The organism is Amycolatopsis lurida, assembly GCF_900105055.1.
Lineage (GTDB): Bacteria > Actinomycetota > Actinomycetes > Mycobacteriales > Pseudonocardiaceae > Amycolatopsis > Amycolatopsis lurida.
Map to the genome: position 1 here is coordinate 3,782,525 of NZ_FNTA01000004.1, position 56,295 is coordinate 3,838,819.

Annotated in this window: 54 protein-coding genes (1 of these 54 running past the window's edge); 16 read left to right on the forward strand and 38 right to left on the reverse strand. The window is 68.8% G+C overall.

Annotated features, from left to right (window positions below):
• Positions 1–44 precede the first annotated feature (44 nt).
• The gene (gene ypfJ, locus BLW75_RS22920; protein ID WP_034309818.1) at positions 45–959 is read left to right on the forward strand and encodes a KPN_02809 family neutral zinc metallopeptidase; all 915 of its coding nucleotides are present in this window, start codon (positions 45–47) and stop codon (positions 957–959) included.
• 4 nt (positions 960–963) lie between these two features.
• Here ypfJ and BLW75_RS22925 read toward each other — a convergent pair whose 3' ends face one another.
• The 3 genes from BLW75_RS22925 to BLW75_RS22935 form a co-directional block, all read right to left on the reverse strand.
• On the reverse strand, positions 964–1,545 hold the full coding sequence (locus BLW75_RS22925; protein ID WP_034309815.1) for a dihydrofolate reductase family protein: 582 nt from the start codon (positions 1,543–1,545) through the stop codon (positions 964–966).
• A 65-nt stretch (positions 1,546–1,610) separates the two neighbouring features.
• Positions 1,611–2,432, reverse strand: coding sequence for an AraC family transcriptional regulator (locus tag BLW75_RS22930; RefSeq protein WP_034309926.1), 822 nt, complete (start codon positions 2,430–2,432; stop codon positions 1,611–1,613).
• 85 nt (positions 2,433–2,517) lie between these two features.
• Positions 2,518–4,059, reverse strand: coding sequence for a M28 family peptidase (locus BLW75_RS22935; RefSeq protein WP_198935705.1), 1,542 nt, complete (start codon positions 4,057–4,059; stop codon positions 2,518–2,520).
• Between the two features lie 80 nt (positions 4,060–4,139).
• Between BLW75_RS22935 and BLW75_RS22940 the strand changes: the two genes are divergently transcribed.
• Positions 4,140–5,117 (forward strand): NAD(P)H-quinone oxidoreductase, encoded by a 978-nt coding sequence (locus BLW75_RS22940; RefSeq protein WP_034309812.1) that lies wholly within the window; start codon positions 4,140–4,142, stop codon positions 5,115–5,117.
• A gap of 51 nt (positions 5,118–5,168) precedes the next feature.
• Here the strand turns inward: BLW75_RS22940 and BLW75_RS22945 are convergent, their stop codons facing one another.
• Positions 5,169–6,368 carry a cysteine desulfurase-like protein gene (locus tag BLW75_RS22945; RefSeq protein ID WP_034309809.1) on the reverse strand — a complete coding sequence of 400 codons (1,200 nt, stop codon included), beginning with the start codon at positions 6,366–6,368 and terminating at the stop codon, positions 5,169–5,171.
• Between the two features lie 134 nt (positions 6,369–6,502).
• Here BLW75_RS22945 and BLW75_RS22950 point away from each other — a divergent pair, with 134 nt between their 5' ends.
• Positions 6,503–7,108: a bacterial proteasome activator family protein gene (locus BLW75_RS22950; protein WP_034309807.1), complete on the forward strand. Its 606-nt coding sequence runs from the start codon at positions 6,503–6,505 to the stop codon at positions 7,106–7,108.
• Between the two features lie 6 nt (positions 7,109–7,114).
• Here the strand turns inward: BLW75_RS22950 and BLW75_RS22955 are convergent, their stop codons facing one another.
• Both BLW75_RS22955 and BLW75_RS22960 read right to left on the reverse strand, forming a co-directional pair.
• Positions 7,115–8,275: an epoxide hydrolase family protein gene (locus BLW75_RS22955; RefSeq protein WP_034309804.1), complete on the reverse strand. Its 1,161-nt coding sequence runs from the start codon at positions 8,273–8,275 to the stop codon at positions 7,115–7,117.
• A 54-nt stretch (positions 8,276–8,329) separates the two neighbouring features.
• A complete protein-coding gene (locus BLW75_RS22960; RefSeq protein WP_091598152.1) occupies positions 8,330–9,571 on the reverse strand; it encodes a polysaccharide pyruvyl transferase family protein in 1,242 nt (413 codons plus the stop codon).
• Positions 9,572–9,676: 105 nt separating this feature from the next.
• Between BLW75_RS22960 and wzm the strand changes: the two genes are divergently transcribed.
• The 3 genes from wzm to glfT1 are packed head-to-tail and all read left to right on the forward strand — an operon-like array spanning position 9,677 to position 12,363.
• Complete coding sequence (wzm, locus tag BLW75_RS22965) at positions 9,677–10,630, forward strand: galactan export ABC transporter permease subunit Wzm/RfbD (RefSeq protein WP_034309802.1); 954 nt, start codon at positions 9,677–9,679, stop codon at positions 10,628–10,630.
• Positions 10,631–10,633: 3 nt separating this feature from the next.
• Entirely contained in the window at positions 10,634–11,458 is an 825-nt protein-coding gene (wzt, locus tag BLW75_RS22970; RefSeq protein WP_034309798.1) for a galactan export ABC transporter ATP-binding subunit Wzt/RfbE, read from the forward strand.
• On the forward strand, positions 11,455–12,363 hold the full coding sequence (glfT1, locus tag BLW75_RS22975) for a galactofuranosyltransferase GlfT1 (RefSeq protein WP_034309796.1): 909 nt from the start codon (positions 11,455–11,457) through the stop codon (positions 12,361–12,363). Before wzt ends, glfT1 begins: the two co-directional genes overlap by 4 nt.
• Positions 12,364–12,415: 52 nt before the next feature.
• Here the strand turns inward: glfT1 and BLW75_RS22980 are convergent, their stop codons facing one another.
• The 4 genes from BLW75_RS22980 to BLW75_RS22995 form a co-directional block, all read right to left on the reverse strand.
• A complete protein-coding gene (locus BLW75_RS22980; protein WP_034309794.1) occupies positions 12,416–13,885 on the reverse strand; it encodes a hypothetical protein in 1,470 nt (489 codons plus the stop codon).
• 12 nt (positions 13,886–13,897) lie between these two features.
• Positions 13,898–14,449, reverse strand: coding sequence for a DUF3558 family protein (locus tag BLW75_RS22985; RefSeq protein ID WP_034309792.1), 552 nt, complete (start codon positions 14,447–14,449; stop codon positions 13,898–13,900).
• Between the two features lie 6 nt (positions 14,450–14,455).
• Complete coding sequence (locus BLW75_RS22990) at positions 14,456–14,932, reverse strand: hypothetical protein (RefSeq protein WP_241783487.1); 477 nt, start codon at positions 14,930–14,932, stop codon at positions 14,456–14,458.
• A 145-nt stretch (positions 14,933–15,077) separates the two neighbouring features.
• On the reverse strand, positions 15,078–15,842 hold the full coding sequence (locus BLW75_RS22995) for an ESX secretion-associated protein EspG (RefSeq protein ID WP_034309790.1): 765 nt from the start codon (positions 15,840–15,842) through the stop codon (positions 15,078–15,080).
• 114 nt (positions 15,843–15,956) lie between these two features.
• Between BLW75_RS22995 and BLW75_RS23000 the strand changes: the two genes are divergently transcribed.
• Entirely contained in the window at positions 15,957–16,199 is a 243-nt protein-coding gene (locus BLW75_RS23000) for a hypothetical protein (RefSeq protein ID WP_034309787.1), read from the forward strand.
• 89 nt (positions 16,200–16,288) lie between these two features.
• Here BLW75_RS23000 and BLW75_RS23005 read toward each other — a convergent pair whose 3' ends face one another.
• Positions 16,289–18,214 (reverse strand): glycosyltransferase, encoded by a 1,926-nt coding sequence (locus BLW75_RS23005; protein ID WP_034309785.1) that lies wholly within the window; start codon positions 18,212–18,214, stop codon positions 16,289–16,291.
• A 6-nt stretch (positions 18,215–18,220) separates the two neighbouring features.
• Positions 18,221–18,703 (reverse strand): GtrA family protein, encoded by a 483-nt coding sequence (locus BLW75_RS23010; RefSeq protein ID WP_034309783.1) that lies wholly within the window; start codon positions 18,701–18,703, stop codon positions 18,221–18,223.
• A gap of 101 nt (positions 18,704–18,804) precedes the next feature.
• Between BLW75_RS23010 and dprE1 the strand changes: the two genes are divergently transcribed.
• Together dprE1 and dprE2 are read left to right on the forward strand one after the other, a co-directional pair.
• Positions 18,805–20,175 (forward strand): decaprenylphosphoryl-beta-D-ribose oxidase, encoded by a 1,371-nt coding sequence (dprE1, locus tag BLW75_RS23015; RefSeq protein WP_034309917.1) that lies wholly within the window; start codon positions 18,805–18,807, stop codon positions 20,173–20,175.
• A complete protein-coding gene (gene dprE2, locus BLW75_RS23020) occupies positions 20,172–20,927 on the forward strand; it encodes a decaprenylphospho-beta-D-erythro-pentofuranosid-2-ulose 2-reductase (RefSeq protein WP_034309780.1) in 756 nt (251 codons plus the stop codon). Before dprE1 ends, dprE2 begins: the two co-directional genes overlap by 4 nt.
• Before the next feature lie 50 nt (positions 20,928–20,977).
• On the opposite strand, the gene BLW75_RS23025 is transcribed toward dprE2, so the two are convergent.
• The 5 genes from BLW75_RS23025 to glf all read right to left on the reverse strand — a co-directional run bounded on the left by BLW75_RS23025 (position 20,978) and on the right by glf (position 25,651).
• The gene (locus BLW75_RS23025; RefSeq protein WP_034309916.1) at positions 20,978–22,483 is read right to left on the reverse strand and encodes a hypothetical protein; all 1,506 of its coding nucleotides are present in this window, start codon (positions 22,481–22,483) and stop codon (positions 20,978–20,980) included.
• A 38-nt stretch (positions 22,484–22,521) separates the two neighbouring features.
• Positions 22,522–22,857 carry a hypothetical protein gene (locus tag BLW75_RS23030; protein ID WP_034309778.1) on the reverse strand — a complete coding sequence of 112 codons (336 nt, stop codon included), beginning with the start codon at positions 22,855–22,857 and terminating at the stop codon, positions 22,522–22,524.
• 103 nt (positions 22,858–22,960) lie between these two features.
• A complete protein-coding gene (locus BLW75_RS23035; protein WP_034309776.1) occupies positions 22,961–23,920 on the reverse strand; it encodes a decaprenyl-phosphate phosphoribosyltransferase in 960 nt (319 codons plus the stop codon).
• Positions 23,917–24,432 (reverse strand): phosphatase PAP2 family protein, encoded by a 516-nt coding sequence (locus BLW75_RS23040; RefSeq protein WP_034309773.1) that lies wholly within the window; start codon positions 24,430–24,432, stop codon positions 23,917–23,919. The genes BLW75_RS23035 and BLW75_RS23040 overlap by 4 nt, the downstream gene beginning before the upstream one ends.
• The gene (gene glf / locus BLW75_RS23045) at positions 24,425–25,651 is read right to left on the reverse strand and encodes a UDP-galactopyranose mutase (protein ID WP_034309772.1); all 1,227 of its coding nucleotides are present in this window, start codon (positions 25,649–25,651) and stop codon (positions 24,425–24,427) included. The genes BLW75_RS23040 and glf overlap by 8 nt, the downstream gene beginning before the upstream one ends.
• An 81-nt stretch (positions 25,652–25,732) precedes the next feature.
• Between glf and BLW75_RS23050 the strand changes: the two genes are divergently transcribed.
• A complete protein-coding gene (locus tag BLW75_RS23050; protein WP_034309769.1) occupies positions 25,733–27,742 on the forward strand; it encodes a DUF6541 family protein in 2,010 nt (669 codons plus the stop codon).
• Between the two features lie 313 nt (positions 27,743–28,055).
• On the opposite strand, the gene BLW75_RS23055 is transcribed toward BLW75_RS23050, so the two are convergent.
• The gene (locus tag BLW75_RS23055) at positions 28,056–28,949 is read right to left on the reverse strand and encodes an LLM class flavin-dependent oxidoreductase (RefSeq protein WP_034309914.1); all 894 of its coding nucleotides are present in this window, start codon (positions 28,947–28,949) and stop codon (positions 28,056–28,058) included.
• Positions 28,950–29,031: 82 nt separating this feature from the next.
• Between BLW75_RS23055 and BLW75_RS23060 the strand changes: the two genes are divergently transcribed.
• Positions 29,032–29,832: an HAD family hydrolase gene (locus BLW75_RS23060; RefSeq protein WP_034309911.1), complete on the forward strand. Its 801-nt coding sequence runs from the start codon at positions 29,032–29,034 to the stop codon at positions 29,830–29,832.
• 123 nt (positions 29,833–29,955) lie between these two features.
• On the opposite strand, the gene BLW75_RS23065 is transcribed toward BLW75_RS23060, so the two are convergent.
• From BLW75_RS23065 to BLW75_RS23075, 3 genes are read right to left on the reverse strand one after another with little or no spacing between them, the layout of a single operon-like run.
• Positions 29,956–30,690 carry a lysophospholipid acyltransferase family protein gene (locus BLW75_RS23065; RefSeq protein ID WP_034309767.1) on the reverse strand — a complete coding sequence of 245 codons (735 nt, stop codon included), beginning with the start codon at positions 30,688–30,690 and terminating at the stop codon, positions 29,956–29,958.
• Positions 30,691–30,743: 53 nt separating this feature from the next.
• Entirely contained in the window at positions 30,744–32,180 is a 1,437-nt protein-coding gene (gene wsfD / locus BLW75_RS23070) for a glycan biosynthesis hexose transferase WsfD (RefSeq protein ID WP_034309909.1), read from the reverse strand.
• Entirely contained in the window at positions 32,177–33,796 is a 1,620-nt protein-coding gene (locus BLW75_RS23075) for a glycosyltransferase family protein (protein ID WP_034309765.1), read from the reverse strand. The genes wsfD and BLW75_RS23075 overlap by 4 nt, the downstream gene beginning before the upstream one ends.
• 261 nt (positions 33,797–34,057) lie before the next feature.
• On the opposite strand from BLW75_RS23075, the gene BLW75_RS23080 reads away from it, so the two are divergent.
• Positions 34,058–36,001, forward strand: coding sequence for a DUF6541 family protein (locus tag BLW75_RS23080; protein ID WP_091598165.1), 1,944 nt, complete (start codon positions 34,058–34,060; stop codon positions 35,999–36,001).
• Positions 36,002–36,060: 59 nt separating this feature from the next.
• On the opposite strand, the gene BLW75_RS23085 is transcribed toward BLW75_RS23080, so the two are convergent.
• The 7 genes from BLW75_RS23085 to BLW75_RS23115 all read right to left on the reverse strand — a co-directional run bounded on the left by BLW75_RS23085 (position 36,061) and on the right by BLW75_RS23115 (position 42,543).
• Positions 36,061–37,029, reverse strand: coding sequence for a lysylphosphatidylglycerol synthase transmembrane domain-containing protein (locus BLW75_RS23085; protein WP_034309763.1), 969 nt, complete (start codon positions 37,027–37,029; stop codon positions 36,061–36,063).
• A 34-nt stretch (positions 37,030–37,063) separates the two neighbouring features.
• Positions 37,064–38,314 carry an acyl-CoA reductase gene (locus BLW75_RS23090; RefSeq protein WP_034309760.1) on the reverse strand — a complete coding sequence of 417 codons (1,251 nt, stop codon included), beginning with the start codon at positions 38,312–38,314 and terminating at the stop codon, positions 37,064–37,066.
• Entirely contained in the window at positions 38,311–39,363 is a 1,053-nt protein-coding gene (locus BLW75_RS23095; protein ID WP_034309758.1) for a LuxE/PaaK family acyltransferase, read from the reverse strand. Before BLW75_RS23095 ends, BLW75_RS23090 begins: the two co-directional genes overlap by 4 nt.
• On the reverse strand, positions 39,360–40,769 hold the full coding sequence (locus BLW75_RS23100; protein WP_034309755.1) for an AMP-binding protein: 1,410 nt from the start codon (positions 40,767–40,769) through the stop codon (positions 39,360–39,362). The genes BLW75_RS23095 and BLW75_RS23100 overlap by 4 nt, the downstream gene beginning before the upstream one ends.
• 67 nt (positions 40,770–40,836) lie before the next feature.
• Positions 40,837–41,562: an SDR family NAD(P)-dependent oxidoreductase gene (locus BLW75_RS23105; protein ID WP_034309752.1), complete on the reverse strand. Its 726-nt coding sequence runs from the start codon at positions 41,560–41,562 to the stop codon at positions 40,837–40,839.
• Positions 41,562–41,801, reverse strand: coding sequence for an acyl carrier protein (locus tag BLW75_RS23110; RefSeq protein WP_034309750.1), 240 nt, complete (start codon positions 41,799–41,801; stop codon positions 41,562–41,564). Before BLW75_RS23110 ends, BLW75_RS23105 begins: the two co-directional genes overlap by 1 nt.
• 10 nt (positions 41,802–41,811) lie before the next feature.
• Positions 41,812–42,543 carry an acyl-ACP--UDP-N-acetylglucosamine O-acyltransferase family protein gene (locus BLW75_RS23115; RefSeq protein WP_034309747.1) on the reverse strand — a complete coding sequence of 244 codons (732 nt, stop codon included), beginning with the start codon at positions 42,541–42,543 and terminating at the stop codon, positions 41,812–41,814.
• Positions 42,544–42,700: 157 nt separating this feature from the next.
• Here BLW75_RS23115 and BLW75_RS23120 point away from each other — a divergent pair, with 157 nt between their 5' ends.
• Together BLW75_RS23120 and BLW75_RS23125 are read left to right on the forward strand one after the other, a co-directional pair.
• Entirely contained in the window at positions 42,701–43,807 is a 1,107-nt protein-coding gene (locus tag BLW75_RS23120; protein WP_034309905.1) for a DegT/DnrJ/EryC1/StrS family aminotransferase, read from the forward strand.
• Positions 43,804–44,763, forward strand: coding sequence for a Gfo/Idh/MocA family protein (locus BLW75_RS23125; RefSeq protein ID WP_034309745.1), 960 nt, complete (start codon positions 43,804–43,806; stop codon positions 44,761–44,763). Before BLW75_RS23120 ends, BLW75_RS23125 begins: the two co-directional genes overlap by 4 nt.
• Here the strand turns inward: BLW75_RS23125 and BLW75_RS23130 are convergent, their stop codons facing one another.
• From BLW75_RS23130 to BLW75_RS23165, 8 genes are all read right to left on the reverse strand, one after another.
• Positions 44,764–45,519, reverse strand: a complete 756-nt coding sequence (locus BLW75_RS23130; protein WP_034309743.1) for a hypothetical protein — start codon at positions 45,517–45,519, stop codon at positions 44,764–44,766.
• Complete coding sequence (locus tag BLW75_RS23135; protein WP_034309740.1) at positions 45,516–46,025, reverse strand: SigE family RNA polymerase sigma factor; 510 nt, start codon at positions 46,023–46,025, stop codon at positions 45,516–45,518. The genes BLW75_RS23130 and BLW75_RS23135 overlap by 4 nt, the downstream gene beginning before the upstream one ends.
• Positions 46,026–46,079: 54 nt before the next feature.
• The gene (locus BLW75_RS23140) at positions 46,080–46,646 is read right to left on the reverse strand and encodes a copper resistance CopC family protein (RefSeq protein WP_034309738.1); all 567 of its coding nucleotides are present in this window, start codon (positions 46,644–46,646) and stop codon (positions 46,080–46,082) included.
• Between the two features lie 83 nt (positions 46,647–46,729).
• On the reverse strand, positions 46,730–47,305 hold the full coding sequence (locus BLW75_RS23145) for a Uma2 family endonuclease (protein WP_034309736.1): 576 nt from the start codon (positions 47,303–47,305) through the stop codon (positions 46,730–46,732).
• Positions 47,306–47,841: 536 nt separating this feature from the next.
• Positions 47,842–48,468 carry an acyltransferase gene (locus BLW75_RS23150; protein WP_034309733.1) on the reverse strand — a complete coding sequence of 209 codons (627 nt, stop codon included), beginning with the start codon at positions 48,466–48,468 and terminating at the stop codon, positions 47,842–47,844.
• The gene (locus BLW75_RS23155) at positions 48,455–49,651 is read right to left on the reverse strand and encodes a glycosyltransferase family 4 protein (RefSeq protein WP_034309731.1); all 1,197 of its coding nucleotides are present in this window, start codon (positions 49,649–49,651) and stop codon (positions 48,455–48,457) included. Before BLW75_RS23155 ends, BLW75_RS23150 begins: the two co-directional genes overlap by 14 nt.
• Positions 49,652–49,677: 26 nt before the next feature.
• Complete coding sequence (locus BLW75_RS23160; protein WP_034309728.1) at positions 49,678–50,607, reverse strand: NAD-dependent epimerase/dehydratase family protein; 930 nt, start codon at positions 50,605–50,607, stop codon at positions 49,678–49,680.
• Positions 50,608–50,614: 7 nt separating this feature from the next.
• A complete protein-coding gene (locus BLW75_RS23165; protein WP_034309727.1) occupies positions 50,615–51,745 on the reverse strand; it encodes a DegT/DnrJ/EryC1/StrS family aminotransferase in 1,131 nt (376 codons plus the stop codon).
• Between the two features lie 181 nt (positions 51,746–51,926).
• Here BLW75_RS23165 and BLW75_RS23170 point away from each other — a divergent pair, with 181 nt between their 5' ends.
• Positions 51,927–55,049 carry an ATP-binding protein gene (locus BLW75_RS23170; protein ID WP_034309725.1) on the forward strand — a complete coding sequence of 1,041 codons (3,123 nt, stop codon included), beginning with the start codon at positions 51,927–51,929 and terminating at the stop codon, positions 55,047–55,049.
• Here the strand turns inward: BLW75_RS23170 and BLW75_RS23175 are convergent.
• Both BLW75_RS23175 and BLW75_RS23180 read right to left on the reverse strand, forming a co-directional pair.
• Positions 55,046–55,714 carry a hypothetical protein gene (locus tag BLW75_RS23175; protein WP_034309723.1) on the reverse strand — a complete coding sequence of 223 codons (669 nt, stop codon included), beginning with the start codon at positions 55,712–55,714 and terminating at the stop codon, positions 55,046–55,048. The genes BLW75_RS23170 and BLW75_RS23175 overlap by 4 nt on opposite strands.
• On the reverse strand, positions 55,711–55,929 hold the full coding sequence (locus BLW75_RS23180; RefSeq protein WP_034309721.1) for a hypothetical protein: 219 nt from the start codon (positions 55,927–55,929) through the stop codon (positions 55,711–55,713). The genes BLW75_RS23175 and BLW75_RS23180 overlap by 4 nt, the downstream gene beginning before the upstream one ends.
• Before the next feature lie 131 nt (positions 55,930–56,060).
• Between BLW75_RS23180 and BLW75_RS23185 the strand changes: the two genes are divergently transcribed.
• Positions 56,061–56,295: the beginning of a C45 family autoproteolytic acyltransferase/hydrolase gene (locus BLW75_RS23185; RefSeq protein WP_034309719.1), read on the forward strand. The gene runs 857 nt beyond the window's last position; only the first 235 of its 1,092 coding nucleotides appear in the window; the start codon lies at positions 56,061–56,063; its stop codon lies beyond the right edge, outside the window.

Below are 56,295 nucleotides of genomic sequence, written 5' to 3' on the forward strand. Positions count from 1 at the left end.
CCGCACCCAGGCGTATCCGGGGTCTTCCGGTTACGCTTTCCCCCGTGCGATTCGACGAAGGCGCGGGACTGGACACCTCCGAGGTCGAGGATCTGCGCGGCGGCGGTGGTGGCGGTATCGGCGGCCGGGTGGCACTCGGCGGCGGCGGGCTCGGCGTGGTCGGCCTCGTCATCTACTTCCTGCTCTCCCAGTTCGGCGGCGTGAGCCTAAGCCCGTCTTCGGGCAGCCTCGGCGGTGTGGGCACCGGACAGCAGATGGACAACACGTCGCTGTCGCAGGAGTGCAAGACCGGCGCGGACGCGAACCGGAACCACGACTGCGCGATCGTCGGCTTCATCAACTCGATCCAGGACTACTGGGGGCAGGAGTTCCAGCGGTCCGGGTCGACCTACCGCAAGGCCGTCACCAACTTCTTCAACGGGGGCGTGAACACCGCCTGCGGCAGCGCGACTTCGGACGTCGGGCCCTTCTACTGCCCTGGCGACTCCGAGGTCTACATCGACCTCGCCTTCTTCAACGAACTCCGCACCCGGTTCGGCGCACAGGGCGGGCCTTTCGCGGAGGCGTACGTGCTGGCCCACGAATACGGGCACCACGTGCAGAACCTCACCGGAGTGTCCAAAAAGGGCACCGGGAGCGGGCCGACATCCGGTTCCGTGCGGCTGGAACTGCAGGCCGACTGCTATGCCGGTGTCTGGGCGAACCACGCCACGACCACCCCGACCGAATCCGGGCGGCCGCTGATCACCGGGGTCACCCAGGGGGACATCGACTCCGCGCTGGACACCGCTTCGCGGATCGGTGACGACTACATCCAGTCGAAGCTCGGCGGTGGCCGGGTCGACGAGTCGAAGTTCAGCCACGGCACTTCGGCGCAGCGGAAGAAGTGGTTCACCACCGGCTTCGAGACCGGCGAGCCTGCCCGGTGCGACACCTTCGCGGCCAGGAGCCTGGGCTGAGACCTCAACGCCGCACCCGATAACGCAGGTGCAGCACCCGGTCGCCCTGGAGCACCACGTCGGGATCCTCCAGCAGGTGCTGCGCCTTGACCGACCCGAAGTAGCGCTTGCCGGACCCGAACACCACGGGAACGACGTCCATACGCACCTCGTCGACGAGGCCCGCGGCCAGCGCCTGGCCGCCGACGTCGCCGGCGGCGACCTCGACCACGCGGTCACCCGCGAGCTCCCGCGCCTTGGCCACGGCCGCCTCGACGCCGTCGACGAAGTGGAACGGCGCCGCGGGGTCCCAGCCCTCGGGCGCCGGGCGGTGCGTCACGACGACCACGTGGTCGATCCCGCTCGGCGGATTCCCGTCCCAGCCGTCGGTCAGGTCGAAGACGTGACGGCCGGCGATCGTCACCCCGATCTCGTCCCAGTACGGCCGGGTGTAGTCGTAGGAGGTCTGCGACACCTTGAGCGCACCGCTCTCGTCCAACGGGACGTCACCGCCGGTCAGCCAATCGAACAACGGTCCGGGCTGGTCGCTCTCGTCCGCGATGAAGCCGTCCACCGACACCGAGGCGTACATGACCACCTTGCCCACGGGCTCTCCTCTGCTTGGGGGTGCCCCGAAACTAGCGGCTCGCGAGCCGTCGCTCTTGTAAGAAATCAATCGGCGGGCAGCGGCCAGCCGTCCAGCGCGTGGCCGGGATGTTCCCGCAGGAAGCGCCGCCGGACTTCGAGATACCGGGTCGGCGTGAGCCCGGTGAACTCACGGAACTCGTGGCCGAAGTGGGCCTGGTCGAAATAACCGGCCTCGCCGGCGAGGGCGCCCCAATCGACCGGCCCGGCGGGGTCGATCGCGAACACGGTGGCGGTGAGGCGGTACGTGCGGGCCAGCCGCTTCGGCGTGACGCCGACGAGCTGCTTGAACCGTTGTGCCAGATGAGTGCTGCTGACCCCGGCCGCGGCGCTCAGGCCGCCGATCGCCACCGCACCACCGGTCGCGGCGAGAACGCCGCTCGTATGGCGGACCAGCCCCAGTCCGGCGGTCTCGCGCAGCCGACGCATCAGCTCCTCTTCGAGCAGCGTCAGCATCTCGTGCGGTCCGTCCGCCGTGGCCAGCCGGTCTCGCAGTTCGGCGACGGCGGGCCTGCCCCAAACCTGCTCCAGGGTCACCGGCCGGTCGCACAGCTCGGCCGCGGGCATCGGCAGGAACTGCGCCGGACCCCACGGTTTGAAGTGCACGCCCACCGACCGTGTCCCGGGCGGATAGCCGAACTCCAGCGCGCGGGTGGGCGTGGTGACCACGCAGCCGTCGGCGTACTCGGCCGCCTCGATTTCGGCACCGGCGCGGATACGGAACGGCGGCCCGAGGTTGACGATGAGGAACGCCCCGGGCATCGGCGGCAACGTCAGCCGGGCGTACGGCGGCGCGCCCGCCAGGTGGTAGAGGTCGTCGATCAGCCCGTCCAGCGGCGGCCGCGGCACTCTGGACACGTACTCCACGCCCACAGCATCGCCGAAGCCCCCTTCCTCGCGCCAGACGCGGGGAAGGGGGCTTCAAGTACTCCGATCAGGCGGCGACGTGGTGGTCGTCAGCGTGGACCGAAGCCGTCAGGCTCCGCTGCTGCGACCGCTCGGCCGCACGAAGCTCCCGCGCCTTCGCGGCCTTGGCGCCCGAGACACCGTTGATGTTCTCGGTGCTGGTCGCGTACACGCCCAGCGCCCAGGCGACGGCGTCGGAGTTGCGGTCGAGCGCGACGCGGTCGACGTTGCCGAGGTTGTCGCAGGCCTGGTGGTAGCACTTGTCGTAAGGAACGTTGGCGCTACCGCCCCATTTGGCGGCCTGTGCGGCGGTCTTCACGCCTTCGGCACCGGTGAACAGGCCACCGGCCGGGATACCGGCGCGAATGAAGCCCTGGTAGTCCGAGCGACCGGTGAAGTCCGTGCCCTCGACCGGGACGCCCTTGCCGAGCTGCAGGTAGTCGACCAAGGTCTTTTCGAGCTGACCCGAGCCGTACGGGCCCGCGCCCTCGCCGACACCGTCGGAGTTGTCACCGTCGTAGGCGAAGTACGCCGCGTTCGGCGAACCGATCATGTCGTAGTTGTAGTAGAGCGCGATGTCGAGCTGCTGCTCGAAGGTCAGCGAGTTGACGTAGTGCGTCGAGCCGACGAGCCCGAACTCCTCGGCGCTCCACCAGCCGAAGCGGACGGCGTTGTTGGCCTTGGGCTTGCTGCCGAGCTGCAGCGCGGTCTCCAGCAGCGCGGCGGAACCCGTGCCGTTGTCGTTGATGCCGGGGCCCTCGGTGACGCTGTCGAGGTGGGCGCCGAGCATCACGACGTTGTCCTTGCGGCCGGTCTTGGTCTCGGCGAGGACGTTGTAGCTGGTCCGCGCCTCCTGGAAGGCACGCAGGTCGAGGGTGACCGAGGCCCCTGCCTTGGTGGCGAGCGCCTGGCCGTCGGCCTGGGTGATGCCACCGGTCGGGATCTTGCCCGCGGCCGGGTCGCCCAGGGTGCCGTTGACCGGGCCCGGGACGTTGTTGTAGACGATCGCGCCGAGCGCGCCCGCCTCGGCGGCCGTCGCCTGCTTCTGCGCGAAGGAGCAGCCACCGCGCTGGATCAGGGCGATCTTGCCGGCGACTCCGCCCGCGTAGTCGGCCGCTTCGCAACCACTGGTGTCGTCGACCGGGACCACCGCGAGCGGCGCGGTGATTCCCCCCGCCGGCGTCGACGGGCTGTAGGACATGATGATGACCGGGACGTCGGCGCCCGCGACCGTCAGTTTCTCCGCGAGGGTCTCCGCGTAGGTGAAGGGGAACTCCTGCCGCGTGACCGCGAAGCCCGCCTGCTCCAGCTTCGTGGCGATGTACTCAGCGGATCGCTTGTGCCCCTCGGTGCTGGCGGCACGGCGGCCACCGGTCGCGTCCGAGATCCGCTGGAAGGCGATCAGGTGCCGGTTGACGTTGTTCACGTTCACCTTGTTGACGAGCTGCTTCGCCAGCGCGGGACCGTCGATCCCGGTGGTGGCCGTCGCAGCCGGTGCCATTCCGACCGTGAGCGCGGCGGTGGCCGCTACCACGATCGAGGGAACAATGCTTCTTCGCGAATATGACATGGGCGCCACCTTTGTGTGGTTTGCGCCACAGGTCAACCGACGTTCGGCGGACTTTATGACACCGGGATAGGGTCGTTTGTATGTACGCGATCACCATCCGTGAGCCCGGCGATCCCGATGTTCTCGAATGGACGGAGGTCCCCGATCCCGCGGCAGGCGAAGGCGAAGTCGTCATCGAAGTCGCCGCGAGCGCCGTCAACCGCGCTGACCTGCTGCAACGCCAGGGCAACTACCCTCCCCCGCCGGGTGCGAGCGAAATTCTCGGACTCGAATGTTCGGGCACGATCACCGAAATCGGCGAAGGCGTCGAGGGATGGCGAATCGGCGATGAAGTTTGTGCTTTGCTCGCCGGTGGCGGCTATGGGGAAAAGGTCGCTGTCCCGGCAGGACAACTGCTTCCGCTTCCCGCCGAAGTCGAATTGCTCGCGGCCGCCGGACTGCCCGAAGTCGCGTGCACCGTGTGGGCGAATGTGGTGATGCACGCCAAGCTGTCCGAAGGCGAGGTCCTGCTCGTCCACGGCGGCGCGGGCGGCATCGGCACGCACGCGATCCAGGTCGCCAAGGCTCTCGGCGCGACGGTCGCGGTGACGGCGGGTTCGCCAGCCCGGCTGGAGAGCTGCCGCCAGCTCGGCGCCGACATCGCGATCGACTACAAGGAGCAGGACTTCGTCGAGGTCCTGCGCGCCGAGACCGGCGGCGCGGACGTCATCCTCGACAACATGGGCGCCAAGTACCTCGACCGCAACATCGACGCGCTGAAAGCCGACGGCAGGCTGGTGATCATCGGCATGCAGGGCGGGGTCAAGGGCGAGCTGAACATCGGCAAGCTGCTGGGCAAACGCGTGAGCGTGTACGCCGCCGGGCTCCGCTCGCGGCCGCTGGAGCAGAAGGCGGCGATCGTCGCCGACGTCCGCGAGCGGCTGTGGCCGTTGGTGGAGCAGGGTTCGGTGAAACCGATCGTCGGCCAGGTCGTCCCGATGGCCGAAGCCGCTTCGGCACACCGCGCACTCGAAGAAGGCACGGTTTTCGGCAAGGTCCTGCTTGCGGCTAAATCCTGACGAGTCAGGCGCAGCCTGTCCGTTGAGGGTGGCGGCGGGGCGGGGTCCGGGCTAGCGGATCTCTTCCAGCACCCGGACGAGCTGGTTGACCTCGAAGACGTTCGAATAGTGCGCGAGCCCGATGCGGACGGCGCCGCCGACTTCGGCGGCGCCGAGCGACCCGAAGACACCGCTCGTGCCGTCGTCGGCGAAGGCACAGAGCCCTTGGGACGCCAGGTATTCGGCGACCTCGGGCGCCTTCTTGCCCGCGACGGCGAACGCGAGCGCGGGGATCCGGCGCATGGCGTCGCCGATGACCATCACGTGCCGCAGCGAACGCAGTTCCGTGGACAGCTGCGCCAGAAGTCCCGCGTGGTACGACTTCGCCGAACCCAGCGAGGTCACCAGCTTCTCGCGCCGCGAGCCCATCGCGGCGTCGTCCAAACCGGCCAGATAGTCGATCGACGCGATCAGACCGGCCAGCAACGGATACGCGTGCGGCCCCAGCTCCATCCGGGCCGGACCGCGCGCGGCCGGATCGAGCGACACCGACGGCAGGCGTTCGAGCAGCTCGGGATCGCGGAAGACCAGCGCCCCCACCGACGGCCCGCCCCAGGCCTGCGCCGAAACCACCATCACGTCGGCGCCGAGCGCGTTGAGGTCGAGCGGCACGAATGGCGCCGCGTACGTCGCGTCGACGACCACCAGCGCGCCGACCCGTTTGGCGAACTCGATCACCGTCGGGACGTCGGGCCGGGTGCCGACCGAACCGGACGCCAGCGTCACGGCGACGGCCTTGGTGCGCGCGGAAACGAGGTTCTCGTACTGCCAGGCGGGCAGCTCGCAGGTCTCGATGTCGATCTCGCCCCAGCGCACGACCGCACCGACGCGTTTCGCCGCGCGGCGCCACGGCGCGAGGTTGGCCTCCTCGTCGAGCCGGGAGACGACGACCTCGTCGCCGATCGTCCAGCGGTCGGCCATCGCGTCGACGAGACGGCGGATGAGATCGGGCGCGTTGGGGCCGAGCACGACCCCGGCCGGATCGGCGCCGACCAGGTCGGCGACCGCCCGGCGAGCGGCCGTGACAATGCTTTCCGCACGCTGGGAGGCCGGAAACGCTCCACCCGGTCCGGACACCGGAGCGCGCATGGCCGTGGATACGGCCGAAGCGACCTGTTCAGGTACGAGCATTCCGGCGGCGCCGTCGAAGTGAATCCAGCCGTCACCCAGCGCGGGAAACAGCCCACGGATACGAGCGACGTCGAACGCCATGGGGACACCGTACGGACGTGCGGTTTGGCGCTTTACCCGGGGTTGGCTGCCCGAACACGGGGTGCGACGATTCCCGCTACGCTCGGAGACGGCGGCGAAAACCACACTGCGCTCGGCGCCCGACGTAGGCCAGGATGGAGCACATGACCGACCCAGTTTCCCGCGAATCGACCACCCCCGGTGACGGCGGCGGAGACTCCCCACACCATGTGGTGGTCGTCGGTCCCGACGGCACCCCGGTCGGCACCGCACGCATCGCCTCCCCCGGCTCCGACGACGAGTCCGCTCAGGAGGAGTCGCTCGGCGACCTCGTCGAAGAACCCGCCAAGGTGATGCGCATCGGCACGATGATCAAGCAGCTGCTGGAAGAGGTCCGCGCCGCGCCGCTGGACGACGCCAGCCGTAACCGCGTGCGCGAGATCCACCAGACCTCCATCCGCGAGCTGGAGCAGGCGCTGGCGCCGGAGCTGCAGGACGAGCTGGAGCGGCTGGTGCGGCCGTTCACCGAGAACTCGACGCCCTCCGACGCCGAGCTGCGGATCGCGCAGGCGCAGCTGGTCGGCTGGCTGGAAGGGCTGTTCAGCGGTATCCAGACCGCGCTGTTCGCGCAGCAGATGGCCGCGCGGGTGCAGCTGGAGCAGATGCGGCGCGGGCTCCCGGCCGGCCCTTCCGCGGGCGGCGCCGCTTTGGGCGGGCACGGGGCCGGCGGCGAGTCGCACGGGCCGGGCCAGTACCTCTGACCCGGGTCAGCGGAACCGGCGGAAGAACGTCCGCAGGTCGTCGATGAGCAGGTCCGGCACCTCCAGCCCGGGGAAGTGACCCCCGCGGTCCTGAGTGGACCAGTGCACGACGTTGTCGGTGCGCTCGGCGAGGTGCCGGATCGGCAGGCCCGTGTCCTTCGGGAACACGGCCACGCCGGTCGGCACCGTGGACTTCGCAGGCCCCTCACCCCAGGCCGGGCCCAGCGCGGCGTAAATCCGCGAAGACGAGTTCGCCGTGCCGGTGAGCCAGTAGAGCATCACGCTGGTGAGCAGGTCGTCGCGATCGATCGCGTCCTCCGGGACGTCCCGCGAGTCCGAATAGGACTTGAACTTCTCCACCAGCCAGCCGAGCTGCCCGGCCGGTGAGTCGGTGAGCCCATAGGCAAGCGTTTGCGGCTTGGTCGCCTGGATCATCGCGTAACCCAGCTCGCCGGTCTGGAACTCCCGCCCACGCGCCAGCGCCGCCTCTCCGCGCGCGAGTTCCTCACCGGTGAGCCCTTCGAGGTCGGCCTCGGATTCCGGCACCGCGTGCGGCAGCATCGTCAGGTGCGCGCCGATCACCCTCTCGGGGCAGCGGACGCCCACGTCGCGCGACACGATCGCGCCCCAGTCACCGCCGTGCAGCCCGAACCGCTCGTATCCGAGCCGCGACATCAGCACCGTCCAGGCGTCGGCGATCCGGCCGGTGCCCCAGTCGGCGTCGGTCGTCGGCCCCGAGAAGCCGAACCCCGGCAGCGACGGCACGACGACGTGGAACGCGTCCCCCGGGTCGCCGCCGTACGCGCGCGGGTCGGAAAGCGGGCCGACGACGTCGAGGAATTCCACAATGGACCCCGGCCAGTCGTGCGTGAGCACCAGCGGGATCGCGTCCGGCTCCGGAGACCGCGCGTGCAGGAAGTGGACATTCGCGCCGTCGATGTTCGTCAGGAAACCCGGGAACCCGTTGAGGCGCTCCTCGTGAGCGCGCCAGTCGTAGCGGAGCCGCCAGTACTCGGCGAGCTCCTGGAGGTAGGCGAGCGGTGTCCCGAGCCCCCAGCCGACGCCGTCGAGCTCGTCCGGCCAGCGCGTGTTCGCCAGGCGGGCGGCGAGGTCGTCGAGGTCGCGCTGGGGGACGGTGATCGTGAACGGCGTGATCTCATCGGTCATGGGGGCCGACGGTAGAAAGGATCGAGGACAGCTGTGGTCCTCGATCCCGATCGATCAACTGCGAATGAGCCGAGCCCACCGCCTCCGAAGCGGAGTCACCTGAGCTTCCGCGGGGCCGTCCGGCTCCGGTTCGGGACGGACCACGGGCGCGTAGATGGTTTTCGCCAGGTCACGCTTCGCCTTCTTGAAACCGGCCAAGACATCGGGTGCGTATCCACCCGCCTTCGGCCGATCCGGGACCTCGCTCAAGTCCTCCAGCAGGGTCCAGTTCGAACCGAGCGCCGCCAAGGAACGATGCTTCGTCGCGTAGTAGTCGGGGTGGATCGAGACCGCGACCCCCGAAGCACCTCCCGCTGCCGCCAGCATGTGCAGGTGAAACCTGGTGGAGATCCAGGTCTGCCGGGGCGAAACCGGGAGTCCGTGCGTCCAGATGTGCGAAAACGGGTAGAACCGGGCGCCCGGCAATTCCCGCTCGAGGAGCGCGAACACCTCCCTGTCGACGCGCGGAACCCCTTCGACCACGCCGATCTTTTCGGGCGGGATCTTCCAGGACCGCAGCATCGACAGCACCGCGCCGGCCAGCTTGCCGACCCCGACCTCCACCAGGTCGGACTGAAGGCAGAGCATGACCTCGGGAAGGTCCTCGGTCTCCTCGTAGAGATGCGGTCCGATGCCGATGAACGCGTCGTCAAGGCCCACCGGCACGTCCAGCAACTCGGCAGAAGCGTCGTCACGGACTTCCACGATCTCGAACCGGTCGGCCAGCGCACGCAACAACGGCGCGACGTCGTCACAAGCGGGCAACAGCCCCTGCCCCGTCATGGCCGCCCGGCCACCCGAGCGCTCCGCGGCGGCGGCCGCGCCGGCCAGGAGGCCGATCTGCTTGGGCCACAGTTTGTTGATGTAGCCGCCCCCGACGACGTGGATCACGTCGACCGTCGCGAGCAGTTCGATCCCGTGATGCAGCCTGGGCATCATCCCGGGGTTGTGGATGGCTTCCCGGACCCATGCCGCGGCCTGCCACGGGTCCTCGGACGAGGCCTCCCAGCACAGCCGCCACAAGGTGTCCGTGAACTTCGCTCGGGGATGCAGGCCGTCGAGGAGTACGGCGGCGGGACCGGGTGAATGGGTGTCCACCCATACATCCGCGTCAGGGGCCACTTCGGCCAGATGCCGGAGCCAACTCGCGGCAATGAGTTCGTCACCATAGTTGGGGTGACCGACCGGCGCGACCAGGTAATACAGTGCGCGCCGGGCAGGCTTCGAATCCGAAGCCGTTCTGTCGGGGACCGGCATTCGTGCATCGTAACGCCGCACACACCGTTACCGGAGAGGGAGCGGGAAACCTGCTCGGGGCGGGGCGGCCCAGGCACCATCGGCTCCATCGGTACCCTCGTTCCCGTGCATGCCACCAGCACGGTTCACGCCGCCGACGGTGCTGCGCCGACCTCGGTTCCGCCGATTTCGGACAGCAAGACCTTTTCGCGCGCGTTCGCCGACATCAAGACCGGTTTCGCCGCCAGAGAGCTGTGGGGACACCTCGGCTGGCAGGACATCAAGCAGCGCTATCGCCGCTCGGTGATCGGCCCGTTCTGGATCACGATCAGCCAGGGTGTCATCGCGCTCGGCCTGGGGCTGCTGTACTCACAGCTGTTCGGCATGCCGATCGAGACCTTCCTGCCCTACCTCAGCACGGGCTTCATCATCTGGGGCTTCATCAGCGGCTGCCTGTCCGAGGGCATGGAGACCTTCATCTCCAACGAGGGACTGATCAAACAGCTCCCGGCGCCGCTCTCGGTCTACGTGCTGCGCACGGTCTGGCGCCAGACTCTGATGCTGGTGCACAACCTGATCGTCTACGTGATCGTCATCGCGATCTTCTTCAGCGCGCTCAACCACGACTATTCGCTGAACACCGGCAACTGCAATCCGGGTTTCTCCGGCATCTGCCACCCCGGAATCGGCTGGTACTCGCTCACCGCGATCCCAGGCTTCTTCATGCTCGCGTTGAACGCCGGCTGGGTCACCCTGCTGCTGGGCATCATCTCGACCCGCTATCGCGACATCCCGCAGGTGATCAACTCACTCATCCAGCTGCTCTTCTACATGACGCCGATCGTGTGGCCGATCGACCAGCTGCTGGCGGGCGGCGCGCGGGCCGCGACCTCGTGGGCACTGCCGTTCGTGCATGGCAATCCGCTGTTCCACTTCATCCAGATCGTGCGCGCACCACTGATCGGGCAGGAAGTCAGCATCAACAGCTGGTACGTGGTGCTCGGCATCACCGTCGTCGGCTGGGTCCTCGCGCTGGTCGCGATGCGCAATTACCGTTCCCGCGTCTCTTATTGGGTGTGACAGATGGTCAGCATTGATGTGCACAACGCCTACGTCGACTTCCCCATTTTCGACGCGAAGACCCGCTCCATGAAGAAGAAGGTGCTGGGCAAGGTCGGCGGCAAGATCGGCACCGAGACCAAGGTGCCGATCATCGAAGCCCTGCACGACGTGACGCTCCAGCTGCGGGAAGGCGACCGGGTCGGCCTCGTCGGCCACAACGGTGCCGGGAAGTCGACGCTGCTGCGGCTGCTGTCCGGCATCTACGAGCCCACCCGCGGTTCGGCGAAGATCTCCGGCAAGATCGCGCCGGTCTTCGACCTCGGCATCGGCATGGACCCGGAGATCTCCGGGCTGGAGAACATCCTCATCCGCGGCCTGTTCCTCGGGATGACCGCGAAGCAGATGGAAGCCCGCGTCGACGACATCGCGGAGTTCACCGAGCTCGGCGACTACCTGCAGATGCCGCTGCGGACGTACTCGACCGGTATGCGGGTCCGCCTGGCGCTGGGCGTGGTCACCTCGATCGACCCGGAGATCCTGATCCTCGACGAGGGCATCGGCGCGGTCGACGCCGCGTTCCTCAACAAGGCCAAAGATCGGTTGAAGGCGCTGGTGAAGCGATCGGGCATCCTGGTGTTCGCCAGCCACTCGGACGAGTTCCTCTTCGAACTCTGCGACTCCGCCATCTGGATGGACGAGGGACACGTCAAGCAGCGCGGTTCGCTGCGCGACGTGCTGACCGGTTACAAGGGGCGCGACCCGTTCGAGAACATGAGCCAGGAAACGCTGGAGCGGTTCGGCCTCGAGCCCGACCCGGTGGCGACGACGAACGGCGGTCAAGGATGACCAGCGAGACCCGGCAGTTGCCCGAAGGCGCCGTCGTCGGCGTCGTCGTCACGCGCCATCGGCGGGAACTGCTCGCGGACTCGCTCAAGGTGATCGCCGCGCAGACGCGCCCGGTCGACCACCTCGTCGTGGTCGACAACGGGCCGGACAAGTCGGCGCGGGACATCGTCGAGAACTACCCGCTGCCGGTCACGTACCTGCCTTCGCACCGGAACCTCGGCGGCGCGGGCGGGTTCGCGCTCGGCATGCTGCACGCGCTCTCGCTGGGCGCGGACTGGGTCTGGCTGGCCGACGACGACGGCCGCCCCGCCGACGAGAACGTCCTCGCGATCCTCCTGGAGGAGGCCGAGAAGCGGGATCTGGCCGAGATCTCGCCGGTGGTGTCCAATATCGACGCGCCGGACAAGCTCGCGTTCCCGTTGCGGCGCGGGCTGACCTGGAAGCGTTCGTCGTCGGAGCTGGGCGACGACTTCCTGCCGGGGATCGCCTCGCTGATGAACGGCGCGTTGTTCCGCGCGTCCACTTTGGACGTCGTCGGCGTGCCGGATCTGCGGCTGTTCTTCCGCGGCGACGAGGTCGAACTGCACCGGCGCCTGGTGCGGTCCGGGCTGCCGTTCGGCACCTCGCTCAAGACCGCGTACCTGCACCCGGACGGCTCGGACGAGTTCAAGCCGATGCTGGGCGGCCGGTTCCACGCGCAGGACCCGGAGAACGAGGTCAAGCGCTACTACACCTATCGCAACCGCGGATACCTGCTGTCCCAGCCGGGTATGCGCAAGATCGGCGCGCTCGAAGTGGTGCGATTCGGCCTGTACTTCATCGGTGTGAAGCGAGACCCGAAGGCTTTCCTGCAGTGGCTCAAGCTCGTGCGGCAGGGCCGCAAGGAGAAGTTCTACCGCTACTGAGACAAAGCAAAAGGGGCCCCTCGCTCACACGAGGGGCCCCTTTTTCGTACGTCTACTCGCCGATGACCGGCGGAGCGGTGCGCATGTCGGTCCCGAAGACCTCGTCCGGGTCACCCTCGACGAGGTACGTCGGACGCTGGTGCTCGGTGTCCTCGTCCCCGTCCGCCTGCTGACCGCGGCCGCCCATACCGCCGCCCATACCCGGCCCGCCGCGACCGGCGGCGCCACCGCCGAGACCGCCCATACCGCGGCCTGCCGCCGCTTCGGCGGCACCGATCCCGCCGGGGCGGGCCGCGCCGGACGCGGAGCCCGAACCGGGCGTGGAGCCCCCGGCACCGCTGCCGGGACCGAACCCGCTTCCGCCGCCGCCACCACGGCCGGTGCGGCTGTTGTAGTCCGAGTCGCCCATGCCGCCACCCATCATGGGCGGCGCCATCGGCATGGGGCCCATCGGCATCGCGGTGTTGTTGTTGGGGCCGGGGGTGCTGATCGGCGCCGGCGTGTTCTGGAAGCCGGACGGCGTCGTCCCCGACGGGATGCTGCCGGAGCCGGTGCTGCTGCCGGGGCCGGGAAGGTTGGGCGTGCCGTAGCCGCCACCGCCCCCTCCACCACCGCCGCTACCCCCGCCACGGCTGCCGGGCGGGATGTAGGTGTTGCCAGGGTTGCCGGGTCCGGGGTTGTTCGAGCCGGGCGGCAGGTCATATCGCAGATGACGATCGCCGGAAATGTCGCCGCCACCACCCACACCGAACTTCGGCGGCTCGGCGAACGCCGGCTGTTTCGACGCGGCGTCGTACAGCGCCTTGTCGTAGCTGTGCATGGCGGAGGCCGCTTGGGTGTGCGCTTCCTGGCTGTCCTTCTGCTTCTGGATGGACTTGTCGATGTTCTCGCCGAGATTGAACGGGTTCGACGTCATCCACCCCCCGACCTCTTCCTTCCAGTTGAAGGGGATCGGTTTGGGCATCGTGTTCTTCACGGTGGAAGCCGCGGTGCCCTGGTCGTAGATCGTCTCGGACGCGAGCTTGGCGTTCTGGGAGTTGGTCTCGGACCACTTGCTGAGGCTCTTGAAGTACCCCTGCGCGTTGCCCGCCGCGTCGCCTTCCCAGGTGCCCTGCGACGCGGTGACGGCCTGGTCCATCGTCTTCGCGAAGGAGTCGAAGGCCTTGTGGATCTCGTGGTAGGCGGTCGAGACGTCGGCGACCTGTTCGACGTTCAGGTTGCTGTTGACGAACTGTTCGAGCTTCTCGTGGTCGTAGCCCTGGTAGTCCGCGTTCGACGGCTCCAGGCCCTCGACGTACTGGACGTCCTTGTTCTTGGTCAGCTGGTCGACGTTCTTGTCGCCGACCTCCTGCGACTGCTGGTGGGCCTTCCCGGAGGCGATGAACCGATTGACCGCGCCGAACAGCCAGCCGTCGCTGGGGTCGACACCCTCTTCGGCCTTCTGCTGGAAGTACGCGTCCCGTGCCGCGGGAGAAAGGTCGGAGACCTGCTTCTCGCTCAGGTTCGGTGTCTTCGTGTTCATCCTGATTCCCCCTTAGCCCTTCGGAAGCTTCGGTTCGACGGTATCGGCGACCTTCTCGGCGACCTCGCAGGCCTGCTTCGGGTCGATGGCGTCCACGAGGACGTCGGCCCGCGCCGAAGCGGTGAGTTCGAGTGCCATCAAGCAGCCGGACGGCGGTTTCGGCACGAGCACGGCTTTGCGCCCGTTCACGTTCCCGGTGGTCTTGCCGTTCCCGCCGTCGTTGACGCTGTCGATGTTCTGCGTGTCACGGAGGTCGACGGAGACGGTCAGGCTGTCCGAGGCGCTCGCCGCCTCCTTGGTGAACTGGCAGGCGCGGGCTCCGCCTTCGTTCAGCGTCACCGGAGCCTTGAACGTCCCGTAGGACGAGAGATCGGCCGCGCTGAGGAGGGAGCACGGATCGATCGACTTGGTGTCGCCACCGCCGGTGGCGGGCGCCGAGCTGGACGCGCCGGTCTGGGCGGGTGGCGCCGAGGGTGCCGGGCTCGCGCTCCCGGGCTTCTCGCTGGAGCACGCGGCCAATACCAGGGCGGCCGCGGCGAGCGGCAGCACACAGAGTTTCTTCATCGTCCCTCAGGCCTGAATCTTCTTGGTGGCGTCGATCGCGCGGTCTTCGACACCCTTGTACAGCCCCGCGGCCCTGGCCAGCGCTTCGTCGGCGTCCCGGACGACCTGCTTGAACTGTTCGAGCACCGCGCTCGCGGAGTTGCTCGCCTGCGCGGCGCCCTTGTGGTCGTGGGCCGCGACGGCCTTGCCGTACGGGTGGTCGCCGAGCTGGGGTGCCTCGGAAAGCCGCGTCGTCCGGGTACCGAGGGCGCTGAGCTCCTCCGACATGTTCGCGAGCGCCTCACGCAGGGGCTTGACGCCTTCCTCGGTGATCTTGAAGCCGCCGCTCTTCGCGGCCGCCACCAGCTTCTGGGTTTCGGCGCTGACCTTGGCGATCGCGGCCTGGTTCAGGCCACCCGCCTCCACGTACTTGGCCGCCGCCCCCATGGCGGAGCCGATCGAGAAGTCCGGTGCCGCCTGTCCGCCGTCCGCTTCGAAAGCCATCGCCCGCCCCACTGCATCGTCTGCTCGCCCGTGCGTTTCGCCCGGAAGTCTACTAGCCGGGCACTCAGCGCAACGGTGATTCTCCGATCACCGGAGATCCCACCGGAACTGTGACGAAACGGGCGTCACGCCGGTTCCCGGCGGTTCAGAACTGGCCTTCGAGCTGGGCGTACAGCTGCTGCGCGATCCTCGCGTTGTCGGCGGGAGCGTAGGTCAGCCAGCTTTGCCCGTCGGTCGCCTGGCGCGAAGTCATCATGAACCGGCCCGCTTCCGTGTCGAACCACGCCAGCGGCGGGAAGACCTGGCCGCCGCGGATGAACACGCTGAACTGGCCCACTCGCTTCATCGGCTTCTCGAAGATCCGCTCCACCTGCCGCTGCTGGGGATTCGACCCGTGGGAACGAGGACCGCTGACCTGGGCGAAGGGGTCGTACGCATCGTCGTTCCGCGGGCGCTTCGGCGCGCTCACCGGCTTCGCGATGGTGACCGACTGGCCGGGGCCCGCCGGGGTGAGCGGCAGGAGGTCGACGATCGACGCGACGATCGCGGTCGGCCTGGTCTCTTCGAACACGAGCAGGTTCTCGTCCTGGCGCGCGAGGACCGCGAACTGCCCGTTCGTCGCCGCCCGCGCGAACAGCTGCTTGTCCCCGTCCATCTGCGCGACCGTCCAGACCGCGAGCTGCGGGGCGGCGAACGTGGCGAGCGCGAGTTCGACGTCGGCGTCGAGCCTGCCGCCGCGCATCATGCCGCGGCCTTCGAGGTCGCGGAAGACCGCCTCGCGAACCATCGCGCGCTGGTCGGTCGTCGTGCCGATGTGCGGGACCTCGAACGGGACGGGCGCCGGACCGAAACGGCCGTGTTCGAGCAGGATGTCCACCGCCGCCAGCGACAACGAGAACGAATGCGGCATCGCCATTTCCCCCCGCGGGTGTCTTGTCCGTCGGGATGAACGTAGTCCACACACCCGATACGCCCGCAGCGAACCCGCTTGCCCGGCCGTGATCAAGGCTGGTGCCATGGATTCATGGCAGACCAGAAACCCGCGCTCGTCCTTCATCTCGTCGCCGGCGGCGAGCCGCTGCTCTTCGCGCTCACGGCGGAAGAAACCGAACGGCTGACCAAGGATCTCTCGCATTTCGTCCGCACCGGAGCGGTACAGACGATCCAGACGAGGGACGACTCCGAGGTGGCGATCAACTTCTCCCATGTCGCCGCCGCCTACATCGACGACCTGAACCGCAAGACGAGGGTGTTCGGCCTGCACTAGGGCCGGACAGCAGTGTCCCCAATGTCGCATTGGAGACGCTGAGTGTCTCTGATGCGACATTGGGGACATCGAAGCCGGGCGGAGCGGTCCTACAGCTTGTAGAGGCGCTTCCAGTTGTCCCGCGAGGTCAGCTCGGGCATGGCGCGCTTGTACTGCTCCTGCACCGCCGCGCCTTCCTTGCGAAGCCGCTGGATCACCTTCGCGCCCCGGCGCGCCAGGTCGAACATCTTCGCGCGGTCGTACGAGCGGACCCGCACGCCTTCCTGCGAAGCGTCGGTGACGACGGCGGTGTCGAAGGTCGCGACGTGCCACCAGTGGGCCTCGTCGATCGGGATCGCGCCGAGCGAGTGACGGCTGCGGCCGAGCACCCGGTCGAGGATCCGCTTGATCAGCACCAGGCGCTGCATGCTGGGCCGCGGCGCGCTGTTGATGATGCCGATGTCGTTCGACGCGATACCCGGGACGTCGGTGGCCTTGTGCCGTTTGGTCTCGGGGTACTCGTCGCGGATCCGGCGGATCTCCTTCATCGCGGCGACGCCGCCGTCACGCAGGACCTCCGGCCCTTCGAGGAAGTCCTCGACGGCCTTGATCAGCGTGGCGGACAGGCCGTACTGCATGCCGAGCAGGTACCGGACCAGCTGCGCGATGAGCACGCGCGAGAGCAGGTTCAGGTTGAACGGCGAGTGCAGCGCGGCGGTGATGATCGAGTTCCGCAGGTTGAAGTAGCGGTGCCACTCGTCCCAGTCCTTCCAGTGGAAGTCGGCGTGCCAGACGCCGGCGCCCGGAAGGGTGACCGTCGGGAAGCCGGCTCCCCGAGCGCGGTAGCTGTACTCCGCGTCGTCCCACTGGAAGAAGAACGGCAGCGGGTAGCCCGTGGCCTTGACGACCTCGTACGGGATCAGGCACGACCACCAGCCGTTGTACCCGGCGTCGAGGCGGCGTTCCTGGCGGTTCGGCTTGAGGGTCTCCTCGTCGACGCCGAGCAGGTCGGCGGTCGAGAGCGAGTGCTGCACCGGCTGGCCGGGCTCCAGCGTGTTCAGCCGGGCGTACTCGGCGCCGACGTGCAGCTGGTTCGGGTGCAGCAGGTTCAGCATCTGCCCGCCGACGATGACCGGGTTGACCGTGCGGTTGGAGAACGCCGTCATCCGGATCACCAGATCCGGCTCCAGCAGCACGTCGTCGTCCATGAACAGGACGTTCGCGTGCTCGGTCTCGGTGTGCCCGGCGACCTCGTAGAGGCCGCGGGTGAATCCGCCGGCGCCGCCGAGGTTCGGCTGCTTGATGTAGTGCAGCTTGTCGCCGAGGTCCTTCGCGACCTGCTCGAAGCCGTCCCGCGACTCGACGAGGTCGGTGCCCTGGTCGGCGACGTAGATCGCGTCGAGCGTCTCCAGCGAGGAGACGTCGGCGGCGAGCGCCTGCAGGTTCGACAGGCAGTCGTCGGCGCGGTTCATCGTGCAGATGGTCACCGCGGTCGGGCGGATCTTCTCCGGCGCTTCGACCGTCCAGCGGACCTTCTCGACCCGCAGCGACTGGCCGCCTTCGGTCTCGAGGTCGAGCCAGAGGGCGCCGCCGTCGTAGAACTTGTCGAGCTTCGCGGTGAGCGTCACCTTCTGCTGCTTCGCGCCCGCGACGATCTCGGCGGCGACCACGCGGGCGTCGCCCTCGATGTCGGAGGCGCCGACGGACAGCTGGCCGTCACCGGTGACGACGGCCTCGACCTGGACCTCGGTCACGTCGGTCCAGCGCTGCCAGTAGCTCGCGGGGAAGCGGCCGAAATAGGTGTTGCCGGAGACCTTCGACGCCGGCTCGATGGCGATGCCCGCACGCTCGCGCACGGCGCTGCCCCATTCGAGCTCGGCGTAGAGGTCTTTGCTGACGATGGGGGCCGGGCCGGCGTAGAGCCCGCGCTGCGCGGTGAGACGGCCCTGCGGGGTGCGTTCCGCGAAGCGGGTGTCGTCGACAGTGCTCACCATGGCGCTCGGGGCCTCTCCGGTGACGGCGGCTTTACCGGGCATGAATCCTCAGTTCTCCTCTTTGCTGGTGGCGATGGCGCGGGGCTCACGGAAGACGACCCACTTGAGCATGACGAAATTGATCATGGTCGCGGTTGCCTGCGAAACGACCCAACCGAAAGTGGCCTTCCAGGCCGACTCCGGCAGGACGTGCAGCATCGTGCGGTTGACGCCGACGGCGACGAGGAACGTCACGGCGTACAGGAGTACGAAGCTACCGATTTGACGCGCGCCCTGCTGGCGTCCACCGGCGAAGGTGAACTTGCGGTTCAGGAAGAAGGCGGTCGTGGTGCCCACGATGAAGCTGAGCGCGCGAGCGATGTCCACCCACGGCGTCGCGTCCATTCCGAGGGCGCGAAGCCCCTGGTAGACACCGAAATCGATCAGGGCGCAAAAGCCGCCGATGAGGCCGAAGCGGATGAGCTGTCCGAGCAGCCCAGGAGAGGACGGCACTGCCGCCGTCACGCCGGCTTTCGGGTCGGTCGCCACCACTGCTCTACCTCATAAACTGCTGGGGCTGGTGCGCAAAGTGTAGAAGCGAGCACTTCAGGGTCACGTTCCGGGCATTGTTCGGCGTGGTTACCCTGGTCGGCGTGACCCGAGCACCCAAGACACAGCGGCAGTCGCTCATGGGCTGGGCGAGGACGTCGCCGACCATCGCGGACGTCCTGAGCACCCCCGATGTGGAAACCATCGCCCGCGCGGTGACCCAGGCCGGGGAACGCGGGGTCATCGCGCGCGGTCTCGGCCGGTCCTACGGCGACCCGGCGCAGAACGCGGGCGGCCTGGTCGTCGACATGACCGCGCTGGACCGCATCCACTCGATCGACCCGGATTCCGGCATCGTCGACCTCGACGCGGGCGTCAGCCTCGACAAGCTGATGCGCGAGGGCCTGCCGTACGGCCTGTGGGTGCCGGTGCTGCCGGGTACGCGCCAGGTCACCATCGGCGGCGCGATCGCCAACGACATCCACGGCAAGAACCACCACTCGGCGGGCAGCTTCGGCAACCACGTGGTGTCGATGGACCTGATCACCGCCGACGGGCAGGTGCGCACGCTCACCCCGGACGGCCCCGACGCGGAGCTGTTCTGGGCGACCGTGGCCGGTATCGGCCTGACGGGCATCATCGTCCGCGCCAAGATCCGGATGACGAAGACCGAGACGGCCTACTTCAAGGCCGACATCCAGCGCACGGCGAACCTCGACGAGACCCTCGCGCTGGTCACCGACGGTTCCGAAGCCAACTACACGTACTCGTCCAGCTGGTTCGACTCGATCTCCAGAGGCGCCAAGCTCGGCCGCGCCGCCTTCCAGCGCGGCTCGCTCGCGAAGCTGGACGAACTGCCGCCCAAGCTGCGGACCGATCCGCTCAAGTTCAACCCGGGCACGCTGGCCACCCTGCCGGACGTGTTCCCCAACGGGCTGGCGAACAAGCTGTCGTTCTCCGCGATCGGCGAGCTGTACTACCGCAAGACCGCGAAGAACGCGCGCGACCAGATCCAGAGCCTGACCGCGTTCTACCACCCGCTCGACCTGTTCGGCGAGTGGAACCGCGCGTACGGCTCCAAGGGTTTCCTGCAGTACCAGTTCAGCACGCCGCTGAACGCGCACGAGCCGCTGCGCCGGATCATCCAGAAGGTCGCGGACTCCGGGCACGTGTCGTTCCTCAACGTGTTCAAGCAGATGGGCGAGGGCAACGCGGCGCCGCTGTCGTTCCCGCACCCCGGCTGGATGGTCTGCCTCGACTTCCCGATCAAGGACGGCCTGAGCCGGTTCTGCCAGGAGCTCGACGAGGACGTCCTCGCGATCGGCGGCCGCCTGTACACGGCGAAGGACTCACGCACTTCGGCGGAGAACTTCGCGAAGATGTACCCGCGGCTCGAGGAATGGCGCAAGGTCCGCGCGTCCGTTGACCCCGAAGGCGTTTTCGCCTCTGACATGTCCCGAAGGTTGGAACTGTGATCGACGCTGTGGGCAACCCCCAGTCCCTGCTGCTGCTCGGCGGCACCTCCGACATCGCGCTCGCGATCGCGGAGAAGTACCTGGCCGAGAAGCCCCTCCGGGTCGTGCTGGCCGGACGCCGGTCGCCGCGGCTCGACGCGGCCGCGCAGCGCTTGAAGGACAAGGGTGCCGAAGTCTCCACCGTGGACTTCGACGCGAAGGACCTGGAGTCGCACCCGGCCGTGCTGGACAAGGCGTTCGAGGGTGGCGACATCGACGTGGCCGTCGTGGCGTTCGGCCTGCTCGGCGACCAGGAAGAGCTGTGGCAGGACCACGCGAAGGCCGTCGAGGCGGCGACCGTGAACTACACGGCCGCGGTTTCGGTGGGTGTCGCGCTGTCGAACAAGCTCAAGAAGCAGGGGCACGGCAAGGTCATCGCGCTGTCGTCGGTCGCCGGTGAGCGGGTCCGCCGGTCGAACTTCGTCTACGGCTCCACGAAGGCCGGTTTCGACGGCTTCTACCTGGGCCTCGGCGAGGCCCTGTCCGAGTTCGGCGTGCAGATCACCGTCGTCCGCCCCGGGCACGTGAAGACCAAGATGACCGAGGGACTCAAGGACGCCCCGCTGGCGCAGACCGCCGAGCAGGTCGCCGAGATCGCCGTCGGCGCCTCGCGCGCGGGCAAGGAACTGGTGTGGGCGCCCGCCCCGTTCCGCCTGGTCATGTCGGCCCTGCGGCACGTACCGCGGCCGATCTTCCGGAAGCTGCCGATCTAGGGAACGAGCGCACGGCTACGCTCCGCATTTGGTCCTCTGAATGCCGAAGGTCAGCGGGCGGGCAGCAGGTAGAGCTTCTGCGTGCCCATCCAGGGCGAGCTGATCGTCCAGGTCGCGAGCGCGTTCGGCGGTGGCGCCTTCCTGGTGGTGACCAGCACGAGATCCGGGGTCGCGGGCGGGACGCTGTGGTCGAAGAACCGGAAGTTCGCCTCCAGCAGGGCCTTGCCGAGATCGCCGCTGCGGTTCTTCGTCTCGACGATCGCCGGGTCGACGGAGCCGCGGTCGGAGAACTGGTCGACGATGTCGCAATCGCAGGAATAGGCGAGCGCGCCGACCTCACCCGCGCTCTCCACCTTGCGTCCCTTGGTCAGTTCGCCCAGTTGCGCCCCGATCGCGCGGTACTCGTCGGACGCGGCGTGGTTGCTGCTGATGGGCGCGAACCGGCGCGGCAGTTCGGGAGCCGCGTAGACGACGGCGCTCACGAGGACGAACGCGCCCGCGAGGATCCCCGCGCCGAGCCGGGCCCGGCCGGGCAGAGCGCCGGCTCCGGCGGCGAGGAAGACCGTCGCGCCGATGATGCTGGGCGCGTAATACCAGTGGTACGGCGGGACGTTCAGCCAGCAATAAGCCAGGTAGTGCGCCGCACCGGCGATGGCGAGCGTGGCGAACGGCAACAGCCGCTTCGCCCGCTCCGAGCCACGCCGGAAGTGGAATGTCCACAGTAGACCGGCCAGCGCGCCGAGCACGAGCGGCAGGAAGGAAAGAGTCGCCGTCACCGGCAAGTTGCGCAGGTACAGCAGCGGACCGTTGGTGAAACTGAACGGACCCCACGAGCGCTGCATGATCTTGATGACCAGCGTGTCCGGCACCGCCGAACCCAGCACCAGCCAGCTGAACAGGAACCACGGCAGCATCACCGCGAGCGCGGCGAACGTCATCCGCCAGATACCCGCCCAGAATTCGCGGCGCCCGAGGAACAGGACGAACGCGATCAGCAGCAGGTCGATCCGGATCAGCGCGATCAGGCCGATCATCGCGCCCGCGGCGGCGGGACGGCGTTCGTGCAGGAACACCATCGACCAGACGACGGCGGTCGCGCCGAGGGCGACTTCGAGCCCGACCGACGACAGCAGCAGCGGATTCACCAGCAGCATGCCCAGCGCCAGCGGGGCGAACCAGCCGGGGAGACCGGTCGCGGCGCCGATCCGGCGCAGGCCGAGGACGAGCGCCACCTGGCTCGCGACGAAGACGATCCCCGCGGCGAAGACGGCGTCCCGCACGATGAAGGTGACGAGCGCCAGCACGAGGACGTTCAGCGGCGACGTCGCGGTGTTGGCCGTGCCTTCTTCGATCAGGCCCCAGTGGCCGTGGAAGGCGAGGTTCTTCGCATACGAGAGCGTGATGTACGTGTCGTCGATCAAATGACCGCTGACCAGCACGAACACCAGGGCCGAAGCGACCGCCGCCCCGGCCGGGAGCGCCCAGGGGCGGGTAAGGACGGCGGCTCCCGGCAGCGCACCGGGAGCCTGGGGCAGATCAGCGGAGGCGCTTCGCATCACGAACACCGTACACGGCGGCGTGATGATTCCGTTATCTACCCGCCGTGCGACTCGTCACGCCCACCGCGGTCGCCGTGGCCGTCACGGAAGTCCCGGTGCAGGCCAGGGCCGCCAGGACCACGGTGTTCGCGGGAAATACCGGGCCGCCGATCACCGTCGCGGGAGGCGAGGCCGACGGCGGTGCCGATGATCCCGCCGCCGACGATGAACCCGAGTGCGCCGACCGCGACCAGTTGCGTCGCGCGGTGCCCGGCGAACCGGCGGAATCCGCCCTTCGCCGGCGGAGCCTGCGTCTTCGAGGTCTCGTCCGCCCCCGAGGGCTGCTCGACCGTCTTGTCCTCGTCTTCGGACGGCCGCTGCGGGTCGCTCATGATTCGCTCCTCAAGGCTCGCACACTGGGGGCGGGCTGCTTGCCCGCCCCCATCACCGAGGATGCGTGCGCATCCTGTGGATGCGCTGTGTCCGAGCTGTCGATCAGAGATAGAACGACAGGAACAGCGTGATGACCCAGCTCGCGCCGAGCACCTGGAGCACGCGGTCCTTGAGCGCGATCTCCTCCGGCTCGCCCGCGTTGCCGCCGTCGACGTCGACGGCGTAGCGCAGGACGGCGACCACGAACGGGACCATCGAGACGACCGCCCAGACCGAGTTGCGCTCGACCTGGCGGATCTCGAACGCCCACAGGCAGTACGACATGATCAGGATCGCCGCGGACGTCGCCCAGACGAACCGCAGGTAACTCGCCGAGTACTTCTTGAGCGAAGACCGGATCTTCGCTCCCGTGCGCTCGAAGAGCATGATCTCGGCGTAGCGCTTGCCCGCCACCATGAACAGCGAGCCGAACGCGGTGACCAGCAGGAACCACTGCGAAAGCGCGATTCCGGCCGCCACACCGCCGGCGATCGACCGCATCAGGAAGCCCGAGCCGACGATGGCCAGATCGACCACCGGCTGGTGCTTGAGCCCGAAGCAGTAGCCGAGCTGGACGGCCTCGTAGACCGCCAGCACGACCGCGAGCTGCCAGCTGGCGAGGAACGAGATGCCGAGGCCCGCCGCGAAGAACACGGCCGCCGCGACGAACGCCACCGGTACCGGCACGATCCCGGCCGCGATGGGCCGGTTCCGCTTGGTCGGATGCGCCCGGTCGGCCTCGACGTCGATCGCGTCGTTGATGAGATAGACCGAGGAGGCCACCAGCGAGAACGCCGCGAAGGCGATCAGCGCGGCGATCAGCAGACCGGTCCGGTCCGTCGACTTCGAAAAGGCGAAGAACGGTGCGGCGAACACCAGCACGTTCTTCACCCACTGGCGCGGGCGTGCCGTCTTGATGATGCCGCCGACGAGACCGCCGGCGACCTTTTTCGGTTCGGCGGCCCCGGCCACGGGTTCTACGTCGTCAGGCTTGGAATCGGCCTTCTCGGTCGTTTCACTCATCGTCGCTTCAGCTTCCTACGTATCAGGCCGCCGACTACGCCCCCTAGGGCCGCTCCGGCCAAAACGTCGGTCGGGTAGTGGACGCCGAGCACGAGCCGGGAGGCCAGCATCGGCGGTACCAGGGCCGGGACCAGGTTACGCCCGGTCAATCCGGAGTAGAGCACCGCCGCCGCCGTAGTCGAGGTCGCGTGCGAGGACGGGAAGCTCAGCTTGCTCGGCGTGGAGACGAGGACCTCGACGCTCGGGTGGTCCGGGCGGGGCCGCCTGACCACGCGTTTCACCGCGATGGACGCGGCGTGCGCGCCGACGACACCGGCCGCCGCGACCAGCCAGTCCTTGCGGCGCTTCTTGTCGACCGCCGCCCCGACGAGCCCCAGCGCGAACCATCCCGCGCTGTGCTCGCCGAAGTGCGAAAGACCCCGAGCCGCCTTGACCGTGACGTCGCTCTTCAGGACGCTCTGAGCCTTCGCGAGAACAGCGACCTCACCGGTGGGAGCGCCCTTCTCAAGCATCGAGAGACCCGTCCAAAGGCGCGCCATCGGTCAGGTGCGGCGCGATCTTGTTGTCGAACGCGGTCAGCGCCGAGCCGATGGCCATGTGCATGTCGAGGTACTTGTAGGTACCGAGACGGCCGCCGAACAGCACGTTCTTGTTCTTGGCCTCGGCCTTCGCCAGCTCGCGGTAGGCCTCGAGCTTCTCGCGGTTCTCCGGGGTGTTGATCGGGTAGTACGGCTCGTCTTCCTCGCCGGCGAACCGGGAGTACTCGCGGAAGACGACCGACTTGTCGTTCGGGTAGTGCTTGCGCTCCGGGTGGAAGTGCCGGAATTCGATGATCCGGGTGTAGGGCACTTCTTCGTCGTTGTAGTTGACCACCGAGGTGCCCTGGAAGTCACCCGTCTCGACGACCTCGGATTCGAAGTCCACGGTGCGCCAGGTGAACCGGCCCGCGGAGTAGTCGAAGTAGCGGTCCAGCGGACCCGTGTAGACGGTCGGGGTGCCGGCGGGGATGTGCTCGCGGACGTCGAAGTAGTCGACGTTCAGCCGCACCTCGATGTTCTCGTGCTCGGCCATCTTCTCGAGCCACGCGGTGTAGCCGTCGACGGGCAGACCCTCGTAGGTGTCGTTGAAGTACCGGTTGTCGAAGGTGTAGCGGACCGGGAGCCGGGTGATGATGTCGGCGCCGAGGTTCTTCGGGTCGTTCTCCCACTGCTTGGCCGTGTAGCCGCGGATGAACGCCTCGTACAGCGGGCGGCCGACCAGCGAGATCGCCTTCTCTTCGAGGTTCTGCGCGTTCGCGGTCTCGAACTCCGACGCCTGCTTGGCGATCAGCTCGCGGGCCTCGTCGGGCGTGTGCGACTTCCCGAAGAACTGGTTGATCAGGCCCAGGTTCATCGGGAAGGAGTAGACCTGGTCCTTGACCTTGGCGAACACCCGGTGCTGGTAGTTCGTGAACTCGGTGAAGCGGTTGACGTACTCCCACACCCGCTTGTTCGAGGTGTGGAACAGGTGCGCACCGTAACGGTGCACCTCGATCCCGGTCTCGGGCTCGGCCTCGGAGTAGGCGTTGCCACCGATGTGGTGCCGCCGCTCCAGCACGAGGACCTTCTTGCCGAGCTCGGCCGCGGCCCGTTCGGCGACGGTCAGCCCGAAGAATCCGGAGCCGACCACGATGAGGTCGTAGCCGGTGTAATCGGCTTCAGTAATCTTGTCGGGGTTCGTGTGCGCGCTCACGGGCGTCGAGGGTACGCACGTCGACTCCGAGTCCTGCAGCGAGCATCGGTTTTCACCTTCGACAGACACATTTAGGAAGCAGTGCCTACTCCGGACACCTTCTGGTCCTACTTCGGTGCGACCCTCACCTATCTGGCCGTCCTGGCGGTCCCCGGCGGGCTGGTCGGCCGGGCCGCGGGCCTGCGCGGCTGGGCCCTGGCGGGCCTGGCCCCACTGCTGTCCTACACGGTAACCGGACTGGCCGGACCGTGGCTGGCACTCGCGGGCGTGTCGTACAACCCGCTGACCGTGGCGGCCGTCACGGTCGTGCTCGCCGGGATCGGCTTCGGCCTGCGGAAGCTCGGTCAGGCACGCGGCCGGCTCAAGCCGGGCGCCGAGGAGCCGCCGACGAAGTGGCACCCGCGCGCGCACTACGCCGTCGCGGCCTGCGTCGCGCTGGCGGTCGGGATCTCGATCCTCGTGGTGCTCTCGGCCCGCGGCGGGACGACGGCGGTGTTCCAGCGCTGGGACACGGTCTTCCACGCGAACGGCATCCGCTACATCGCCGAGACCGGCGACGGCTCGCTGACCGGCATGGGCACCATCAACTGGTACCCGGACGGCTCGTTCTACCCGAACGCGTATCACCTGGTCGGCTCGCTCGTGTACTCGATTTCGGGTACGACGATCCCGGTCACGCTGAACGCCATCACCATGCCGGTCGCCGGGATCTTCGCGCTGTCGATGGTCGCCCTGATCCGCCAGCTCGGCGGGCGTGCGGTGTTCGCGGGCTGCACGGCGCTGGTCGCCGCGGCGGCCACCACCGGCGCGTACGAGTCGGTGTCCAGCGGGCTGCTGCCGTTCGCGCTCGGGATCGTGCTGACGCCGCTGGCCGTCGTCGCGCTGGCCCGCTTCCTCGCGCGGCCCGGCCTCGACACCGGCTACGTGCTCGCGCTCACCGCGGTCGGCCTGCTGGCGGCGCACTCGTCGGCGCTGTTCGGTGCACTGCTGTTCGCGTTCCCGCTGGTGGTGCAGCGCTGGTACCGCGCGCTGCGGCACAAACCGCTCGACGGGGTGCCGGAAGGCCGTGGCGGCTGGCGGGTGATCGGCGGCGACGTCGTCAAGATGGTGCCGGTGATGGTGGGCAGCGGACTGCTCGCGGCGCCGCATATCCTCGGCGCCCTGAACTTCACTTCGGGTTCATACCCTTATTACGCGTGGGGTTCGGACCTGCCGATCGTGAAGTCGCTCGGATTGCTGGTGACGTTCCGGCAGGTGCTGAGCGCCCCGCAGGTATGGCTGACGGTGCTGCTGGTGATCGGCGTGCTCGGCCTGTTCCGGCTCGGCCGGATGCGCTGGGTGGGTCTTTCGGCGATCGGGTTCTCGGTGCTGTTCGTGCTGGTCGCCTCGTTCGGTGCCGAACCGTGGGTGATCTCCCTGTCGCGGCCTTGGTGGAACGACCGGTACCGCCTGATGGCGCTCGCCGCGATCCCGCTGTGCCTGCTGGCCGGGCACGGCATGGCGGAGCTGCAGCGCTGGTTCGCGAAGTGGGCGAGCGGGCGCTCCTGGGTGAAGAGCCGTCCCGCGCTGCCCGCCCGGCTGGGCCTGGCGACCGCCGTGTTCGTCGTGGCCGCGTCGGCCGTGCTGACCAAGGGCTTCTACACCGAGTCGAACGCGCACGCGGTGTCGTTCCTGTACTACAACGGGCCCGAGGGCGAGGTCACGCCGCCGGTCAGCGCCGACGAGCTCGCCGCGATGAACGAGCTGACCAAGATGAACGTCGGTCCGGACGAGAAGGTGCTCAACGAGCGCTTCGACGGGACGGCCTGGCTGTACGCCATCACCGGTATCCACCCGGTCGCCGGGCACTACGACCCGGGCGTGCCGCCGCCGGACGCGAAGTACCTGGCGCTGCACTTCCGGGAGTACGACACCGACCCCGAGGTACGGGCCGCGGTGCGGCGGCTGAACATCAAGCACGTGCTGATCGGGAGCTCGCCGATCAAGATCGGCGAGCCGCCGGCGCCGGGGCTGCGGGACCTGGACGGGCTCGGCTTCCTGCGGAAGGACTTCTCCAACGCGGGCGCCTCGATCTACACGCTGACCCGCTGACCACCCGCCGATGCGCCGGGGCGTAAGACGCGTGTTTGAAGCCGTATGACGCGTGATTGAAGGCGTAACTCGCGAGTTACGCCTTCAATCACGTGAGTTACGCGTCTGGACACGCGAATCGCGGCAAAAGATCAAGGCTCGCGTGGCTGCGGACTGCCCCTGCCGCGACCACGCGAGCCTCAGTCCCCCATTCACCCCCGGGGTGACCCATGAGGGGCAGCCGTCGTCGGCCACGCCCACTCGCTGTACTTGTCTGTCAGACGACCAGGGGGCGGAACCGGTTTACCCGGCCCCCCAACGTCACCCGATCGGCCTAAGAGCTTCTTCCCTGGAGTACCGGGAGTACATCGCTCGCGACTTCTTCGAGGGTCGACTCACGGCCGACGTAGTAATCGCCGGACCGCGGCCAGTGGGTGACGATGTCGGTGAAGCCGAGCTCCCCGGCCCGCCCGGCGGCGTCGGTGAACGCGTCCACGCTGGAGAGCGAGAAGACCGGCGCCGAGTCGAGGCTGAGGAAGCGCTGCACGCTCGCCTTGTCCCTGCCCACGACGTCGAGGCGCTCGTCGAAGGTCTTCACGAGTTCCGCGACGCCCTTCCACCACTCGTCCTGGGTGTCCGCTTTGCCGCCCGTCGTGGCCCAGCCCGCGCCGAACCGCGCGGCGAGCGTCATCGTGCGCGGGCCGTTCGCGGCCACCAGGAACGGCAGCCGAGGCCGCTGTACGCAGCCGGGCTGGTTCCTCGCGCCCTTGGCCCGGTAGTACTCGCCCTCGAAGTCGAAGCCGTCGGTCATCAGCAGGCCGTCGAGCGCTTCGACGAACTCGGCGAACCGGTCCGTGCGCTGTTTGACCGACAATTCGGGGCCGTCGAGCACGACGGCGTCGTAGCTGGTGTTCGTGACCCCGGCGCCCACGCCGAGGATGAAGCGGCCGTCGGAGATGTCGTCGAGGGTGGTCAGCTCGCGGGCGAACGGCACCGGGTGCCGTGCGACCGGTGAGGCGACGAAGGTGCCCAATCTGATCCGCGACGTCACCATCGCGGCCGCCGTCAACGTTGGCATCGCACTGAACCACGGGCCGTCGACGAGAGTCCGCCAGCCGAGGTGGTCGTACGTCCAAGCGTGGTCGAAGCCGTATTCCTCGGCGGCCCGCCATTTCGGCTCGGCCGCCCACCAACGATCTTCCGGAAGGATCACGATGCCTACGCGCACACCCGGCAAGGTAGCGGTGCCCGCCGACACTTCGCCCGATGGGCGGATCTTCGGGGATGATGTGCCGGTGGAAAAGCCTCTCTTGATCGCCTCCGATGTCGACGGCACCCTGCTCGGCCCGTTGGAGGTCCTGTCCGAACGCACGATCGGCGTCGTCCGGCGCGTCGCCGCGGCCGGAGTGCCGTTCGTGCTGGCCAGCGGCCGTCCGCCGCGCTGGATCGCGCCGATCGCGACCCCGCTCGGCCTGACCGGATACGCGGTCTGCGCGAACGGCGCGGTGCTGTACGAGATCGGGACGGACCGGATCGTGGCGATCCACGGCCTGCTGGAACCCCAGCTTCTTCACGACACGGTGAGTGCTCTTGATCACGCCCTCCCCGGCTGCCGGTTCGCCGCGGAGCGGGTCGGCGAGTCCGCGCTCGACCCGGAGATGCGCAACTTCGTGATCGAGCCGGACTACCACAATCCGTGGGGCGACCACGAAGGCACGGAGGCGCCGCGGGCCGAGGTGCTCGGGCATCCGGCGATCAAACTGCTGATCAGCAGGCGCGGAATGAACTCCGACGAGATGGCGCGGGCGGCACGCGAGGTGCTCGACGGCTCGGTCGACATCACCTACTCGACCAACACCGGCCTGATCGAGATCGCCGCGCACGGCATCACGAAGGCGACCGGGCTGGCCGAAGTCGCCGAGCGGCTGGGTGTCCCGGCCGAGCGGGTGATCGCGTTCGGGGACATGCCGAACGACGTCGAGATGCTCCGCTGGGCCGGGCACGGCGTCGCGATGGCCAACGGGCACCGCTACGCCCTCGACGTCGCCGACGAGGTGACCGCGCCGAACTCCGAGGACGGCGTCGCGCAGGTGCTCGAACGCTGGTTCTAGCGGCCGGCCCGGCCGCAGGTGGTGCGAAAGCCACATCGGTGGAGGCCGGGCGCGCGTGACGGAACGGACGGCACACGTGACCGGAGGGACGACACGCGTGATCAGACGGACGTCACGGGCGGGCTAGCGGCCTTCGCGGTCGAGCTTCGCGGCCTCTTCCGGCGTCGGCGCGGTGCCACCGAGGTGCGCGGGCAGCCACCAGCGCTCGTCGTCGGAGGACGGCTTCTCCGGGTAGCCGGCCTGAACGCGGTCCACGAGCGCGGACATCCGCACGCGCAGGTCCTTCGAGAGGACTTCGGCATCCTCGTCGGCCTTCGGGTGCATCGGCTCGCCGACGAGGATCGAAATCGGGACGTGGCGCTTCGTGAGGTCCTTCGGGCGGCCCTTGGTCCACAGCCGCTGCGTGCCCCACAGCGCCATCGGCACGATCGGGACACCCGCCTCGGCGGCCATCCGGACCGCGCCGGACTTGATGTCCTTCACGGTGAACGACCGGCTGATCGTGGCCTCGGGGAACACGCCGACGACCTCCCCGGCCTTCAGGCGCTCGACGGCTTCGCGGTACGACGCGAGACCCGCGCCGCGATCGACGGAGATGTGGTGCATGCCGCGCATGAGCGGTCCGGCGATGCGGTTGCTGAAGATCTCCTTCTTCGCCATGAACCTGACCAGGCGTTTCGCGGGCTGTGCCCCCAGCCCGCAGAAGATGAAGTCGAGATAGCTCACGTGGTTGCAGGCGATGACCGCCCCGCCCGTCGACGGGATGTGCTCGGTCCCCTCCACCCGGATGCGGTTGTCCAGCACCCGGAACATCAACTTCGCCGCCATGATGACGGGCGGGTAAACGAGCTCAGCCATTCGTTCAGGTTACGCGACCGTAGGGTGACCGACCTACGGTCGCGTAGGTCACATCACTCCGCGCGTTCCCGCCGCGCGAAGGTCACCAGCGCCAGTGCGACGCCGAGCACCGTGCAGTACAGCGCGATCACCTGGTGCTTGACGTTCTCCAAGCCATCCCCCAACGCGGCCAGGACGAACTGCCCGACGGCGACGGCGAGCAGAAAGCCCAGCACGACACCCAGGGCCGCGCGCCGGGTTTTCCAGCCACGCCAGACGAGCAGTGCCCATATCGGCAACAGGGCGAAGAAACCCAGTGGCGCCAGCAGTTTCGTCACGGTCGAAACGATCGGGACGCGGTATTCCTGGGTCTCCGGGGCGAAACCGGCCGCCCGGTCGAAGCTGCCGAGGTAAGGCGGCCGCGCGGTGAGCAGATCGCCCGCCGCGCGGTCCAGGATCTCGACGGTGCGCCAGGGGTGCGTCGCGAAGTACTCGACGACGTTGCGCCTGCTGATCTGTTCGCGGTACTTCGGGTACTCGGGGTCCTGCGTCGCGGGTTTCGGATGCCACCAGCCGTTGCCCGCGTACTGGCCGAAGGAAGCGGGCAGCCCCAGCGCGGCGAGGTCGGCCCCGGTGTCGTGCCGACCGTCCACAATGGTCAGAAAGATCGTGTTGAACATGTTGATCTCACGCGAATCGTCGCCCGGCCGCGCGGCGAGCGAGCCGTCGGGCAGCTTCGCCGGTTCGACGGTCTGCTGCGCGTAGGCCGTGCCCCCGGCGAGCGCGCCGATGACGAACACCGCGGGAAGCCACCGCTTCAGGCCGCGGACGCCCGCAGGACGGACGAGCAGCGCGGCGAGCGCGAGCAGCGGCAGGATCATCAGCGTCTGGACCTTGGCGTTCACCGCGATCAGGCCGCCGAAGACCAGCACGGCGAGTCCCGCGTAGCGCCACCAGCCAGGCCGCGCGGCGACCAGCAAGCCGCCGACGGCGAGCAGAAGACCGAGGAACGCGGCACCCTCCCCGAGCACCGAGGCGAAGTAGCCGAAGAAAGCGGAGTCCGCGACGACCAGCAGCAGCCCCAAGGCCGCGAAACCGCGGACGCGGCGCGAGTACGGCAATCCGACGACGATCAGCGCGATCGCCGCGGCGGCCAGAACACTGGTGAGCACCCCGAGGACGACCAGGCTGAGCGTCGATTCGAGGCCCAGCAGCCCGCCGATCGACCGCGCGATCCGCGCGAACCAGCTCTGGGTCAGGAGATAGGTGGCGTCGCATTCGCCGGCCGGGGCGGTGTAGGCGAGGTGGACGAATCCCTCCGGCTTGCCCTTCCACGGGATGCCCGCGCCGCACAGCACGCGGAAACCGTCGCCGTTGTCGGACATCGCGATCGGCCGCGGCACGAGGAAACGAACCAGGAGCACGGCGAGCGCGGCGGCGAACACACCGAGGCCGGACAGGCGCGAGGTCGCCTCACGCACTGCCGGTCTGCTGGGGGAAACGACACTCACGAAGGGCACGGTACGTGGCGGAAATCGAGCGAACGGTCGAGGGCCGACGTGACCGCCCGCTCGACGTCCGCCCGCAGGAACACGGTGATCCACGAGGAGGTTCCTTCGCGCGCGAACGTCGCGACGCGATACCTGGCCGCGTACGCCGGGTCGATCACGCAGGTCTGCTTCGCCGAGTAACCGCTGTCGGTGATGACGGCGATCGTCGGATGCCGCCGGGAGACGACGACCTCGCCTTCTTCCTCGGTCTGGCCCCGGACGCCGACGATCTGCAGTTGCGTCCCCGCGTGGTACGACAGCACGCCGGGCGCGGAGGTGCTCACGACCGAACCGGGCGGCAGATGGCCGTCGAGCCAGCGGCCGATCTCCTCCATCTGCGCGCCGTGGTCGTGCCAGGCACGCACGCGGGCGAGCATCTCCGGGCTGAACACCGACACCAGCACCGCGAGCCCGGACAACGCCACCGCGGCGGCGGGCACCAGCCGCTGGACCGGCGGACGCGGCCGCGGGCTCGGCTTCGCGGTGGAAACGAGCACGCCGGAGACCAGCACCGCCGACACCGCCGCCACCGACAGCAGCGGCGGGATCGGCGCCAGCAGCCGCCAGGCGGGCCCGGCGTCGCCGCCGAAGAAGACCACGAAACCGGTGAGCGCGACGGCGGTGGCCAGCATCAGCCAGGTCAGCGACCTGGCCTCGGCCTCGTGCGGCGTCCGGCCGGTGCGGCGCAGCAACAGGGCCACCACCGCGATCAGGCCGAGCAGCAGGAATCCCTGGTGGGCCAGGGAGAACCCCGACAGATACCGCCACCCGCCGTCGATCCTGGCGGACAGGCCGACGTCGAAGGGGATGACGGCCGACGGCGGCAGCACATGGTCGTAGTAGGTCACCCGCCAAGCGATCCACGGTGCCGCGAAGACGAGCCCGCCGAGCAGCCAGCCCACCGGCGACCACCAGGTGTAGCGGCCGCGCGAGGCCGCGGCGGCCAGCCAGATCCCGACCAGGACCGCGAGCAGGAACCCCGCCGGGCGCGTCATCATCGCGAAGGCGACGAGCACCCCGGCGACCACCGGCCGGCGGGCCGCGAGCGAGGCGAAGACACCGAACACGAGCAACACGAACAACGGCGTCTCGGTGCCTGACCCGCCGTATGCGGCGAGGCCCCCCGCGCCCGCGACCAGCACCGCGGCGGCCACCCCAGAGGCCGGGCGCGCCTCACCGGCCGCCCGCGCGACCACGCGGTTCACCGTCACATGGGCGAGCAGGACGGCGCCGAGCGTGGCGAGAACGCCGAGCACGACCGCGGAAGTCTCGATGTCGGCCCCGAACGCGGCCTTCGGCAAGGCGACCACGATCATCCAGAGGAAATTCGCGTAACCCTCGATCCGCTCGCCGGGATTGAACACCGGGCCATTGCCGTCGGCGATGTTCTGGACATAACGGAAGGTGATGTACGCGTCCTCCGCGATGGTCGAAAACATCAGCTGGTGCACCAGCGAGAAACCGAGGGTCAGCATCAGCGCGAAGGCGCGCCAGGTCTTGTCCGCGCTGATCTTGGGCCAGGCCACCAGGACGAAGACCGCGACCAGGAGCCAGGCGACGACAAGCGCGATCACCACCTGATCCCCACCCTCCCGGGCCGAGCCGCTTCGTGTGCGAAAGGCCTACGGTCAAGTATCGATCACGGCGCCGGTCTGTTTCTTTCGGCGCAGTCAATCGACACGAATGGGCCAGCAAGTGTGCACAAAGTAGGCAACCGCCCGCCGTTTTGCCCGGCAGGATGTGACTCCTTCGGGTAACGGTCCCCGGTGGTTAATCTGGCTTCCCCTTCCGTTCCGCACCTCGGGGGTTCCGTGCGGATTCCCCACCCGAGGTAGCCCGTGCCCATCCAGACCTCCCTGCCGGCCGACGTCGTCACCCTGTGCGTCGCGCTGCTCGTCCTCGGCCTTCCCGGTCTGCTCACCGGATTCGCCGTCGGCCTGCGCGGCTGGGTGCTGGCGGGGACGACACCGTTGCTGAGTTACACCATCGGTGGCCTCGCGGGACCGTGGGCGGCCGCGCTCGGGCTCCCGTTCACCCCGGTGACTTACGCGGTGGCGACGGCCTTGTTCGCCGGAGTCGCGTACGGCCTGCGGCGGCTCACTCTGCGCCGATGGCCGCCCGCGTCCGAGGAACCGCTGTGGGGACGGTCCGGGCATCTCGCGGTGGGAGCGTGCCTGCTGCTCGCGGCCGCCGTCGGGATGTACGCGGTGGTGCGCGGGATGGGCAGGCTGGACGCCATCCCGCAGGGCTTCGACGCCGTCTATCACGCCAACGGGGTCCGGCAGATCGCCGAAACCGGGGACGGCAGCCTGTTCGGCACCGGCGAGGTCAACTGGTACGGCGACGCGGCGCCGGTGTTCTACCCCAACGCGTACCACCTGCTCGCGTCCGTGCTGTACCTGCTCAGCCCGGCGACCATCCCGCTGACACTGGACGTGAACACCGCTCTGCTGCCCGCGCTGCTGGCGTTGTCGCTGGTCACGATGGTGCGCGTGTTCCGTGGGCGCGCGGTGTTCGCGGGCGCGGCCGCGCTCGTCTCCATCGCGCCGGTGATGGGCCTGTACGAATCGATGAGCAGGGGACCTTTGCTCCCGTTCCTGCTCGGCCTCGCGCTGACCCCGCTGGCCGCCGTCGCGGTGAAGCGTTACCTCGACCGGCCCGCGCCCGACACCGGCTTCGTGCTGCTGGCGACCGCCGTCGGGCTGCTGTGCGTGCACTCGTCGGCGTTGTTCGGCGCGATCCTGTTCGCCGGCCCGCTGCTGCTGCAACGCTGGATCGCGCCCGGCGAACGGTGGCGGCGGATCGGCCGGGACCTGCGCGCGCTGGCGATCGTCGGAGTCGGCGCGATCGTCGTGGCGTGGCTGCAACTGTTCGGCGCGATCGGGCTCGCGAACGGCGCGCTGCCCTACCGCAGCTGGCCGGTCGAATGGCGGGCGACGACGGCGCTCGGCGCGTTGCTGGGCTTCCAGCATCACGAGCCGTATCCGCAGATCTGGCTTTCCGTGGCCTTGTTGCTGGGCTTCATCTTCTTCTCACGCGCGGGCGCGCTGCGCTGGATCGGCGTGACCGCGTTGCTCAGCGGGCTCGCCTACATCGCGGTGACGTCGTCGGAGCACCCGCTCGTGCTGGCGCTGTCGCGGCCTTGGTGGAACGACCCGTACCGGTTCATGTCGATGGCGGCGATCCCGCTGTCGATCATCGCGGCGCACGGCCTCGCCGAGTCGCAGGCGTGGCTGCGGGACAACGTGGCGCACCGGAAGATGCCCGCGTTCGCCGTCGCGGTGGTGGTGTTCGGCGCGTTCGCCTTCCTGAGCAACGGTTTCTACGCGCCGTCCAACGCGGCCAAGGTCGCGCCCGGCTACGCGAACACGCCCGATGCCGATCCGCACAAGCTGCCGGTGAGCCCGGACGAGGTCGTCGCGATGGAGAAGCTCGCCGAGTTCGTGAAACCCGGCGAGCGCGCGCTGAACGACCGGCTGGACGGGACGGTGTGGACCTACGCGCTCTCCGGCGTCCGGACGACTTCCGGGCATTTCGACGAGACGCTGTCGCCGTCGGACGCGCGGCTGCTGGAGTGGCATTTCCGCGAGTACCCGTCGAACGCGCGGGTGCGGGCGGCGGTGGCGCGGCTGAACGTGCGGTGGGTGATCCTCGGGCAGTACGGCTACCCGACGGGCGCCCCGCGCCAGGCCGGGCTGCGCGATCTGGACGGGCTGAACTTCGTGACCGAGGTCTATCGCAACCCCGACGCCGTCATCTACCGGCTGAACCCCCGCGATTAGTCACCTACTTGCGGTCGTTCCGTAGGCGCCAAGGCGAGTGATAGACCGCAAGTAGGTGACTAATCGCGGGTCACGAGGCGGGCCGAGAGGGCGGCGCCGCCGGCGGTGATCAGGTCCGCGACGGTGAACATCACCCGGGAGGCGATGGCGAACGCCGTCGCCTGGACGACGGTGAGGCCCGAAGCGGTCAGGACGGCGACCTGCGCGACCTCGCGGACGCCGACCCCGCTGGGCAGGATGAACGCGAACGTCCCGACGGTCATCGCGACGGCCATCGCGCCGACGCACAGCACGAAGCCGCTGAACCCGGGCGTGCCGACGGAGTTCGCCAGCAACCACAAGTGCACGCCCTGGAGCGCCCAGGCGGCGGTCGACGAGCCGAAGACCTTCCCGACGACCGACCAGCTCAGCCGGTGGTCCAGCGGCGGACGGCGCAGGATCCGCAGCACCAGCGACGTGCCCCAGGTGAGCACACGCGGGTGCAGCATCGCCAGGCCGACCGGGATCAACACGAACAGCCACAGCGCCCGCGGGCTGTTGCTGAACACCGCGGGGGCCGCGAGCAGCGAGACGACCAGCGCGGACACCACGCCGACGCCGAGCTGGATGAGCGAGCCGGTGAAGATCCGTGCCCTGGCGAGCCCGGCCTTGCGCCCCAGCTCCATCTGCAGCAGGTACGCCCATACCGAACCCGGCACGTACTTGCCGAGCGAGCCGACGAGGCAGATCTGCGCGCCGCGGGCATAGCCGATCGGCTTGCCGAGGTCGTCGACCATGACCTGCCAACCGTAGGTCGACACCATGATCGCGGCGATGAGCGCGAGCAGGCTCAACGTGGAGGATTCCCACGCGACCTCGGACAAGGTCCGCCAGAATTCACCCCAATTGGTGACCAAGGTCTTCGCCGCGAAACCGACGACCAGCAGGATGGCGACCCAGCGGACGACGTCGAGGATCTTCGCCTTGGTGGATTTCGGTTGTTTTACCGCAACCGAAGACTCCTCTTCGGGCGTTTCGACCGTCGTCACTGAACCTCCTTTGCTGCTACCTCGTACCCGCAGGTCAGACCTGCACGGTCACCAAGCGGCTGAACTCGGTCAGCAGATCGTAGCCGTCCCAAATCGCGGAGAACGTCAGGGCCGAGCCGAACGGAACGACCCGGTCGACGCCGCGGCCTGCCAATTCCGTCACGAATTCCGTCAATTCTTCTTTGGTGAAGCCGAATTGACCGACGGTTTGATCTTTGCGGAGCACGATCGGGACGAGGTCGGAAAGCGTGTCGACGCGCGCGTTGCCGAAAGTGCCCGCGCCGAGCCACTCGCGCGGGAGGACGGCGGGGTCGGCCAGCTCCAGTGTCGCGATGCCGTTGCCCTGGAACTCGATGCCGTCGACGAGCCCGTCGACGGCCGCGCCGTACGCGGAAACCCGCTTCTGCACGGCCATGGCGGGCTCGGTGACGTGCTGTTTCGCCGCCAGCACCTCGGCGAGCAGCTTCCGGAACTCCTGCCCGGCTTCCCGGGCGCCGTCTTCGTCGCCGACCCAGAACACCGCGCGCGGCGACGAGCAGGCGGCCTGGTCGAACCAGTACGAGTCGTTGTAGAAACCCTCGGCCGCGCCGCGGCGTTCGGCGTCGGAGGCGTTCCGCCAGCCGCGCACCGAAGCGACCGCGAACGACGACCGGTCCGGGAAGGTCAGGTCACGCGCGTGCGGGGCGAGCGGGTACTTGCGCAGCGCGGCGACCGAGGCGTCGCCGCCCCAGATGACCCGGAGATCCGCGGCGACCGACAACGCGCCACTGATCGCGTCGCTGCGGTCGTAGGTGACCATGCGCTGCGTCGCGGTGATCGCGGCGGCGGTGTCGGCGTCCACTTCGGACAGTGCGGCGTTCAGCGCCGCCAGCACCGTTTCCGCCGCGCCGGCCGAACGCGACGACACGCGGACGACGTTGTGGTTACCGGCCAGCGCGGACAGCGCCCACGAGTACACGAAGATCGTGTCGACGTTGGCCGGCGGCACGTGGAAGACCAGCCCGCGCGGGAAGCGCAGCGCGTCACCGGATGTTTCCAAAGTGGACAGTGTCTTCAGCGCCTTGGCGATCTCTCCCTTGCGCAGGAAGAAACCGAGCGAAGCCAGTTCCGGGAAGCGGCGCGCCGTCGCGGGAACGAGCAGCTTGCGCGCGAACTTCGTCAGGAACTCGACGACACGCGGGTCGCCCACGCGCAGCCGTCCCCCGACCGGCTCGGCACGCAGCTCTTCGACGAGCTCGTCGACCTCGATCGCGTCCGCGAGCGGAAAACGCTGGTTCAGGCTCATGCCGCCGCTCCCTGGAAGGTGTCCGAGCAGCCGCGGGCCTCGGCCTTGGGCAGCCTGCCCAAGACCGAGAAGTGCTTGCCCGGCCAGTCGCCGTCGTCGATTCCGTTGCAGACACCGAGGTCCTCGGTGAGCAGGACATGCCCCGGGTACGAGCGCGGCAGCGTGCTGACGACCTCGATCACGCCGGGCTCGCCGACCGGCTGCTCTTCCCAGGTCTCCGGGTCCCGGATCACGACGTCGGCGAAATCGGGGCAGTACAACGAGTTCCCGGACGGGCCTTCGAGGAACACGGTGCCGATCTGCTCGATCATCCCGTAGTAGTTGTGGATGCGGGTGAGTCCGGTGTCCCCTTTGAACCGGCGGCGGAATTCGGTGTTGTCCACCGCGCGGTCGATCAGTTTTTTCCAGCCGCCGGAGTGGACCAGGATCCCGTTGGACAGGTCCAGCCTGTGCTCGCGGGCGACCTCGTAGAGGTACTGCCACACCATGAAGGTGAAGCCGAAGATCAGGAAGGGCTTGTCGCCGTACGTCGCCAGGAACGTCTTGACCGCCTCGACGTCCGGCTGGTCGTTCTCGTCGAGCACGTAGGTGTGCTTGCGGCCGAAGTTCGCCATGCCCAGCACGCCCGCGCCGCGCGCGGAGAACGAGCGGCGGTTCTTGATGATGCCGATGGTGTCGACCATCAGCATCGGCAGCCGCTCGTTGCCGAGGATCTCCTGCAACGTGGCGCCGAGCTGCTTGGTCTGCGCGCCGGCGGCGTCCTTGTCCAGGTAGATCCGGGACGCGCCCGCGCCGGTGGTGCCCGAGGAGGTCAGCGTCTTGAAGATCTCGGACTCGGGGATGCTGCGCAGGTCGTGCGTCTTGAACATCCGCACCGGCAGCCACGGCAGATCCGCGATGGACGCGAACTCCGCGTCCCTTGCGATGCCGAGCGACGAGAGGACGCGCTCGTAGCCCTCGGAGTTCTCGCGGTGGTGCGCGGTGAGCTCGGCGAGCTGCGGAAGCAAGTGCTTCTCGCGCTCGGCCTGGGACAACGTGAAGACGCTCATACCTGGGCCTCCAGCGACCGGTAGTCGATCTTGCCGCTGGCGAGCAGCGGCACGGTGTCGATGGGTCGGACGTCGAACCCGCTCGTGTGCAGGTGCAGCCGCTCGGACAGCGCCTTCGCGGCGTCCTTGCAGATCTCCTTGGCGCCGTCGCCTTCCGGCAGCTCCGCGAACAGGACGACCTTGTCCCCGGCCGGGACGGCCGCCACGACGTCGATCCCCACCGAGGCGGAACGCACGGCGTGCTCGAGATCATCCAGGCTGACCCGGTTGCCGAAGACCTTGCCGATCCGCTTGAGCCGCCCGGTGATGTAGAGGAAGCCGTCCTCGTCGAGGTAGCCGAGGTCGCCGGTGGCCAGCACGCCGCCGTACTCGTCGCCCGCGGCCAGCCCGGCCTCGTCCTCGGCGTACCCCATCATCACGTTGGGCCCGCGGTAGACGACCTCGCCGACGATCTTCGGATGCGTGGTCTCGGAACCGTCCCCGCGCCGGATCGCGAACGAGCCGCCGGGCAGCGCGGGCCCGGCCGAGCCGAGCTTCTCCGCGAGCCGTTCCGCCGGGACGGTGGTCATCCGCGGCGCGGCCTCGGTCTGCCCGTACATCACGAACATCCGCCCGCCGACCTCGCGGATCTTGTCGTTGAACCGGGCGACGAGGTCGTCGCGCAGCTTTCCGCCCGCCTGGGTGAGTGTACGCAAGGTCGGGTACTTCGCCGGGTCGAACTTGAGGCGCCGCAACATCTCGTAGTGATACGGCACGCCCGCGAGCGAAGTGACCTTGTGCTCGTTGACCGCGTCCCAGAACCCGCGCCCGAGCACGCCGGAGGGCTCGATGACCACGGTCGCGCCGCGGACGAGATGCGAGTTCAGCACGGACAGGCCGTAGCTGTAGTGCAAGGGGAGGCTGGTCGGCGCGACCTCGTCTCGGTCGATGCCGAGCACCTCGGCGATCGCGTCGGCGTTGGCGAGCATCGCGCCGCGCGAGAGCCGGACCAGCTTCGGGTTGCCGGTGGAACCGCTGGTGGGCAGCAGGACCGCGAGCTGCGGATGTGGCTCGACACCTTCGGCGGACTCCCGAACCCAGTGTCGGTCGGAGACCCCATAACCCTCGGGGGCGGGCGCGTCCGGCGCGGACAGCACGGCGGCCGGGCGGAAACGCTCGATGAGCCCCGCCAGCACGTCGGCGTCCAGCGCCGGGTCGATCAACGCGATCGCGCGGCCCGCCTCGAACGCGCCGAGATAGTTCAGGACGCTTTCGAGGTCCACCGACATCCGCGCGAACAACGCGCCCGGCGGCATCAGCGACAACGCGGCACCCACGCGGGTGGCCTCGGTGCCGAGTTCCTCGCCTTCGAGCGTCCTGCCGCTCGTGACGTCGATCAGGCGCGCACCCACACCCAGAAGGGTCATTACAGATCAATCCTCCGACCGATTTCCGACCGCGATCGGTCCGGCAGGGCGGCCGCACGCGCCCTCATCACAGGACCAAGCCTCCGTCGATGCCCAGCACCTGCCCGGTGATGAAGGAAGCGTCGTCACTGACGAGGAACCGGATCGCGTTCGCCACGTCTTCGGGGGTCCCCAGCCGCCCGAGCGGGGTCTTGCCGATGTTCTCGGCCTTGGCCTCCTCGGTCAGGCCCGAGGTCAGGTCGGTGTCGATGACGCCGGGTGCCACCGCGTTGACCCGGATCCCGGACCGGCCGAGTTCCTTCGCGGCCGAACGCGCGATGTTCGCCACCGCCGCCTTCGAGGCCGCGTACACCGTCTGACCGGCGCTGCCGTGCTCGCCGACGATCGAGGCCAGCACCACGATGGCGCCGGTTTTCTTGCGCATCATCGCCCTGGCCGCGGCCTGGACGGTGTGCAGCGTGCCGGCGACGTTCGTGCTCAGCGTGGTGTCGACCAGTTCCTCGCGGATCATGCCGAGGAGCGCGTCCTCCATGATCCCGGCGTTGGCGACCACGATGTCGAGCTTGCCGTGCTCCTTGGCCACGCCGCGGACCAGCGTCGACACGGCCTTGGCGTCGGTGACGTCCAGGGCGAGCCCGCTCGCGGCCCCCGCCGCGGCGGCCGCTTCCTTGGCCTTCGCCTCGTCACGGCCGGTCAGGACGACGGTGGCGCCGGCCTCGGCGAGCGCCCGCGCGGTGGCCAGCCCGATACCCCGGGTCCCCCCGGTGACCAGGGCGATCCTGCCTTCCAGCATCACTTGGACTGGAGATCGGTCACCATGTCGACGGCGACCTTGAAACTGGACATGTCGATCACCTGGTCGGTGTCGAACTCCACATCGAACTCGTCCTCGATGGCGGCGACCAGCGCCATGTGACCGACCGAGTCCCAGGCTTCGATGTCGCGGTACTTCAGGTTTTCGACATCGACATCGCCGTCGAGGTCCAGCGCCTCGACGAAGACCTCACGCAGCTTGCCGGCGACTTCCGCCATGTCCGTACTCCTAATGCTCTACGCGTGGACGGGCGTCCCACGCCTTCACCAAGGTAGAGAGGTCGCCGGGCAGCCGATCGGCCAGCCCGTCCTCAGGGAGACCGCCCTTACCCTTCAGCCACGGCCCCAGTGCCTCGATGGTGGCCTCGTCCAGTCCGCGGCGGGACAACCCCACGGTGTTGACGCCGGTCACCCGCGCGGGGTTGCCGACGGCGATGGTGAACGCGCCCACCTCCTTGCGGACCGCGGAGCTCATCCCGACCATCGCGCCGGGGCCGACCACGACCCGCTGGTGCAGGATCGCGCCCATGCCCAGGTTCGCCCCGGACCAGATGTGGCAGTGGCCGCCGGTGACGACGTTCGAAGCGACCGTGACGGCGTCCTCGACGATGCAATCGTGGGCGATGTGAGAGCCGCGGAGGAAATAGCCACCGTCGCCGAGGGAGGTGGTGCGCCAGGTGCCCTGGTGCACGCTGACGTACTCCCGGATCCGGTTCCGGCTGCCGACGACGACTCCGTGGCCGTCGTGATCGGGATCACCGTTCGGCGGGGTCTCCCAGGCGGCGGGGTGCTCGCGGCCGCGGTCCTCACCCGGGGTCCCGATGGTCACGTGCGGGCCGATCCAGTTGCCGTCCCCGATACGCGTGGGGCCCACGATGACCGTGAACGGTCCGATGACGTTGTCTTCACCGAGCTCGACACCCTCGCCGATGACTGCCGTCGGGTGGATGCGGTTCACCACGTGAGTTCCGTTCGTCGTGGCTGGAGGCAGCCTGGGGTATTGGGCGCTTCGGCGGTCCCGGTAACGTGTGGCGCGCGCCAGCGCGGGCGGCCGGGCGCAGAAACGGCAGCTCACCGTACCGGACGCACCTGAACGCCCCGTCGAGAGAGACTTGCAGATGATCCCCATTACCGTGGTCGACGTCCGTGACGCGGAGGACCTCGTCGTCGAGGTGCTCCGATCCGGCGTCATCGCACAGGGACCGATGGTCAAGCGCTTCGAGGACGCGTTCGCGAACGTTTCCGGCACCGAACACGCGATCGCCGTCAACAACGGCACCACCGCGCTGGTCGCCGCCATCCAGGCGCTCGACCTGCGGCCGGGTGACGAGGTCATCACCTCGCCGTTCACCTTCGTGGCGACCCTGAACGCGATCCTGGAAGCCGGCGCGACCGTCCGCTTCGCCGACATCCGGCGCGACGACTTCGCGATCGACCCGGACGCCGCGGCCGCGGCGATCACCGACCGCACCAAGGTCCTCATGCCCGTGCACCTCTACGGGCAGACCGCGGACATGGGCAAGCTCGCGCCGCTGGCCGCCGAGCACGGGCTCCAGGTCATCGAGGACTCCGCGCAGGCCGTCGGCGCGTCGTTCCAGGGCAAGCAGGCCGGCTCCTTCGGCATCGGCTGCTTTTCCTTGTACGCCACCAAGAACGTGACCACCGCCGAGGGCGGCATGATCACCACGGACGACGACGAGCTGGCCGACAGCCTGCGTGTGCTGCGCAACCAGGGCATGCGTTCCCGCTACGAGTACGAGGTCGCCGGGCACAACTACCGGATGACCGACCTGCACGCCGCCGTCGGCATCCCGCAGCTGGAGAAGCTGGACCAGCTCACGGCGGCCCGCCAGGCCAACGCGAAGCGCCTCACCGAGGGCCTCGCCGGCACCCCGGGCCTCGACGTCCCGCGGGTCCTGCCGGGCCGCGAACACGTATGGCACCAGTACACGGTGCTGGTCGGCCCGCACGCCTTCCTCTCGCGGGACGAACTCGCCGCCGCCCTCACCGAAAAGGGCATCGGCAACGGGATCTACTACCCGAAGATCGTCTTCGACTACGAGTGCTACCGAAACCATCCGCAGATCCCCGACGCGCGTGTCGAGGACTTCCCGGTGGCGTCGTCCATCGTCACGCAGGCGCTTTCGCTGCCGGTGCACCCGTACCTTTCCGAGTCCGATCTGGACACCATCATCGAAACCGTCCGCGAGGCACTCGGCGCATGACCGCCCACAGGATCGCCCTCATCGGCACCGGGAACATGGGCTCGCTGCACGCCCGTGTGCTGGCCGCGAACGAGCGCGTGGACCTCGTCCGGGTGATCGATCCGCGTGAAGAGGCGGGACGCAAGGTCGCCGACCGCTACGAAACCCAGTGGACGCCCGAAATCGGCTCTCTGTCCGATGTGGACGCCGTCGTGCTCGCTTCGGCCACCGAGGCGCATTACGAGCTGGCGCAGGAGATCCTGGGCCAGGGCAAGCCGATGCTGGTCGAGAAGCCGGTGTGCAACAGCTTCGAGTTCTCCCAGGAAATCGTCTCGTTGTCGGCGAAGAAGGACGTCCCGCTGATGTGCGGGCTCCTGGAGCGCTACAACCCGGCCGTGATGACCGCGCGGGCGCTGGTCAACGAGCCGATCCACCTGATGGCCCGTCGCCACGGCCCGTACGCGCCGCGGATCAAGACCGGTGTGGCGTGGGACCTGCTGGTGCACGACGTCGACCTGGCGATCCAGTTCTTCGGCGGCGCGACCCCGCAGCGGGTCGCCTCCGGCGCGGGCTACTTCCACCCCAGCTCCGTCGAAGGCGCCGAGGACACCATCGAGACGGTGCTGTCGTTCGAATCCGGGCTCGCCACGGTTTCCGCGTCCCGCCTCGGCCAGCGCAAGGTCCGCTCGCTCTGGGTGTCCGAACTGGACCGCATGATCGAGATCGACCTGCTTCGCCGCGACGTCACCATCTACCGCCACGTCTCGCACGACTCGGTCACCGAAGACGGTCTCGGCTACCGTCAGCAGACCGTCATCGAGATCCCGGAACTGGTCACCGCGCGCGAGCCGCTCGCGACGCAGCTGGACCGGTTCGCCGATCTGCTCGAAGGCAAGGTCGACGCCGACACCGAGCGGGACCTGATCCTTCCGTCGCATGCCGTCGTCGACCAAGTGCTGACGCAGGCCGCGGCCTGATCATTTGGTGAGGCGCTGGCCCCGCGCGTCGTACGCGATGAGGGGGGTGAGCACGTACGGAGACTCCACCTGGCCTGGGTCGAACCAGAAGATGACGACCGACGGGTCCTCGCTCCACGGGACGACCCTGGCCTCGACCGGTTTCCCGCGGACGGTACTGGTGATCCGGGCCGCCGGACCCGAGAAGTAGCCGAACACCGGCACGAACGTGCCCCGGATCAGGTCGCCGCCGTCCACGGCGTGGAAACCGAACGACCGGTCGGATCCCTTGAATTCGTTGGCGGCCAAGAGCGCGTCGTAGTCGCCGGCCCGGTTGCGGTACGCGACCTGCAGGCCGAACTTGACGTCCGCCATCTGCGGCTCGTCGATCGCGAAGGCGTGGATCACCAGCTCACGGCCGTCTTCACCCTTGATCCCGAGCGGGATCGCCTCCCCGAAAGGCTGTTCCGACGGAGCCTCGGTGATCGCCGGGGCCGGAGCCGGCGCCGGGGCCGGGGCCGACGCCGACGGTGGGGTGGGCGCGCTCGCGGCGGGCGGAAGCGGCTGCTGTTCGGGGGACGAGCCCTTGAGCGCGACCGCGCCGACGATGACCAGCACCGTCACCAGAGTGGCGGCGACCCCGCCCGCGCCGGTCGCGAGACGGCGGCGACGGCGGATCCGCCTGCCCTTGGTCATGATCGCGCCGAGGTCGGGTTCGGCGAAGTCCTCGGCAGGCGGTTCCCGCAATGCCGAACGCAGCGTCTCGAGGTCGGTCATCGTCCCAGCCCCCCGATCAGTTCCGTTCCGTCCTCCGCGGTGATCCGCAGCTTGCTCAGGGCGCGGGAGTTGGTGCTCTTCACGGTGCCGATCGAGACACCCAGTTCGCCGGCCACGTCGGATTCCTTCAAATCGAAGAAATGCCTGAGCACCACGACGGCCCTTTCCCGGTCTGTGAGCGTACGCAACGCGTCAAGCAGCCATTTCCGCTGGACGACGGCGCCGGCGACGTCCAAGCCGCTCGGCTGCTCGGGGATGTCCTCCGTGGCGTTCTCCCGGATCGGGCGCCGCCAGCCGTCGATCACATGGTTGACGAGGACCTGTCGCGCGTACGCGTACGCGTCTTTACGGCGTACGCGCGACCAGGCCGCATACGTTTTCGCGAGCGCCGTCTGGGTGGCGTCCTCGGCCTGATGACGGTCGCTGGTGAGCAGGTAGGCGGCATGCTGAAGACGGTTCGCCGAGTTCCGCACGAACTCGACGAACTCGTCATCGCCGCGAGCCACCCTGGTCCTCATCTCCGTTCGACGGTTGGCCACAGGAAAGGTTGCCTCGACCGCTCAGTCCTTCCGGCGGGTGAACCGGAGCGCGACGACGAGCCCGGCCACGACCACGGCGACCGCGAGGACGATCCACACCCAGGCCGGCACCAGGCCTTCCGGAGTGGTCTCACCCGCCTGCGGTGCCGGGGAGGCGCTGCTCGCCGGGGCCTGGCCGGCGGCCGGGGCCTGGCTCGACGGGCTCGGGGCGGCAGCCGGGGCGCTGAGGGTGAACTTCACCGAGCCGCTCGCGGCATGCGAATCGTCGAAGGCCACCTTGTAGCGGAGGGTGTACTCGCCCGCCGGCCCGACGGCCTGGACCGGCGCCGTGACGACCGTGTCGGCGACCTCCGCCCGGCCGACCGTCCACGACGCGTTCTCCGGTCCGGTGATCTGGATCGGGTTGTCGTCCGCGAGGGTGACCGGCCCCGAGAAGGTCAGCTTGATCTGTGTCGGCGGTGTCGTCAGCGAAGCGCCCCTGGCCGGGTCACTGCTCTTCAGCTCCGAATGGGCCATCGCCGGGGTCGCGGCGCCCATCAGGGCCAACCCGGCGACCAGCAACGACGCGCCGAACCGCTTGAACCTCATCTGACACCCTTCTCAGCGGGAACTCCCCGCCCGAGCCTAGTAGCCGGATGCCACGGTGCGGTGGTTCCCGCTCGTGAGCGCGATCAGGGGCGCTGCGCGTGCCGGGTGGTCAGCGCGTCGAGGTCGAAGGTGAGCGGGGTTCCGTCGAAGTCGAGACTCACCTTGCCGGTGTGCTCGCCGAAGTTCTCGTACTCGCCGTCGATCAAACGGTAGGTGGTCATGCTCGCCGGTTCTTCGAGGTCGACGATCCAGTAGTGCTCGATGCCGACTTCGGCGTATTCGGAGAACTTGGTGACCCGGTCGGTGCGGACGGTGCCCTCGGAGAGGACCTCGATGACCAGCCGCAGGTCTTGAGCCGCGTATCGTGCCGGGTTTCTTTCCACGAGCTCCGTCGCCGCGACGAGAACGTCCGGTACGCGAACCGTCAACGGAAGTTCCGAGACAATGAACTCGGCTTCAGAAAGAGCCATAAGCGCTTCAGGCAGCTGTTCGTTGAGCAAGTAGCCCAGGCGAGTGACCGCGAGCTGATGGAACGACATCGGCCGGGGGGCCTCGACCAGCACTCCTTCGACGACTTCTGCGCGGTGTTCCGGGTCTTTCGGCAACGCGGCCCAGTCGTCGAGCGTCAGGAGGCGGTGAGGCCACTGCACGACACTCATCGAACTCCTCCTTCGCCGGTGATCACCAGACCATCTTCCCACGGTTCCCCGAAGAACGTATCACCACGGAAAGTAGTAAATCATTACGGTGAGGAGTTGCGGAGAAGCAAAGCTCGTCCTTGGTCGCCCCTTGTGAGTCCGACGTTTCGCAGTTCGGCCACCTTTCACCGAAGGAGAGGAGCCTGGGTGCTCTTGATCGTCGCCAAGCACTTGTCGGTCACCGCCTGTAGCGGCGAGCCCGCCGCCGGTTCCACCGGCGCCCACCTCACCGGCCAAGGTCACGGCGGTTCGGCAGAAGGACGGTCAGCAAGAGGCCGCAGTGAAGAAAAGAAGACGGCATCACCAAGTACACGTGCCGGCACAACGCCGTGGTCAGCCTGGTCCTTGCACCCTTCTTCCGGAGAAGGGGTGGCCGGTGCCGTCGATGTCGCCGAATATCGGCGGACGGCTCGGGGACCCGTCTCCGGCCTGATCTTCGCCGCGGATGGCGGGTCTCGCGTGGCTGGATGGACGACACGCTCGCCGACCGCCCCGGGCTACTCCGTGAAGTCGCCCGCCGGGGCACCCCAAGAGCCGGGGGTGTCCCCGCGTTCCTCGGCCAGCGCCCGCCGCCGCGCGTTCTCGGCGCGGACCCGCTCCACTTCGGACTGGATGTACTCGTCGTCGTACTTCTGGAACACGCGCGCGGGGTTGCCCGCGACCAGGGTGCGCGGCGGGACGTCCTTGGCGACCACGGAATTCGGCTGCACGGTGGCGAAATCGCCGATCGTGACACCCGCCATGATCACCACGAGGCCGCCGATGAAGCAGCCTTTGCCGATCTTCACCGGTTTGCGCTCGATGAGGTCGCTGCCGGAGTGGTTCTGCAGCGTCATGTTCGCGAGCCAGCTGGAATGCGTGAAGATCAGCGTGTTCAGCCCGATGCTGGTGTGCTCGCCGATCTCCAGCCCGCCGCTCGCGTCGAGCGCGGCGCCTTCGCCGATCCAGCAGTGTTCGCCGATCTTCAGGTTCTCCGGGCTGATGATCTTGACCCGCTCGCGGACCCTCGTCGACTCCGGCAGTCCGTAGAACCGAGCGCGCTCGGCGTCGTTCATGTACTGCGAGACGAGTTCGGTCAGGATCTGCGGGCGCAGCCGGTTGCTGCGCTCGTCATCGAAGAACATCGGCCTCGGTCACCAGTTTCTCGAAGGTACGCAGGTGTTCTTCGGCGACGACGTCGAGGCCGAAGTTGGCCCGCACCATCGCGCTTTCCCGCTGTGCCACCAAAGCCCGCTTCTCCGGGTCGTCGAGCAAGTCGATGACGATGTTCGCCACCGCCTCGCTGTCGTCCGGCCGCACCAGCAGGATGTTCTCCCCGTTGCGCAGTTCGATGCCCGGGTAGTTGTCCTCGCTGACCGACGCGATGGTCGCGGTGCCCGAAAGCATCGCCTCCAGCGACGCGGTGCCGCAGCCGCCGTTGAGGTCGTGCGTGACGATGTCGGCGGCGGCGAAGTACGCGGGGACGTCGGCCTTCGGCACGGCACCGGTGACGATGACGGCGTCCGCGACGCCGAGTTCTTCCGCCCGCTTCAGGAAGACGTCGTGGTAGACGCGCCCGACGACGAGCACCTTCACGCCGGGGTGTTTGTCCAAAATGGACGGAAGCGCCTCGACGAGCGGGAGCCGGTTGCGCAGGGGGATCACGTGTCCGAGCGAGACGATCACCGGACCGTCACCGAGACCGTGCTCCGCCCGCACATCGAGAGTCAGCGGCTTCTCGAAGTTCCCGGTGTCGACGGCGATCGGGAAGTAGTCCGAGTTCGCGTCGCTCGTGCCGTAGCGCTCGACGCAGTAGTCGACACCGAGCTTGTCGAGAATGACGTACCGCGGCTTGAGATAGCGCAGGATCGGGTTCACCAGCACGCTGTCCAGGAACCGGAACACGCCGCCGTACAGCTTGTTGTCGCTGATCAGCAGCGTGTGGATGGTCAGAAGCATCGGCAGCTTGTGCCGCCGCGCGTACAGCCCGGCCAGCCACGACAGATCGAAGAACTGCCCGTGCAGGTGGACGGCGTCCGGCTTGAACTCGTCCAGCAGCTTCCACAGCCGCCGCCAGTTCCCCGGCCGCAGCGAGGCGAAGCTCATGTCGAAGTCGATCGACAGGCCCAGTTGCGGCATCTTCACCGCGGGCAGGCGGACGACGCGGTAGCCGTCCTTCGTCTCGTCGGCCGGGGCGTCGGCGTAGGCGGCGGTGATCGCGAGCACCTCGTGCCCGCGCGCCGCGTACTGCTCGGCCAGGGACGCCGCCATGTGCGCGCTTCCGCCCACCCTAGGCGGGAAGAAGTTGTTCACCACTGCGATACGCATGGGGCGGTTCTCCCCTGGCCCGGCACTCACTCGGAGGCCTTCACCAGTTCGCGCATGCCCTCTTCCACGGTGATCTTCGGCTCCCAGCCGAGGACCTCGCGGGCACGGGTGATGTCCGCGGCGCGGCGCGAGACCAGCACCTCCCGCTCGTTGAACTGGGGCTCGACGTCGACGCCGACGGCGTCGATAAGGATCCGCGCCAGCGTCGCGATGGAGGTGTCGATCCCGGTGCCGATGTTGATCGGCAGGTTCGCCTGCTCCGACTCGAGCGCCGCGACGACCGCCCGGGCCAGGTCCGTGACGTGCACGAAGTCCATCGACTGGTCACCGCGGCCGTCGATCACCGGCGGCCGGCCGGCGCGCAGGCGCTGGATGAAGTGGTTGATCACCGACGTGTAGTAGGCCTCGATCTTCTGGCCGGGGCCGTACACGTTGAAGAACCGCAGCGCGTTCCACGACAGGCCCTTGGTGCGCTCGTAGAAGCCGAGCATGTCCTCGCCCGCGCGCTTCGAGATGCAGTACGGCGTGAGCGGCTTGAGCTCGTCGTCCTCGTGCATCGGCAGCCGCTTCGGGTCGCCGTAGACGGACGCGGTCGAGGCGAACACCACCCGCTCGACACCCTCGTCCGCCGCGGCGGCGAAGACGTTGTGGTTGCCGACCATGTTGATGTCGATGGACTCGTGCGGGTCCGCGACCGACTTGTTGATCGACACGGTGGCGAAGTGGATGACGTGCGTGCAGCCGCGCATGGCCTCGCGCACGGCGCCGCCGTAGCGGACGTCCTTCTCGACCAGCTCGACCTTGCCCGTGGCGACGAACTCGTTGATCCGGGCGCGGTCGCCGCGGGTCATGTTGTCGAAGACGCGGACGGTGTAGCCGCCCTCGATCAGCATCGGGATGACGTGCGCGGCGATGAAACCGCCGCCCCCGGTGAAGAAGACCTTCTTGTCGGGCATTTCTCTCCTAGCTCGGCAGTGCGGCGCTGACGGTCCCGATGACCCGGTCGACCTGGGCATCGGTGAGGTTGGCGTGCATCGGGACGGCGAGATGACGGGCGAAGAGGTCCGCCGATACCGGCAAGGTCTGCTTCTTGCCGTAGATGGGCTGGAGGTGCGAGGCGTAGGTGCCGAAGTTGCACTGCACGCCCTGTTCGCGGATCCGCAGCGCGAGCGCGTCGCGGTCGATCTCCGGGGCCACGGTGAGGATGTAGGCCTGCCACGGGTGCTCGCGGTCCGGCAGTTCCACCGGGACGTCGAGACCGGGCAGGTTCTCGAACGCCTCGTGGTAGCGCTTGGCCACCGAACGGCGGGCCGAAAGCAGGTCCGGGAGCCGGTCCAGCTGCACGTTCATGATCGCGGCCTGCACGTCCGAGAGCCGGAAGTTGTAGCCCAGCTCGTGGAATTCCGGGATCGGGAGCGCGCCGGAACCCTCGCGGGTGATGGCGGGCTCGATGCCGTAGGTGTGCAGCTTGCGCGCGTGCGCGATGAGGTCTTCGCGGTCCGAGACCAGCGCGCCGCCCTCGCCCGCGGTGATGCCCTTGCGGCCGTGGAAGGAGAACGCGGTCAGGTCGGCGAGGCTGCCTGCCGGGCGGCTCTTGTACGTCGCGCCCGCGGCGCAGGCGGCGTCCTCGAACAGCCACAGGCCGTGCTTGTCGGCGATGGCGCGGTACTCGTCGAAGTCACCGGGCTGCCCGGCGACGTCGACGGCGAGGATGCCGACCGTGCGCGGGGTGATCAGGGCTTCGATCGACGCCGGGTCGGCGCTCCAGACGTCGGGGCGGATGTCCGCGAACACCGGGGTCGCGCCGGCCTGGAGCACGGCGTGTCCGGTGGCGGGGAACGTGTAGTCGCCGACGATGACCTCGTCGCCCGGCTTCACGCCGAGCACACGCAGCCCGAGGAAGAGTGCCGAGCCACAGTTGCTGGTGGTCAGGGCGTGCGCGGTGCCGACGATCTTCGCGAAGCGTTCCTCGAAACGGCGGCACGCGGGGCCGGCACCGGCCAGCCAGCCGGACCGGAAGACCTCCGCCACGGCGGCGAGTTCTTCGTCGCCGACAGTCGGCTGACCGAGGACCACGGGTTCGAGCTCAGACATTCTTCCTACCCTCTCCCGTAGCCCTCTCCCATTGCGTGGGGACCCGGCGAAGTGTATAGACGCCGATCGGCGTAGTTCGGGCGGGCTAAATCCGCCCAGGTCAATGACGCCCTGGGTCCATCCATGCCCCCGCCACCGCCCTCAACGGAGAAGCTGCGCTTCCATGCCTAATCTCTAACTCATGCGATTCCGCGTGCTGGGGGCGACGGAGGTGCGCCGCGACGACGGCACCGCCGTCCCGATCGGCGGGCCCAGGGTGCGGACGTTGCTCGCGTTGCTCGCGCTGGAGGCGGGCCGGGTCGTCCCGGCGGAGCGGCTCATCGACGGCCTCTATGGCGAGCAGCCGCCCGAAGGCGTGGCGAACGCGCTGCAATCGCAGGTCTCGCGGCTACGCGGCGCGCTGAAGGAGCTCGCGCCCGTCGAGTTCAGCCCGGCGGGCTATCGGCTCGCCGTGGACCCCGACGACGTCGACGTGCACCGGTTCGAGCGGCTCGCCGCCGAGGGGCGGCGCGCTCTCGGGGCGGGAGACGCCGCGAAGGCGGCGGAACTGCTTCGCGACGCTCTCGCGCTCTGGCGTGGCCCGGCCTTCGCGGACATCACCGATGCGCCGTTCCGCGACCCGCAGGTCACCAGGCTGAACGAGCTGAAGACGTCGGCGATCGCGGACCGCGCCGAAGCCGAACTCAAGCTGGGAAGGCACGAAGGAGTCCTCGCCGAGCTTCGCGAGGTCATCGACGAGCAGCCGCTGCGGGAACGGCCCCGCGCGCTGCTGATCCGCGCGTTGCATGCCGCGGGACGGCAGGCCGACGCGCTCACCGCGTTCGAGGACGCCCGCCGGGTACTCGCCGACGAGCTCGGCGCCGACCCCGGCCCCGATCTCACCGCAGCGCATCTGGCCGTGCTCCGCGGTGAGACGCCACCGGTCAAGCCAGCGCCCATCGAGACCACGGCGTTGCCCGCGCAGCTCACCAGCTTCATCGGCCGTGAAGGCGATCTCCGGCACCTGCTCGGCAGGCTGGAGAGTTCACGGCTGGTGACGCTGACCGGACCGGGCGGGGCGGGCAAGACGCGGCTGGCCATCGAGACGGCGGCCGCCGTAGACCTCCCCGCGGTCTTCGTCGAGCTCGCTCCGTACACCGAAAACGCGGACGTCGCCCACGCCGTGCTGACCGCGCTCGGCCTGCGGACGGTCCCGCTCGGAACGGTCACCGCCCCGGTGGAGAACGCGCCGCTGGAGCGGCTGATCGACGCGCTGGCCGACCGCGCGGTCCTGCTGGTGCTCGACAACTGCGAGCACCTGGTCGAGGCCGCCGCGAAACTGGCCGCCCGGCTGCTCGGCGCGGCCCCCGCGCTGCGGGTGCTCGCCACCAGCCGCGAACCGCTGGGCATCACCGGGGAAGTCGTCTCTCCCGTGCCGCGGCTCGCCGTGCCGCCGCCGGGCACGCCGCCCGCCGAGTCGCTGGAGTTCGCCGCGGTCCGCCTGTTCGCCGACCGCGCACGAGCGGGCGATCCGGGCTTCACGGTCGACGAAGGCACCGCGGGCGACGTCCAGCGGGTCTGCGCCGCGCTCGACGGGCTGCCACTGGCCATCGAACTCGCCGCCGCGCGGGTGCGGACCCTGCCGGTCGGCGAGATCGCCGCCCGGCTGGACGACCGGTTCGGCCTGCTTTCGCGGGGCAGCCGGGTCGCCGAGAGCCGTCATCGCACCCTGCGCGCCGTCGTCGAGTGGAGCTGGGATCTGCTCGACGAGGACGAACGCCTGCTCGCCAGGCGGCTGACCGTTTTCGCGGGCGGCACGACCCTGGCCGACGCCGAAGCGGTCTGCGCCGTGCCGGACATCGCGGAACTGCTTCCGTCCCTTGTGGACAGATCGCTCGTCGAGCGCACCGGGGACCGGTATCGGATGCTCGAGACCATCCGCGCCTTCTTCGCCGGAAAGCTCGCCGAAGCGGGCGAAACCGAGCACTTGCGGCGCGCGCACGCCGAGCATTTCCTCGCACTGGCCGAGGAAGCGGATCCGCTGCTGCGCACCGGCGAGCAACTGGTCTGGCTCGATCGGCTCGACGCCGCCTATGACGATCTCTTGGCCGCGTTGCGCTGGGCCGCCGAATCCGACGTGCGGATCGCGCTGAGGCTTTCGGCTTCGCTGGTGACGTACTGGTGGATGCGCGGTCGCCGCTTCGAGGGCTCGACGCTGTGCTTGGAAGTGGTCAAACGGCTCGGGGAGCGGGCGCCGGACGGGCTCGAAGAGGACTACCAGCTCTGCGTGCTCACCGCCGCCGCGGGACTGCGGGGCCACGAGGCGCTCGACCGGCACCTGCCGCTCGTGGACGGCCTCATGCTGAGCCTCGTCAAGGCGCCCCGGAACCCGGCGCTGCTGCTGTTGATGGGCGTCGTGACCGGACCACCCGGTGACGACGACGCGCTGATCGAACGCAGCCGAGTGCTGCTGGCGAACAGTGACGCCTGGAGCCTCGCCCTCGCGCCGACCGGTTACGGCCTCCGCGCGCTGATGCAGGGAGACCTCGGCACGGCGGAGGAATTTCTGCTCGAGGGGGCGCAGGCGTTCCGCTCGCTCGGGGAACGCTGGGGCCTTTCCATGGCCCTCGACCATCTGTCGCAGATCCTGATCTGGACGAACCGGCAGGCCGAAGCGCTCGAAACGATGAACGAGGCCCTGCGGCTGATGCGGGAGCTCGGCGCGTCCGACGACAACGCCGACCTGCTGTGCCGTCGAGGCGGCAGCAAACTGCTCCGCGGCGACGCGGCGGGCGCGCGAGCGGATTTCGAACTCGCCATCGAGATCGCGCGCCGCGCCGGGATGCCCGAAAGCCGGGCGGCCGGGTACGTGGGGCTGTCGCTCCTCGCCCGGCACGAGGGCGATCTGGCGGCGGCCCGCGCGCTGAGCGAACGCGCTCTCGCGGAGTGTCCCGGTGGTTCGTTCGCGGCCGAAGGGGTGCGGGCCGGCGCGAAGATCTCCCTCGGCTGGGTACTTGCCGCCGAGGGCGACGTCGACGGGGCCGAGGAACTGCACCGGCTGGCGCTGGCGTCGGCGGACCGCTGGCACGACAGCATCACCATGGCCTGCGCCGTCGAGGGTCTCGCCGGGGTCGCGCTGGTGCGGGGCGACGCCGAGCGGGCGGCGATCCTGATCGGCGCGGCGGTGACCATCCGGGGCACCCCGTTCGCCGTCGATCTGGACGCCGCCCTGCTCAGGACGACCGTGCGGGAGCGGCTCGGTGACGACTTCGACCGGGCCTACCGCCGCGGACTCGGCCTGCGGGGCACCGCTCAGCTGGCCTAGGCGTGGGTCAGCTGCGTGCCCTGCGGCGCGAAGCGGCCGACGGCCTCGGCGAGGAGCCGCTGGTCGAGTTCGGTGTCCTGGACCGCGACGTACAGCGGTGCGGCGTTGACCGGGACCGCGCCCAGGCGGGTCATCCCGGGACCGACCGGGTCGAGGGTGAGCCGGGTGACGTCCCGCCACGGCACGACCGTCCGCTCGACGCGGACGCCCACCGCGTCCAGTTCGAAGAGCACCCACTGCTGGTCGTGCAGCGACTTCACGTAGCCGATGGCCGCGCAGCCGACGGCGATCGCGATGATCCGCAGCACGCCGGGCCCTTCCAGCGAGCCGACCAGTGCGATGAAGCCGAGAACGGCCACGACCATCCCGGTCAGTTTCGCGGCGCCGACCAGTCCCGCGTTCGGCTTGTGCACCCGGAACCGCACGGTACGCATCAGGTGTTTGGTGAGCAGCCCGCCGCCGATCGCGGCGGCCAGCGCGAGCATCGTCACCACCAGCGAAACCGGGGAGAAGTCGGCGACGACGTTGTAGCCGGCGACCAGCGCGACGAACCCGCCCACGACGGCCAGCATCAGCGCGAGCTTGCCCTTGCGCACGTCTCGTTCGCGGCGTTCGAGGGAGGCCTGGTCGGGTGCGGCGAGGAAGCCGCCGTCGATGTTCCTCATCGGGCGTCACGCTGTGCTTCGGCAGCCGCGCGACGCTCACGCTGGCGGCGGTCGAGGACGTACAGCAGCACGCCGGCGCCGGCGCTCACGGCGGCGTAGAGCAGGTCCTGCAGGCCGTCGTCCGGGTAGCCGGTGGAGAACTCGATCATCGCGAGCGCGACGAAGAGGACGCTGAGGACGGCCCCGCCGATGATGTACACCTTGTTGCTGAGCATGGTTTCCCTCGCTTGTCGTTGCCTGGTGGGACCACTTTCGCGCGGATGACATGACATTCCGATGACAAGCACCGCCCCACTGACAGCGCTTGGTGCGTGGACGGTCAGCGGCGGCGGACACCCTCCAGGACATGACCTACGTAGCGGGATCTCCCGAAGACTTCCTCGCCGTGCGGCATCTGACGCTGCGCGGCTCCCAGGCCGAAATCGGCCATGCCCTCGGCGCCGAGGTGAAGGCGCGCTCGGACTGGTCGCCGCCGTCACTCGATCCGATCGTGGCCAAGGCGCGGCGTACCTGGTTCGCGCGGAACTGGCCGCAGTACGCGGAGCGCACCGCCGGGTTCGCCGAAGCCCACGGGTCGCCCG

Bases quoted from the DNA above. Each gene is read 5' to 3' on its own strand.
- BLW75_RS22935 (WP_198935705.1), bottom strand. From the start codon at position 4,059: ATGTCATATTCGCGAAGAAGCATTGTTCCCTCGATCGTGGTAGCGGCC.
- BLW75_RS22940 (WP_034309812.1), top strand. From the start codon at position 4,140: ATGTACGCGATCACCATCCGTGAGCCCGGCGATCCCGATGTTCTCGAA.
- BLW75_RS22945 (WP_034309809.1), bottom strand. From the start codon at position 6,368: ATGGCGTTCGACGTCGCTCGTATCCGTGGGCTGTTTCCCGCGCTGGGT.
- BLW75_RS22950 (WP_034309807.1), top strand. From the start codon at position 6,503: ATGGAGCACATGACCGACCCAGTTTCCCGCGAATCGACCACCCCCGGT.
- BLW75_RS22955 (WP_034309804.1), bottom strand. From the start codon at position 8,275: ATGACCGATGAGATCACGCCGTTCACGATCACCGTCCCCCAGCGCGAC.
- BLW75_RS22960 (WP_091598152.1), bottom strand. From the start codon at position 9,571: ATGCCGGTCCCCGACAGAACGGCTTCGGATTCGAAGCCTGCCCGGCGC.
- wzt (WP_034309798.1), top strand. From the start codon at position 10,634: ATGGTCAGCATTGATGTGCACAACGCCTACGTCGACTTCCCCATTTTC.
- glfT1 (WP_034309796.1), top strand. From the start codon at position 11,455: ATGACCAGCGAGACCCGGCAGTTGCCCGAAGGCGCCGTCGTCGGCGTC.
- BLW75_RS22980 (WP_034309794.1), bottom strand. From the start codon at position 13,885: ATGAACACGAAGACACCGAACCTGAGCGAGAAGCAGGTCTCCGACCTT.
- BLW75_RS22985 (WP_034309792.1), bottom strand. From the start codon at position 14,449: ATGAAGAAACTCTGTGTGCTGCCGCTCGCCGCGGCCGCCCTGGTATTG.
- BLW75_RS22990 (WP_241783487.1), bottom strand. From the start codon at position 14,932: ATGGCTTTCGAAGCGGACGGCGGACAGGCGGCACCGGACTTCTCGATC.
- BLW75_RS22995 (WP_034309790.1), bottom strand. From the start codon at position 15,842: ATGCCGCATTCGTTCTCGTTGTCGCTGGCGGCGGTGGACATCCTGCTC.
- BLW75_RS23000 (WP_034309787.1), top strand. From the start codon at position 15,957: ATGGCAGACCAGAAACCCGCGCTCGTCCTTCATCTCGTCGCCGGCGGC.
- BLW75_RS23005 (WP_034309785.1), bottom strand. From the start codon at position 18,214: ATGCCCGGTAAAGCCGCCGTCACCGGAGAGGCCCCGAGCGCCATGGTG.
- BLW75_RS23025 (WP_034309916.1), bottom strand. From the start codon at position 22,483: ATGCGAAGCGCCTCCGCTGATCTGCCCCAGGCTCCCGGTGCGCTGCCG.
- BLW75_RS23030 (WP_034309778.1), bottom strand. From the start codon at position 22,857: ATGAGCGACCCGCAGCGGCCGTCCGAAGACGAGGACAAGACGGTCGAG.
- BLW75_RS23035 (WP_034309776.1), bottom strand. From the start codon at position 23,920: ATGAGTGAAACGACCGAGAAGGCCGATTCCAAGCCTGACGACGTAGAA.
- BLW75_RS23040 (WP_034309773.1), bottom strand. From the start codon at position 24,432: ATGCTTGAGAAGGGCGCTCCCACCGGTGAGGTCGCTGTTCTCGCGAAG.
- BLW75_RS23065 (WP_034309767.1), bottom strand. From the start codon at position 30,690: ATGGCTGAGCTCGTTTACCCGCCCGTCATCATGGCGGCGAAGTTGATG.
- BLW75_RS23090 (WP_034309760.1), bottom strand. From the start codon at position 38,314: ATGAGCCTGAACCAGCGTTTTCCGCTCGCGGACGCGATCGAGGTCGAC.
- BLW75_RS23095 (WP_034309758.1), bottom strand. From the start codon at position 39,363: ATGAGCGTCTTCACGTTGTCCCAGGCCGAGCGCGAGAAGCACTTGCTT.
- BLW75_RS23100 (WP_034309755.1), bottom strand. From the start codon at position 40,769: ATGACCCTTCTGGGTGTGGGTGCGCGCCTGATCGACGTCACGAGCGGC.
- BLW75_RS23105 (WP_034309752.1), bottom strand. From the start codon at position 41,562: ATGCTGGAAGGCAGGATCGCCCTGGTCACCGGGGGGACCCGGGGTATC.
- BLW75_RS23110 (WP_034309750.1), bottom strand. From the start codon at position 41,801: ATGGCGGAAGTCGCCGGCAAGCTGCGTGAGGTCTTCGTCGAGGCGCTG.
- BLW75_RS23120 (WP_034309905.1), top strand. From the start codon at position 42,701: ATGATCCCCATTACCGTGGTCGACGTCCGTGACGCGGAGGACCTCGTC.
- BLW75_RS23125 (WP_034309745.1), top strand. From the start codon at position 43,804: ATGACCGCCCACAGGATCGCCCTCATCGGCACCGGGAACATGGGCTCG.
- BLW75_RS23130 (WP_034309743.1), bottom strand. From the start codon at position 45,519: ATGACCGACCTCGAGACGCTGCGTTCGGCATTGCGGGAACCGCCTGCC.
- BLW75_RS23140 (WP_034309738.1), bottom strand. From the start codon at position 46,646: ATGAGGTTCAAGCGGTTCGGCGCGTCGTTGCTGGTCGCCGGGTTGGCC.
- BLW75_RS23145 (WP_034309736.1), bottom strand. From the start codon at position 47,305: ATGAGTGTCGTGCAGTGGCCTCACCGCCTCCTGACGCTCGACGACTGG.
- BLW75_RS23150 (WP_034309733.1), bottom strand. From the start codon at position 48,468: ATGTTCTTCGATGACGAGCGCAGCAACCGGCTGCGCCCGCAGATCCTG.
- BLW75_RS23155 (WP_034309731.1), bottom strand. From the start codon at position 49,651: ATGCGTATCGCAGTGGTGAACAACTTCTTCCCGCCTAGGGTGGGCGGA.
- BLW75_RS23160 (WP_034309728.1), bottom strand. From the start codon at position 50,607: ATGCCCGACAAGAAGGTCTTCTTCACCGGGGGCGGCGGTTTCATCGCC.
- BLW75_RS23165 (WP_034309727.1), bottom strand. From the start codon at position 51,745: ATGTCTGAGCTCGAACCCGTGGTCCTCGGTCAGCCGACTGTCGGCGAC.
- BLW75_RS23170 (WP_034309725.1), top strand. From the start codon at position 51,927: ATGCGATTCCGCGTGCTGGGGGCGACGGAGGTGCGCCGCGACGACGGC.
- BLW75_RS23175 (WP_034309723.1), bottom strand. From the start codon at position 55,714: ATGAGGAACATCGACGGCGGCTTCCTCGCCGCACCCGACCAGGCCTCC.
- BLW75_RS23180 (WP_034309721.1), bottom strand. From the start codon at position 55,929: ATGCTCAGCAACAAGGTGTACATCATCGGCGGGGCCGTCCTCAGCGTC.